45 protein-coding genes are annotated in these 57,671 nt (G+C 46.3%); 14 read left to right on the forward strand and 31 right to left on the reverse strand.

The genetic code is table 11. The annotated features are described in order from the left end of the window. Nucleotides 1–128: 128 nt before the first annotated feature. From ACDJ59_RS15090 to ACDJ59_RS15145, 12 genes are all read right to left on the reverse strand, one after another. Complete coding sequence (locus ACDJ59_RS15090; RefSeq protein ID WP_017689244.1) at nucleotides 129–434, reverse strand: hypothetical protein; 306 nt, start codon at nucleotides 432–434, stop codon at nucleotides 129–131. Between the two features lie 170 nt (nucleotides 435–604). Further along, a complete protein-coding gene (locus ACDJ59_RS15095) occupies nucleotides 605–3,652 on the reverse strand; it encodes a glycoside hydrolase family 2 TIM barrel-domain containing protein (protein WP_413403878.1) in 3,048 nt (1,015 codons plus the stop codon). Nucleotides 3,653–3,809: 157 nt separating this feature from the next. Then, nucleotides 3,810–4,640 (reverse strand): carbohydrate ABC transporter permease, encoded by an 831-nt coding sequence (locus ACDJ59_RS15100; protein WP_076330551.1) that lies wholly within the window; start codon nucleotides 4,638–4,640, stop codon nucleotides 3,810–3,812. Then, the gene (locus ACDJ59_RS15105) at nucleotides 4,633–5,523 is read right to left on the reverse strand and encodes a carbohydrate ABC transporter permease (RefSeq protein ID WP_036610887.1); all 891 of its coding nucleotides are present in this window, start codon (nucleotides 5,521–5,523) and stop codon (nucleotides 4,633–4,635) included. Before ACDJ59_RS15105 ends, ACDJ59_RS15100 begins: the two co-directional genes overlap by 8 nt. Before the next feature lie 141 nt (nucleotides 5,524–5,664). After that, nucleotides 5,665–6,948: an extracellular solute-binding protein gene (locus tag ACDJ59_RS15110; protein ID WP_413409821.1), complete on the reverse strand. Its 1,284-nt coding sequence runs from the start codon at nucleotides 6,946–6,948 to the stop codon at nucleotides 5,665–5,667. Between the two features lie 352 nt (nucleotides 6,949–7,300). Next, on the reverse strand, nucleotides 7,301–9,070 hold the full coding sequence (locus tag ACDJ59_RS15115) for a cache domain-containing sensor histidine kinase (RefSeq protein ID WP_413403881.1): 1,770 nt from the start codon (nucleotides 9,068–9,070) through the stop codon (nucleotides 7,301–7,303). A gap of 18 nt (nucleotides 9,071–9,088) precedes the next feature. Next, nucleotides 9,089–10,636 carry a response regulator transcription factor gene (locus tag ACDJ59_RS15120; protein ID WP_413403883.1) on the reverse strand — a complete coding sequence of 516 codons (1,548 nt, stop codon included), beginning with the start codon at nucleotides 10,634–10,636 and terminating at the stop codon, nucleotides 9,089–9,091. 271 nt (nucleotides 10,637–10,907) lie between these two features. Then, on the reverse strand, nucleotides 10,908–13,988 hold the full coding sequence (locus ACDJ59_RS15125; RefSeq protein ID WP_413403885.1) for a X2-like carbohydrate binding domain-containing protein: 3,081 nt from the start codon (nucleotides 13,986–13,988) through the stop codon (nucleotides 10,908–10,910). Nucleotides 13,989–14,390: 402 nt separating this feature from the next. After that, the gene (locus tag ACDJ59_RS15130; RefSeq protein ID WP_413403887.1) at nucleotides 14,391–15,272 is read right to left on the reverse strand and encodes an SMP-30/gluconolactonase/LRE family protein; all 882 of its coding nucleotides are present in this window, start codon (nucleotides 15,270–15,272) and stop codon (nucleotides 14,391–14,393) included. 12 nt (nucleotides 15,273–15,284) lie between these two features. After that, the gene (locus ACDJ59_RS15135; RefSeq protein WP_413403889.1) at nucleotides 15,285–15,950 is read right to left on the reverse strand and encodes an SGNH/GDSL hydrolase family protein; all 666 of its coding nucleotides are present in this window, start codon (nucleotides 15,948–15,950) and stop codon (nucleotides 15,285–15,287) included. An 84-nt stretch (nucleotides 15,951–16,034) separates the two neighbouring features. After that, on the reverse strand, nucleotides 16,035–16,823 hold the full coding sequence (locus tag ACDJ59_RS15140; protein ID WP_413403891.1) for an alpha/beta hydrolase: 789 nt from the start codon (nucleotides 16,821–16,823) through the stop codon (nucleotides 16,035–16,037). A gap of 143 nt (nucleotides 16,824–16,966) precedes the next feature. Beyond that, nucleotides 16,967–17,800 carry a helix-turn-helix domain-containing protein gene (locus ACDJ59_RS15145; protein ID WP_413403893.1) on the reverse strand — a complete coding sequence of 278 codons (834 nt, stop codon included), beginning with the start codon at nucleotides 17,798–17,800 and terminating at the stop codon, nucleotides 16,967–16,969. 128 nt (nucleotides 17,801–17,928) lie between these two features. Between ACDJ59_RS15145 and ACDJ59_RS15150 the strand changes: the two genes are divergently transcribed. The 3 genes from ACDJ59_RS15150 (at nucleotide 17,929) to ACDJ59_RS15160 (ending at nucleotide 22,072) form a co-directional block, all read left to right on the forward strand. After that, complete coding sequence (locus ACDJ59_RS15150) at nucleotides 17,929–19,956, forward strand: beta-galactosidase (protein WP_413409823.1); 2,028 nt, start codon at nucleotides 17,929–17,931, stop codon at nucleotides 19,954–19,956. Nucleotides 19,957–20,394: 438 nt separating this feature from the next. Further along, complete coding sequence (locus ACDJ59_RS15155) at nucleotides 20,395–21,351, forward strand: helix-turn-helix transcriptional regulator (protein WP_413403895.1); 957 nt, start codon at nucleotides 20,395–20,397, stop codon at nucleotides 21,349–21,351. Nucleotides 21,352–21,385: 34 nt separating this feature from the next. Next, entirely contained in the window at nucleotides 21,386–22,072 is a 687-nt protein-coding gene (locus ACDJ59_RS15160; protein WP_413403897.1) for a hypothetical protein, read from the forward strand. 101 nt (nucleotides 22,073–22,173) lie between these two features. Here ACDJ59_RS15160 and ACDJ59_RS15165 read toward each other — a convergent pair whose 3' ends face one another. Both ACDJ59_RS15165 and ACDJ59_RS15170 read right to left on the reverse strand, forming a co-directional pair. Further along, nucleotides 22,174–23,688, reverse strand: a complete 1,515-nt coding sequence (locus tag ACDJ59_RS15165) for a UxaA family hydrolase (protein ID WP_413403899.1) — start codon at nucleotides 23,686–23,688, stop codon at nucleotides 22,174–22,176. Then, a complete protein-coding gene (locus tag ACDJ59_RS15170) occupies nucleotides 23,685–25,202 on the reverse strand; it encodes a tagaturonate reductase (protein ID WP_413403901.1) in 1,518 nt (505 codons plus the stop codon). The genes ACDJ59_RS15165 and ACDJ59_RS15170 overlap by 4 nt, the downstream gene beginning before the upstream one ends. A 192-nt stretch (nucleotides 25,203–25,394) precedes the next feature. Here ACDJ59_RS15170 and ACDJ59_RS15175 point away from each other — a divergent pair, with 192 nt between their 5' ends. From ACDJ59_RS15175 to ACDJ59_RS15185, 3 genes are all read left to right on the forward strand, one after another. After that, nucleotides 25,395–26,270: a helix-turn-helix domain-containing protein gene (locus ACDJ59_RS15175; RefSeq protein ID WP_413403903.1), complete on the forward strand. Its 876-nt coding sequence runs from the start codon at nucleotides 25,395–25,397 to the stop codon at nucleotides 26,268–26,270. A 141-nt stretch (nucleotides 26,271–26,411) separates the two neighbouring features. Then, nucleotides 26,412–28,400 (forward strand): GTP-binding protein, encoded by a 1,989-nt coding sequence (locus ACDJ59_RS15180; protein ID WP_413403905.1) that lies wholly within the window; start codon nucleotides 26,412–26,414, stop codon nucleotides 28,398–28,400. A 14-nt stretch (nucleotides 28,401–28,414) separates the two neighbouring features. Beyond that, on the forward strand, nucleotides 28,415–29,092 hold the full coding sequence (locus ACDJ59_RS15185; protein ID WP_036670276.1) for a tetratricopeptide repeat protein: 678 nt from the start codon (nucleotides 28,415–28,417) through the stop codon (nucleotides 29,090–29,092). A 113-nt stretch (nucleotides 29,093–29,205) separates the two neighbouring features. Here ACDJ59_RS15185 and ACDJ59_RS15190 read toward each other — a convergent pair whose 3' ends face one another. The 14 genes from ACDJ59_RS15190 to rpiA form a co-directional block, all read right to left on the reverse strand. Further along, complete coding sequence (locus tag ACDJ59_RS15190; RefSeq protein WP_413403908.1) at nucleotides 29,206–30,267, reverse strand: phosphotransferase enzyme family protein; 1,062 nt, start codon at nucleotides 30,265–30,267, stop codon at nucleotides 29,206–29,208. A 92-nt stretch (nucleotides 30,268–30,359) separates the two neighbouring features. Next, nucleotides 30,360–30,986 (reverse strand): GDSL-type esterase/lipase family protein, encoded by a 627-nt coding sequence (locus ACDJ59_RS15195; protein ID WP_413403910.1) that lies wholly within the window; start codon nucleotides 30,984–30,986, stop codon nucleotides 30,360–30,362. 198 nt (nucleotides 30,987–31,184) lie between these two features. Then, nucleotides 31,185–34,352 carry an MMPL family transporter gene (locus tag ACDJ59_RS15200; protein ID WP_413403912.1) on the reverse strand — a complete coding sequence of 1,056 codons (3,168 nt, stop codon included), beginning with the start codon at nucleotides 34,350–34,352 and terminating at the stop codon, nucleotides 31,185–31,187. Next, on the reverse strand, nucleotides 34,349–34,807 hold the full coding sequence (locus ACDJ59_RS15205) for a MarR family winged helix-turn-helix transcriptional regulator (RefSeq protein WP_413403914.1): 459 nt from the start codon (nucleotides 34,805–34,807) through the stop codon (nucleotides 34,349–34,351). The genes ACDJ59_RS15200 and ACDJ59_RS15205 overlap by 4 nt, the downstream gene beginning before the upstream one ends. Nucleotides 34,808–35,027: 220 nt before the next feature. Continuing rightward, nucleotides 35,028–35,465, reverse strand: a complete 438-nt coding sequence (locus tag ACDJ59_RS15210; protein ID WP_413403916.1) for a GNAT family N-acetyltransferase — start codon at nucleotides 35,463–35,465, stop codon at nucleotides 35,028–35,030. Nucleotides 35,466–35,528: 63 nt separating this feature from the next. Continuing rightward, nucleotides 35,529–36,515: an N-acetylglucosamine kinase gene (locus ACDJ59_RS15215; RefSeq protein ID WP_413403918.1), complete on the reverse strand. Its 987-nt coding sequence runs from the start codon at nucleotides 36,513–36,515 to the stop codon at nucleotides 35,529–35,531. A 68-nt stretch (nucleotides 36,516–36,583) separates the two neighbouring features. Then, nucleotides 36,584–37,297 carry a class I SAM-dependent methyltransferase gene (locus tag ACDJ59_RS15220; RefSeq protein WP_413403920.1) on the reverse strand — a complete coding sequence of 238 codons (714 nt, stop codon included), beginning with the start codon at nucleotides 37,295–37,297 and terminating at the stop codon, nucleotides 36,584–36,586. A gap of 17 nt (nucleotides 37,298–37,314) precedes the next feature. Then, a complete protein-coding gene (locus ACDJ59_RS15225) occupies nucleotides 37,315–37,665 on the reverse strand; it encodes a hypothetical protein (protein ID WP_339784646.1) in 351 nt (116 codons plus the stop codon). A gap of 57 nt (nucleotides 37,666–37,722) precedes the next feature. Further along, a complete protein-coding gene (locus ACDJ59_RS15230; RefSeq protein ID WP_413403922.1) occupies nucleotides 37,723–38,685 on the reverse strand; it encodes an alpha/beta hydrolase in 963 nt (320 codons plus the stop codon). Between the two features lie 36 nt (nucleotides 38,686–38,721). Next, entirely contained in the window at nucleotides 38,722–40,431 is a 1,710-nt protein-coding gene (locus tag ACDJ59_RS15235; RefSeq protein ID WP_413409825.1) for an ATP-binding protein, read from the reverse strand. A gap of 15 nt (nucleotides 40,432–40,446) precedes the next feature. Continuing rightward, entirely contained in the window at nucleotides 40,447–41,541 is a 1,095-nt protein-coding gene (locus ACDJ59_RS15240) for a B12-binding domain-containing protein (RefSeq protein ID WP_413403924.1), read from the reverse strand. A 285-nt stretch (nucleotides 41,542–41,826) separates the two neighbouring features. Continuing rightward, complete coding sequence (locus ACDJ59_RS15245; RefSeq protein ID WP_017689273.1) at nucleotides 41,827–42,288, reverse strand: MarR family winged helix-turn-helix transcriptional regulator; 462 nt, start codon at nucleotides 42,286–42,288, stop codon at nucleotides 41,827–41,829. Between the two features lie 15 nt (nucleotides 42,289–42,303). Next, complete coding sequence (locus ACDJ59_RS15250; RefSeq protein ID WP_413403926.1) at nucleotides 42,304–42,966, reverse strand: GNAT family N-acetyltransferase; 663 nt, start codon at nucleotides 42,964–42,966, stop codon at nucleotides 42,304–42,306. Then, a complete protein-coding gene (rpiA, locus tag ACDJ59_RS15255; RefSeq protein ID WP_017689275.1) occupies nucleotides 42,929–43,600 on the reverse strand; it encodes a ribose-5-phosphate isomerase RpiA in 672 nt (223 codons plus the stop codon). Before rpiA ends, ACDJ59_RS15250 begins: the two co-directional genes overlap by 38 nt. Before the next feature lie 510 nt (nucleotides 43,601–44,110). On the opposite strand from rpiA, the gene ACDJ59_RS15260 reads away from it, so the two are divergent. Together ACDJ59_RS15260 and ACDJ59_RS15265 are read left to right on the forward strand one after the other, a co-directional pair. Further along, nucleotides 44,111–45,853, forward strand: a complete 1,743-nt coding sequence (locus ACDJ59_RS15260; protein ID WP_413409826.1) for a methyl-accepting chemotaxis protein — start codon at nucleotides 44,111–44,113, stop codon at nucleotides 45,851–45,853. 79 nt (nucleotides 45,854–45,932) lie between these two features. After that, nucleotides 45,933–49,607, forward strand: a complete 3,675-nt coding sequence (locus tag ACDJ59_RS15265; RefSeq protein WP_413409828.1) for an amino acid adenylation domain-containing protein — start codon at nucleotides 45,933–45,935, stop codon at nucleotides 49,605–49,607. Nucleotides 49,608–49,721: 114 nt separating this feature from the next. On the opposite strand, the gene ACDJ59_RS15270 is transcribed toward ACDJ59_RS15265, so the two are convergent. Together ACDJ59_RS15270 and ACDJ59_RS15275 are read right to left on the reverse strand one after the other, a co-directional pair. Beyond that, on the reverse strand, nucleotides 49,722–50,342 hold the full coding sequence (locus ACDJ59_RS15270) for a TraX family protein (RefSeq protein WP_237176010.1): 621 nt from the start codon (nucleotides 50,340–50,342) through the stop codon (nucleotides 49,722–49,724). Nucleotides 50,343–50,419: 77 nt separating this feature from the next. Continuing rightward, a complete protein-coding gene (locus ACDJ59_RS15275) occupies nucleotides 50,420–50,950 on the reverse strand; it encodes a GNAT family N-acetyltransferase (RefSeq protein ID WP_413403929.1) in 531 nt (176 codons plus the stop codon). A 214-nt stretch (nucleotides 50,951–51,164) separates the two neighbouring features. Here ACDJ59_RS15275 and ACDJ59_RS15280 point away from each other — a divergent pair, with 214 nt between their 5' ends. From ACDJ59_RS15280 to ACDJ59_RS15295, 4 genes are read left to right on the forward strand one after another with little or no spacing between them, the layout of a single operon-like run. Next, nucleotides 51,165–52,610 carry a spore germination protein gene (locus ACDJ59_RS15280; RefSeq protein ID WP_413403931.1) on the forward strand — a complete coding sequence of 482 codons (1,446 nt, stop codon included), beginning with the start codon at nucleotides 51,165–51,167 and terminating at the stop codon, nucleotides 52,608–52,610. Continuing rightward, nucleotides 52,607–53,755 carry a Ger(x)C family spore germination protein gene (locus ACDJ59_RS15285; protein ID WP_413403933.1) on the forward strand — a complete coding sequence of 383 codons (1,149 nt, stop codon included), beginning with the start codon at nucleotides 52,607–52,609 and terminating at the stop codon, nucleotides 53,753–53,755. Before ACDJ59_RS15280 ends, ACDJ59_RS15285 begins: the two co-directional genes overlap by 4 nt. 37 nt (nucleotides 53,756–53,792) lie before the next feature. Next, nucleotides 53,793–53,999 (forward strand): hypothetical protein, encoded by a 207-nt coding sequence (locus ACDJ59_RS15290; protein WP_413403935.1) that lies wholly within the window; start codon nucleotides 53,793–53,795, stop codon nucleotides 53,997–53,999. Nucleotides 54,000–54,014: 15 nt separating this feature from the next. Beyond that, nucleotides 54,015–55,133 (forward strand): GerAB/ArcD/ProY family transporter, encoded by a 1,119-nt coding sequence (locus tag ACDJ59_RS15295; RefSeq protein WP_413403937.1) that lies wholly within the window; start codon nucleotides 54,015–54,017, stop codon nucleotides 55,131–55,133. 4 nt (nucleotides 55,134–55,137) lie between these two features. Here ACDJ59_RS15295 and ACDJ59_RS15300 read toward each other — a convergent pair whose 3' ends face one another. Continuing rightward, nucleotides 55,138–55,611, reverse strand: coding sequence for an RbsD/FucU family protein (locus ACDJ59_RS15300; RefSeq protein ID WP_413403939.1), 474 nt, complete (start codon nucleotides 55,609–55,611; stop codon nucleotides 55,138–55,140). Nucleotides 55,612–55,866: 255 nt separating this feature from the next. Between ACDJ59_RS15300 and ACDJ59_RS15305 the strand changes: the two genes are divergently transcribed. Next, nucleotides 55,867–56,289: a MarR family winged helix-turn-helix transcriptional regulator gene (locus tag ACDJ59_RS15305; protein ID WP_076208963.1), complete on the forward strand. Its 423-nt coding sequence runs from the start codon at nucleotides 55,867–55,869 to the stop codon at nucleotides 56,287–56,289. Between the two features lie 30 nt (nucleotides 56,290–56,319). Continuing rightward, nucleotides 56,320–57,660: an MFS transporter gene (locus tag ACDJ59_RS15310; protein WP_413403941.1), complete on the forward strand. Its 1,341-nt coding sequence runs from the start codon at nucleotides 56,320–56,322 to the stop codon at nucleotides 57,658–57,660. The last annotated feature ends 11 nt before the right edge of the window (nucleotides 57,661–57,671 follow it).

Here is a 57,671-nt window from a genome sequence, read left to right on the forward strand (position 1 = left end):
TATGAGGTACATATCCACCATAAAAATCTCACCCGACTCTTATATATTTTCCTTAATTTTACCATATAAGCAATAGGGTGTCATTCCAAATTCCGCACCAGCGTTCCTTCAAGACTGCGATTTACGCTTTACTTCTCTTCTACAACAATCGTTGCATTATAGATCACAACACGTTTCCCATTGAGATCAAATAATACTTTATTGCCGTATTCCGTATCTTCCACGTCAATTTTGCCATCATAGGTCTGAATCAATTCACCATTGTTGCTGTACACTTTAACAACCCTCTCCAGGCCACCCGAGTTATTGGACCTCATCGTTTTGAGTGCACGTTCACCTGAAGCGGTATTGAAATACCATATGAAACATCCAACTATGATGCCCAAGAAGACTAACACCGTCACCCATATACCTGTCTTTGCTTTTTTACTCATCTTGAACCCCCCTCTTATGTTTCCTGTCTCGTACATTACGAGGTTGGAGAGAGAACGGTTTCATACAATGCCTCTCAAGCTGTTCGTTGACATAACAAAACAGAGGCCTCCGATGAGCGAAGACCTCTGTTCTTTATAGTATACATTCTTTATTCTGTACGATCCTTTACTTACAATGCACGAATGACAAATTCAAATGTCAGTTCGCCGTCTGAAGGGATCAGGTATTCCGGATGAACCGGAGCACCCCAGCTGTCATCACCGCCAACACCCATTTGTTTACCCGCTACAGTCACGACCGTATAGTGTACAGGAGGCAATTCGTACGCATGTTGTGCATTCTCTAGCTCAGATGCCGTATATGGTGATACATTCAGCTCAACCGGGGTTCCGGATGCTTCAATTTTGAAGCCACGTCCAGCGTTGTCAGTCAATTTCGCCCAACGCACCCCAGTGCGGTTACCTGATTCCTGTGGTACCAGATATGGAGCCATAGTATCAGCTACCTTGCTGCCGTGGATACCGAGACGTGCGCCAAATGCGCGATCTGCATAGTTTTCTTCGGGTCCCATCGCGAGCCATTCCACGTTTTCGAAGTCAGGTGATGTTCTGAAGGACAATGCATGAATTGGCAGGTTTGGCAATCCGGCTGTACCTTTGTACGTATTATGCACACGTACGCTTCCATCTGCATGAACGGTATATACCACTTTCACTAGTACATCCTCCGAAATGTTGAGCTTGTACGTAAATTCGATCCGGTATTGATCCGGTTTCTGTTCCGCTTTCCACTCTACAGAACGTGGCATCAGGCTCGCTGCATACCAGGCGCCCAGTTCGAAGCCCATCGCCATACCTTTGTCATTATCCGTCATTGCACGCCAGAAGAGCGGTGTAGGTGGTACAGCAATCGTCTCACGACCAGACAATTTCAGGGAAACCAGTGTCCCAAACTGTTTGGAGAATAGCGCATGTGTCTTGCCAGCACGAACACCGATGTTAACGTCACCTTCGATAACTTGTACATCACTTACAAGGTTCAAGTCGACTTCAACTGCATCATTCACCTGATCCTGTGTGAAAATAAACTGTCCAAATGCCACTTCTTCGCCTTTGTCAGCCCACATTGTAGCTTCTTTTAACACAAATGCAGTGTTCACAGCGTACTCGGCGCCAGCCAGAGCTTCTGCACCCAGCGGAAGTTTCACTACCGTCTCGCTTTGGGCATCCACGTTCACTTCCAATGTTCCACGCAACACTTCATGTCCCTCGCGCTCCAGGCTGTATACCAGTTCCAGCGCAGATGTATCTGCGAACAGATTACCGTTCACAATTTTAACACCTTCACGATCCGGGAACAGCTTGATGTTCTGGTAAAGGAATTTGACCTCCTGCATTTTCGCAGTTACTTTACGGTCAGCATGGACGATACCGTTGCCACAGAACGAATAGTCTGATGGACGATCACCAAAATCTCCACCATAAGCGAGGAACTCTTTGCCGTAACGATCTTTTTTATAAATGGATTGGTCGATGTAATCCCAGATGAATCCACCTTGATACATCGGATATTTGTCTTCCAACTCCGTATATTTGTGCATACCACCAATAGAGTTACCCATGGCATGCATGTACTCACAGCTTATATACGGCTTGGTCGGGTTTGCATTCAGGAATTCCTCAATATCCGCCGGTTTGGCATACATGCGGGTCTCCATATCACTTGTCTCATCGAAACGACGATCATGGAATACACCTTCATAATGTACCAGACGTGTTGGATCAGCCGATTTGAAGTATTGGGATACTTTGTAGATGACTTCACCACCATGTGATTCATTACCACAAGACCAGATCAGAATGGACGGATGGTTTTTGTCACGCTCCACCATGGATACAGCGCGGTCCATAACGATATCATGCCATTCCGGTTTGTCACCTGGAATAACCCATGAAGGCTCAACAGCACCAAGTTTCTGCCAAGATCCGTGTGTCTCCAGGTTCATCTCGTCAATAACATAAAGTCCGTATTCATCACACAACTCATACCAAAGACTTTGGTTTGGATAGTGTGACGTACGTACGGCATTCATGTTGTTCTGTTTGATGGTACGAACATCCCACAGCATATCTTCCTTCGTAACCGCACGTCCACGACGCGGGTTGAACTCATGACGATTCACACCTTTGAATACGATACGTTTACCGTTGATGTGCATTACTTTATCAATCATTTCAAATGTCCGGAAACCAACGGCTTGAGGAACTACCTCAACCAGTGTACCCGCAGCATCATATACACGAATATAGAGACGGTACAAGTATGGAATCTCTGCGCTCCACAGGTTCACTGTACCGATATCTTCACGAAGACTTACTTGTCCATCGTTAACCTTGGATTCAAACGTTTTAACGGTATTACCTTCACGATCACGAAGTTCAGCCTCTACTCGCGCTCCAGCAACCTCTTTTCCTTCCAGTTTCAAATCTAGTTGCAATGTACCGTTGGTATAAGACTTGTCCAGATCTGTGCGAACATGAACATCACGTACGTGTGCAGTTGGGACCGTATACAGATACACATCTCTGAAAATGCCGGAGAAACGCCAGAAATCCTGGTCTTCCAGCCAGCTGCCTGTGCTGCGTTGATACACCTCAACTGCGAGTTTGTTCTCTCCATCCTGAAGGAATGGCGTCAGGTCAAAGTCAGATGGCGTAAAGCTGTCTTCCCCGTATCCTACAAATTGTCCGTTAAGCCATACATAGAATGCAGACTCTACACCTTGGAAAGAAATATATACCGGATTCGACTCCCAACCTGTCGGCAGGTGGAATGTGCGAATGTAACTGCCAACCGGATTTTTATCCTGTGGTAATGCCGGTGGACGAATTTCGTTCAAGCCATCCCAAGGATATTGTGTATTTACATATTGAATCTGTCCGTATCCTTGAAGTTGGATATGCCCCGGAACTTCAATATCATCCCAGCCTTCACTGGAAAAATCGGATGTATAGAAAAACTCAGAACGGCTGTCTGGACGAATTGCATAGTTGAATTTCCACGTACCATTCAGATCATAACGCATGGACATCGCGCCTGAACCTACAGCCTCGTCCATTGTTTGGTAATAACGGTGATCGGAATAGGCATGAAGACGGTTCACCTCAAATACACTTACGTCCCCCAACCAGTTGATATCTGCCTTTGTTGCTTTCATCGGCTCTCTCTCCCTTTAAAACGTTATAGTTTGACTTATTCAAGGTTTACGCTGGATTTCCTTTTGCTTTACATAAACAAAAAAGACAGAGGTACGCCATAACAGCGCCCTCTCTTCTTTCCTGCATCCGTCATTTGCACGGATTATGCTGTTTTCATTACTTCACGGAACCTACCATACCTGCAACAAAATGTTTCTGCATGATGAAGAAAACGATTGCTGTAGGCAGTGTTGCAATCACGATTGCTGTCATGATTACTCCGTAATCCGGAGAATAACCAGCACCCAGATTTGAGATCAACAGTGGAATCGTTTGTTGGTCAGGTGTTTGCAATACAATGAGTGGCCACAGATAGTTGTTCCAGCTACTCATGAATGTAATGATTGCTGCCGCTGCATATGTTGTTTTCATGGTTGGCATATAGATCTTCAAGAAGATGCCGAGTTCACTCAAACCATCAATACGTCCAGCTTCCAGCAAATCTTTCGGGAACATTTTGGTGTTCTGACGGAAGAAAAAGATCAGGAACGCTGTTGCGATGGTTGGCAGGATAACTGCTGCCATCGTGTTGATTCCGATAACCGGTGCAACTCCCGAGATTGTTGCAAACATACGATACAGTGGAACCATGATCGCTGCAAACGGGATCATCATGGATAACAACAGAATATTAAACACGATATCACGGGACTTCGTGCGATATACCTCGAAGCCATAACCTGCCATGGAACCAATAAACAGTGCCAAGACAGTGGAGATTACAGAGATAATCGCCGAGTTTCCGAGAGCCTGTACCAGATTTGTCGAATCAATCAGTTTGTTGAAGTTATCAATAAAAGCTGACCCGGGCAGCAGTCTACCCTTGGTTACATCAACTGATGCATTTGTTGAACTGACCAGCATCCAGAAGAAAGGGAAAATGGATACAAAGGCGACGATGGATAGGAACACATACGTGAAAATCCGTTTTGCTTTAGCTTTAGCCATTTTTATTATCACCTGCCACTTTAAACTGGATGATGGACAATACAATAATCAAGATTACGATGGAATATGACACTGTTGCTGCATAACCGAAGTCCGGTGAATATTTGAACGAAAGGTTGTAGATGTATTGTGAAATCGACATGGTCGCATTACCTGGACCACCTTTGGTAATATTCATGATCTCATCAAAGATTTGCAATGTACCAATCGTTGATGTGATGGACGTGAAGAGGATAATCGGTTTAAGCAAAGGTACAGTGATTTTGAAGAATTGTGTAAAAGCATTCGCTCCGTCAATTCTTGCAGCTTCATAGATCGATTGATCGATGTTTTGCAGGGATGACAGATAGAAAATCATGTTATATCCGGTCCAACGCCAAGTAACGGCGATTATGATCGTAATTTTAGCCCAGAACGGGTCTGTGATCCATTGAATTGGATCGCCAATAATGTGCAAGCCCATCAGGAATTGATTCACCATTCCATCTGGTGCGAACAAATATTTGAATACAACAGAGTACGCTACCAATGAAGTTACACAAGGCAAGAAAATCGCTGTACGGAAGAAGCTCCGGAAACGTAGTGTGCTGTCATTCAGCAACACGGAAATAAACAAACCAAGAATAATCATTACAGGCACTTGAATAATCAAGTAGATAAATGTATTCGATAATGCTGTACGGAATGTTGTATCAACTAACAATCTTTTGTAGTTAGAAAGGCCCGAAAATTCAAGATTGGCTCCTACACCAGACTTGAACGATAAGAGCAGCGCTTGAATCATCGGGTAGAAGTAAAATGCAACAATCCCGACAACAGCCAGCAAAACAAAAGCCCATCCAGTCAAATTATTTTTCTTTTGGAGACTGTCTCCTGTATTCATGGCTTTCACAGTATGGCTCCTCTCTCTCCATGGAACATGGGTAGAACCCACGGAGCCTCTCGCCATATCCGGTTCGACTTGCGCCGGACATGGGAGACGGCTCCGATGTTTCCTAGGGTTCTATAAGTTACCTTGGGTATCTTAGTTTAATTGTGCTTCAGCTTGTTTTTGTGCATCAGCCAGAACGTCATCGATTGATTTACCGTTCAGGAATGCTTGCATTTCTACAACCAGAATATCTTCAATGGCATATGTGTTGATACCATAGTTTACGCTTGGAATTTCTTTCGTCCAATTCGCAAAGTCTGTGAAGATTTTTTGTCCGCCGAAGTACTCGTCTGCTTTTGCATAAGCTTCGCCATCAACTGCTGGTTTGTACGTACCAATTGCGCCGATGTTGTTCAACAGATCTTGATACAATTGTTTGTCAGAACCAAATGTTTTTGCTACAAAATCAGCTGCTTGATCTGCACCAGGAACGTTGTTCATAACATACCAAGAGCTACCACCCAAGTTCGATGCGTGAACAGAGTTTGGTTGACCAGCCATTTTCGGTATTGGAGCTACAGCCCATTTACCGGATTGGGAAGCTTCTTGACGTACAGATGGTGAGAACCAGTTACCTGTAGGAATTGTTGCTACGCTACCGTTATTGGCGTTGGCAACGAATTGACTCCAGTCAGAGTGCAATTTAACAATGTTGGCATCCATCATTGCTTTGTAAGTAATAAACGCTTCTTTCAGAGCAGCATTATTAGCAATGTCAGGTGTTTTACCATCTTCTGCGGAATACCATTTACCTGCAGTTTGGATCATCATACGAATCAAACCAAGGTCATTCGGGTCAAGAGAAAGAAGCTCTTTACCTGTTTTAGCTTTTACGTCTTTACCAATTTGGATGTAGTCATCCCAAGTGATGTCTTGCAGGTCAGCTGCTTTGTAGCCAGCTTGCTCCAGCAGGTCTGTTCTGTAGTACAAACCAGCAACGCCGGAGTCAAATGGTACTCCGTATTGTTTGCCATCAAACGCTGTTGGTCCGAGTTTGTAATCAGCAAAATCGGAAGCCGTAATACTGGAAGACAGATCTTTGAACGCATCAGGATAAGCATTCAGAAAGCTTTGTGAACGATAGTCTTCAATCAGAACTACGTTTGGAAGACCGCTGGCAGTTCCGGAGTTAAGACCTGTGTTCAGTTTCTGAATGATATCAGCTTGAGCGTATTCAATGATGTTAATTTTCACATCAGGATTTGCTTTTTGATATGCTTCTTTTGCTGTTTCCATTGCAGCTACGTTAAAAGCTTTGTCCCAAGCCCAGACCGTAATTTCATTTGTTTTTTCGTCACCACCACTAGCGGAATTACCTCCGCCACCGGATGAACATGCGGACAACAGCAGTACTGTAACGAGCATCAATACCCACATTTTTTTCAAAACATTCAACTCCCCTTCAACCTCTTTGTGTGTAATTTGTTTGCGTTTTCTGAAAGCGGTTGCTTTCGATATATTCATCTTATCATTCCCATATCTCCATTCGTTAGTAATAATTTTGTACGGATTTGTCATCTTATTGCCACAATGAAAACCTTTACAGAAACCGCTTGCATTAAATTTGGTTTTTTGTAATTTCTTTTGATTTTGTAATTTCTTGATCTTGAAATAGTACAAAAATGATTTCACCCGATTTACCTCTGACACGTGAAAATCCCCCGCCTCTGTATAAAACAGAAGCGAGGGATCTCGATTTTAAGTGTATTCAATCGAATCGGGTTTCGATTCAACTCGTGATTAAAGGCAGTGTAACGGTCACTCTCGTTCCTTCCCCAACCGTACTCATAATGGTGACCCCATAAGGTGAACCATATAATAACTCAATACGGTCATGGACATTGCGAATCCCGATACCGCTGAATAGTTGACGATTGTTCTTTGGATTGGGCAACGTTTCTCCCATGACAAGCCCTTCAATTCCATCCCCATTGTCCATAATCTCACAGATGAGTGATTCTCCCGCTCTGGAAACCATGACATGAATCGTACCCGTTTCTTTCTTGATGAATCCATGGAAAAATGCATTCTCGATAAACGGCTGGATCACCAGTTTGGGTACATGATAGTGTGTACAATCCGGAGCAACGTAGAAAGCTGCTTTGATCCGACCACCATATCTGACGTGATTAATGAAGACATAATTTTTCAAATTCTCGACTTCTTGTTCCACGGTAACAGTCTGACTCACATCACTGATCGTATTTTGCAACAATCCAATTAATGCGTTAATGGTCTCCGCAGCCCTGTCTTTGTTGCCTTGTTGCACCAGAACTTTGACAGATGCAAGTGTATTATACAAGAAGTGAGGATTAATCTGACTCTGTAATGCCGCAAGCTCTGCGTTCCGTTGTTCATGCTGTGTCTGTACTAACTGATCCACATAATCATGCAGTTCATCAAGCATGTAATTGTAAGCATGACCAAGCTGCCTGCTCTCGTAGCTTCCGCTCACCGGAATATAGTTGTCCAGATCACTTTTTGTAATGTTGGACATCTGCTTCACAAGTCTGCGCAGTGACTTGGTAATCTGGCTGGTGATGAGAAACACAAGGATGAGTGCCCCCACAACGATAGCTGCACAGATCAGGGCAACCGTCTTCATGTCGATAAGTTGACCCATCGCCAGATCCTTATCCACTACATTGACAATATAAAACCGATAGAACGGTAAATACTCGGATAACACAACGCTATCCTGATCCATCACACGAGCATTAATACTTCTCGGAGAGTTGTTGTTCATTTCTCGGGCATAAGATAGCAAATCCAGCTGAGTTGTTCCGATCCAGTCTTCACGATTCGATGATACAATCTCACCTTTTTCATTCATAATGACCACATCATTGCCACGACTTGTAAAGCTGCTATAAAATTGCCGGAATATGTCTTCTCTCATCGTGACATAAAGCGTACCGTATATCCGGCTGCGTGTTCGGTCCGTCAACGCTTTCGTCGCAGAGATCATCTGCTGACTCCCGAGCGTTGCCTCGTTTTGGTAAACATCAAAGATAAGACGACTCGGCGTCTCAGCGGCTTCCATCGTAATTGGCTCCTGCTTCAATTCATCCACGGACAACTGAAGGTGAGCACGATTCGTGGAATAGCTCCGTCCATTAATCCCGATAATTGTTATCCCGACTTCGTAGGATTCTGTGATGGATTGAATTCGATCCATCGTTTCCCTCATACTATAGAAGGATTTGGCCATCGTGAGGGAATCGGCATCTCCTTCGGACAGGAATCCTCGGATCGATCCACTCTGCGTCACATTATTCGATACGGCAGCAATGGCCTCATTAAAGGATTCAAAATTTGTCTTGATCTGATTAAGCACCTTGGAGTTTGTGATACTGAACGTCTCAGTAAACAGATTGGTTGACATGTGAATGGTCGTCCATAAGATGAGTACAGAAACGAGGACAATACTGACTACCATAACCAGAAACAACTTGGGAAACAATCCGAGACGAGATAATTGGTTCATCCATTTCTTCATGATCTTATCCTTCTGACTTTATGCCCAGAATTTGCGCCGGTATCGGCTTGGTGATAATCCGGTGAATTTTTTGAACACTTTGCAAAAGTAACTATGATCGGAATAGCCTACCATACTGCTTATCTCAGAGATCGTTACATCATCGGATCGGAGCAGTTCCTCGGCTTTTTCAATCCTAATTTTATTTAAGTATTCATTAAATCCTTCTTTTTTGTGAGATGAGAAATAACTGGATAAATACGATGGATTAAAATGAAAATGCTTGGCTACTTCAGCAAGGCCGAGCGGCTGATCAAAGTGCTCATGCATGTAATCCAGCAGCATCTTCATGTTGGGATCACTTCGTTTTCCACCCGCACCAACGGTGCACTCCTGAACTTCCGTCATGAATTGATCAAGCACAGTCATGACTTCGTCCAGACTCGAAGCCCCATCCACATTTTTAAAATACGTATATTTGCTCTCTTCCAGCCCGGCAGACTGGACATCCATATCCGCGAGGGTAATGGTCACGTTGAAGATCAAGTTACCGAGAAATGATTTGATCTCAAACACATCGGCAATATAATCCCGCCCAAGTGTTTTTGCATGTTCCTGTAAATACTCCCTTGCCGCTTCGACCCGGTTACGCTTCACATGCTGCAAAAACATATTCACATTAAACTGGTAACCTGCGGGATGCATTGGAGGCAGTTCACCATACACCAGGATTGATCGATCCTTATAATAGAAACGATACTCAATCAGCTTAATCAGGCGTTCCCGGTAAACAACACCCATCTGTTCAAATGAAGTAAAGCTTTCACTAAGCACCCAACCAGGACTGCCTTCTCCTGCTGCATTTTCACTGGCCAACTGTCTGATCCGTTCAAGCATCCATTCATCTCTCGCAGGATCGACATTAAGAAGCATCACAGGTAATGTACCCTCTGCGGGAACCATTGCACATTCTACTTCCGGCAGATCACTGCGGAGCTTGGATTCAATCTGTTCCTGATCCATCTTCAGTGGATTCCCTCCAGCACCCACGGGTTTATACACAAGCAAGCGAAAGGATTCATACGGAAAGGTATCTCGAATGATCGGCATTTCGCTATCTTCATCCAGTGTAAATCCGGACAGCATCTTCTCCATCAGTTGTCCAAGTCTCCAGCCATCGTGCGACGGCTCGAACTGTAGCTCCGGAATTTTACCCGCTGTGCGTTGAAGGACTTGCAATAATTCATTTGTATCCAGCTTGGGTTTCAGTATATAATCGGCTGCCCCGTGCTGAAGCGTTGAACGTACATACTCGAATTCACTGAAGCTGCTAAGTACAATAACTTCAATCTGCGGATTACTGGCTTTTAGTGTACGGACAAACGTTTCGCCATCCATGACAGGCATGACAATGTCGGTGATCACAATATCCGGTTTTAACAGGTTCACCTGCTGTAATCCTTCTTCACCGTTGGAAGCTTCACCCACAATGATAAATCCTTCCGATTCCCAGTTCATATGGTGCTTTATGCCCTGTCTTACCAGAAACTCATCGTCAACAATCAGCACCTTGCACAACCGGTTCATGATCGCGACCCCCTTGTCTAATCTTTCCTCTATATCTGTACAGGCTATACCAACTATTATATATCGGTTATAAACACTTTCCAGTGTTAGCGGTTACATTAATTCTAAATTAATTGTACATCTTTTTATATCCTAAAACGATCCTTTACGCAATGGTAACTATCTATAGTTTACACTATATTTCGACAAAATAAGAAGCCCCGACTCGCCATTTGATCATCTGGCGAATCAGGAGCCCTATTTCAATCCTTTATTTCGTTAAATCACTCACTTATGGTTCAATTCCCCATTGGAGACTTCCCGCGATATAACCAGTGACTTTGGACCAGTCCGTATAGGAAGTCTGACTACCTGCAAAAGAATAATCATCCGTTTGCGTATAGTTGGTCCAGTTGTTCTTGGAGATGCGCGTATGGATTTCTGTGCTTTGTCCTGCATTTAGAGTTCCAGCGGAAGCTGTGAATCCAATCTCAAGCACGTGGTCAGCACCTGTCCGTACCGGATTGAGTGCACTGAACGTGCCTGTTACATTCGCACTGCCAGCAGTCGCCCAGTCAGCGAAAAAGTTCTGAGGCTGTTCACCGTTTATCGTGTAATAATATCTGATTTTCACATCAGACAGATTCAAGGCTGTAGTACCTGTGTTTGTCAGTTTGAATTTGGGACTAATCGAGCTGCCCGTCGCTGAAGTGTTGCTGTTAAACATCTCAATGCGTATGGTTCCAACAGGTGCAGCTGTCGTGTCTTTAATGAGCAGATTCAAGGTCGCAGGAGCGCCTGCGCTGAATTGAAAGGTTAGCGTCGCTGCGCCATTTGGCAGTGAAGCCAGGTAGTTTTTACTTAATACGACCTCATTGCCTGTCAACGTGTAATCTGTACCTGAAACCAGCGTTGCATTCCCGTTACGAATGGATGCAAGTGTATTGCCGTTAAGTGTTAACGTGACTGGAATATTAACCTGATTGCCTGCTTTGCGATCAAATTCGGCTATAACCGGTGTAATCGCAGAGTTGGTCACTGGAGTACCCCCGCCGCCTCCTCCGCCATTGTTACCTCCAACACGGTCAGCATACAAAATTCCGCGGCCATTTGTTCCGAGATATACTCTTCCATACAAACGCGGATCACCCGTAATTGTAGTTACACGAGCATACTGATGCTGATCATCATTGATACGAACCCAATTGGCACCACCGTCATCGGAGCGGAAGAATCCACGTGTTCCATCGATCTGTGCAACCGTGTATAACGCAACAACGCTCTGCCCAGGGGCCGCTTTACCAAATCCGATACTGTCTGCTTCCTCTACATTGGCAAGCTTTGTGAATGTCGCTCCTGAATCTGTGGAATGCCATAATCCATAAGGACCTTCTTCCTCACTACCACCTGCAAACCAGAGTTCGCCTTCAACACCTGGAACGGCATCTAGATCAGAATTCCCTTCCATCGGAAGTCCGGTCGTAGATGATGCCGTGAAAGTAGCACCACCGTTCACACTCACATAGATTTTACCCGCTGCAAATCCATAAAATTTGTTTGAATTGACACGATCCGAAATCACTTTTGCCTGTGCAGGTATGCCCGTACTTGCCGTCCAGGAATTGCCGCCAGTCGAATAATGTACGCCTTTATCTGATGTGCTCCATACGAGTCGGTTACCATTCGCAGAGATGGCTACGGTCCCCCCTCCAGTTGTGCCGGCAGGTTCTGCATTGGCCTTATACCACGTAGTGCCTCCGTCACTGGACAAACCCATGGATTTTGCATTTGGATCAGCAGCATAATCTGCTTTACCTACGCGAACCATCGTATTTGGACTTAACTCTGCAAAATCAAGACTTTCTGTGGAAGAATAGTTCGGGCTCGTAAATATAGTAGCTGGCGCCTGGTCCAGATTGTTATGACGGAATCCGGAGACATCCCCCACTCCGCTTATCAAATGTGCACCACTTGGCGGGCTGATCAGATCCAGTACGGCAATCTCCTCAACCCCCTTCGCCATCACTGAAATATTGATTTTTTCATCATCATCCCAGTCTGTCAGGTTCTTCGTTCCATAGATCGTAGCACCCGTTCCATACATCATGCGATCCGAATCAAACGGATCAATCTCCAGATCACCGATCATCCAGCCCAGTTTTGGGGTTGTTTCAGGTGGGGCAGGATTGGTGCCAAATGTGAGCCATGGCGCTGCCGAAATATCCTGTGTATAACGTAACTTCCGGTTCGGATATCCTTCAAATTCCCATATGCGTGTCCACGTCGCTCCGCCATCTGTACTGCGGAACAAGGTGGCATCCGGCCACCAGGAATTTAATGTCGCAACCATCAATGTACCGGGATTCTGTGCATCAACAGCCAATCCGCCATATCCAAAATAATTATCCGTGCTGCTGCTTGGAACAGGGCTGATGTTGGTCCAGACACCTGTCGATGTATTCAGTTTCCAAACGTCACCTTTTTCCCCATCATAGGGTCCAACACCATCGCTGTACGTAATATAGAGGCTTCCGTCTGAATCAAACACACCATGATGCGGAATATAACCTGTAGGTTGACCAGCAACAGCTGACCAGGTCAGGCCGCCATTTGTGCTGCGATACACGCTTTGAGCTTTATCCGCAACACCCACATAGATTGTCTGGGTTGCCTGCCCTGCCGAACCTGTTGTTTTGTCAAACGTAACCCATGCCAGACCTACGATATCACTGGTATATTCATTCGAAGGATCTTGCACATAATTTCCCGGATTCGTGAAGCTTGTGACTTCGTTCCAGGTCACACCGTAATCGGTACTTTTCCATAACCCATGACCACTTCGTGCACCGAAATACAGAATACTGTTATCATTCGGGTCCACGGTCAGGCGTTCTCCCATTGAACGTCCCGGCATGTTGCCGCCCACTTTGAACGGAAGTGTTGTGGTCTGCCATGTATCTCCCCGATCCGTAGAGCGCAAGATGGAGCCATTATTTTGGTCCCACGAATTCGTATACGTCCCAACTGCCATATACACCCGATCGGGATCAACCGGGTCCGTAGCCAGTGCGTCCACACCATTCTTGTTCCAGTCATCCCAGCCGACAAAATCCGTTAAGGGTATCCACCTCTCGTCAGCCGCATTCCAGCGATAGGCTCCCCCGATATCTGTACGGGCGTAGATCAGATCCTTTTCCGACTCGTTGAAAATAATACCCGGTACAAACCCGCCTCCTGCACCCGTCACCACATTTTTCCACTCATAGGCTTCACTTGGTGCCGCCGCTGTTGTTCCAGCAAGTCCTCCCAGCGAAGCGGTTACTACAGCAACCGTCAGGCTCATCATTCGTAATTTCCCCATAAACGTTCTCATATCAACTTATCCTCCTCTTCTACTTCGTTACTGCATTTCGGTCTATCCCCGCTGTCTCATCGTGCTGATGATGGCGTGCCAGACGAATCAATGCATCTCTTGATACAAGAAGCCTCACCCCCTTCCAGTCATAGTGTTAAGCGCTTACATAATTGTTCTTGATTCGTGGTTATCTGGATAATACTTTCAATAAATAACATTCGCTGGCAATCTCCAAACCCCTCTGTCGAAATTCCGATTTTTGTAAAATATTTTCAGTGTTTAAAATCGTTTATACATCAAAAAAGATGCTGTTAGAACAGCACCTTTCGACATTTTATATAAGAGTAAAAAATGGAATCGTTTCTTTCCTGGCAAACCAGGCGGAGGTTCACTAAGGTTCACAACATAATTGGCACCTGATTATTGCTGGCTACCATAAGCGTGAGTCTCCTGCCCTTTAACGCCCGGTCTGATGACAAAAAGTGAGCCCGCATCCGGTGTCTCTTTCAGACGTTCTTCCTTAATCCCTATACGTGCTGTTGTAATGTATAACTCTTCGAGATCCGGTCCACCAAAACAGCAGGATGTTACCTGATCTGCCGGCACCTCGATCTGTTGCAACAGTTCTGATGTATGCGGGTTCCAACGAGTGACTCTTCCTCCGCCCCAGTGCGCAACCCACAGCATGCCCTCACCATCAACCGTCATCCCATCCGGAAAACCGAATTCCTCCGGTATGTGAATGACACTTGTCCGATTTTGTATCGTACCTGCCGTCAAATCAAAATCAAACCGGTCAATAGAACGTGTCGGGGTATCAATGTAATACATGGTCTGCCGATCCGGACTCCAGCCTAGACCGTTGGATGTAGACACACCTTGTACCATTGTGCGAACGGGTTGCCCTTGCTCCAAACAATACAATGATCCGGCTTTGCTCTCATTATTCATGCTCATCGTGCCTGCCCAGAAGCGGCCCTTCGCATCACATTTTCCATCATTAAAACGATTGGTATCCTTATCTTGTTCAGGGTCCTCAATGGCTTGCAGCTCACCCGTAAGCAAGTGATACGTATGGAATCCACTGCGTAAAGCAACCACAACTTCGTCACCACGATAGGGAACAACAGCCCCGACATGTTCACCGACATCATAAGCCTGATCCTGCCCTGTAGCTGGATCATACACATGCACCTTGAAGCTTTCAATATCTACCCACAACAATCGATTGTTCTCCGCATCCCAGCTTGGACCTTCCCCCAGTAATGCCGGGGTTTGTACTGCTACAGTTACGTCGCTCATGCCCTCACGTCCTTATTCAGATTTGACGCCGCCTGACCATTCGAATCCGATGGCATCCAAGAATGCTTTGGACAGTACCATATGGCCCGTTGCATCCGGATGTACCCGGTCATAAGTCAGCACAGACGTATAGAAATGATCCCAAAATGGAGCAAATGTAGCCTGTGTATCCACATACACTGCATCATACTCATTCGCTACCCTGCGTACCGCTTCTCCGTAGATATCCATCGTTGCCCGCATCGGGTCTTCCGGATTAGCCTCAAGATAATAAGGTGTCATCAGTACCAGACCTTTCAGGTTGGGACGAACCGAAGCCACCAGTTCACGCAATGTGGATTCGTATTCTTCAAGAAACACATGTGAGTCTGTTGACAATGGGTTGTCGAACTGACGCCATACATCATTAATGCCGATCATGATCGTCAGCCAGTCCGGTTTAAGGTCAAGCACATCACGATCCCAGCGCTGTTTCAGATCACGAATCGTATTTCCACCATTACCCACATTCTGGACACGCAACATCAATTCCGGATAGATGGACCGCAAGAGGGCATAGACTTGCGCTACGTAACCATGGCCCAGACCTGAACTGCCTTCACCTACAGGATGTTCCCGACCACAATCTGTAATCGAATCCCCGATAAACAAAAGCTTGTCGTTTTTTTGCAATTTCATCGTTATTTTCTCCTTCGCTTCAAAGTGCTAATATACGGATCACTCGATTAGTCAGGACCGTTCACTTGATACCAGCCAGAAAAATTACCAGCCTTGATTCTTGAGCCAAGTGAGACACAGATCCGACCATACCCGAATCGCATGGTTGTCCTCAGCCAATCCAAGACCATGTGAACCTTTTTCAAAAACGTGCAAATCATAGGGAATGCCATGCGCACCCAATGCAAGTGCGTAACGCAAGCTATTCTCTACAGGCACTGCCTGGTCATCGCTGGTGTGCCAGATGAACGCTTCAGGAGCATCCGCTCTCACCTGCTGCTCCGCACTGAAAGCCTTGATCTGCTCGGCAGACGCATCAGACCCAAGCAAATTCTCACGGGAACCGGCATGTCCGTAGGACTCCATCGTAATGACCGGATAACAGAGAATAACTCGGTCCGGGCGTGAACTCTGGCGTTCAATGATGTCCTCATGATCCGGTTGTCCCTCGTCATACAGCGTTCCCAGTGTTGCTGTGAGATGTCCGCCTGCGGAGAAACCAAGTACTGCAATCTTGGCAGGGTTGATGCCGTACTGCTCAGCATGCGCACGAACATAACGTATGGCACGCTGACCATCTGTTATCGGTGCAGGATGCTGGTGAGGCGCCACCCGATATTTCAGGACAAATGCACTTATACCTGCACGGTTCAACAATTCGGCTATTGGAGCACCTTCATGATCAGCCAAAAATCCATAGCCGCCACCTGGACATACAATGACAGCGCTCTCGGAACCGGGCTGAATAAATGGAATCAAATGTGGCATCTCGTCTTCATGACCCTGGGCTGCATAAGGTGCAGCATGATCCCATAAGGGTATAGTTGTTGTCATCTTCAATCATCCTCTCCAAGTAGAACGGATACATGGGTCCGTTTAAACGTTTTCGAATCTCAGGAATCGATACAATCATAACGGTAATGACCCTAACGCATCAATACCTTCCTGGCATCACTTTTTGATCATTTGGGTACATGTTAGTACAAATTACGGAACTGTTCAGGAGTCACCCCCTCAATCCTGCGAAAAGTTGCTACAAAATGGCTTGCATCTCGAAACCCTACCCTAACTGCAGTCTCCCTAATCGTCAGGGCGGTATCCCCGGTCATGATTTCCTTGGCTTTGCGAATGCGCAGCAAAATGAAATAACTGTAGGCTGTCATGCCAAAGGACTGCTTGAACAAGGTGTTCAGATGTCTGGATGAGATCCCCGTGACGTCAGCCATATGTTCGAGACCAATCTCGGGATTCGCATAATGCTGTTCCATGAATGCAATGAGCGGAGCGAGTCTCTCCACGGCATGAGAGATCGAAGACCGATTGCCGGTCATGCCATGTTTTTTGAGCAAAATCAGAAATCGGTATATATCCGCTGACGCCTCGAGTCCCGACAAATCCTGATCACTTCTGATTGAATCCAGCACTTCCTGGCCGTAATCATTGAACGGACTGCTCTGTTCCCACTGATGCAACGCTGCTTCACCCAGACTAAGTGACTCCAAGATTGCCGGACACTGGGAACCACCAAATGTAATGTAAAATGTCTCCCACTCTCCTTGGGCGCGCACATATTCATGCGGTTCATTCGGCGGAAGCAAAATACCTGATGCTTCCCCCAGTACGACCGTGGACCCGGCAAACTTGAATTCACCGGCTCCCTTCACGGTCTGAAGCCAATGGTAACAGGGATACCCGACAGGTCTGGACACCTTCTCCTGATTGCCGTTATAACCTAGGCTCTCAATATAAAGGGGCAGCGGGTGATCACGTGATGTCATGAAATATCGTTGATGTCGGGGGGAGATAAACATGGGATGCCTCCTTGGGTATAAGCTGAAATACACTTCCGTATTCTTATATGAGTCATTACTTTTATTATATTTTAAAAGTCATATGTATCATATAGTATAGGATTATTCTTATACAAGAGGTGAACACATTGATTAGCAGCAAACTACCCAAAATGTTCTACGGGGGCGATTATAACCCGGAACAGTGGGATCACGAAACCCACCTTGAAGACTTGCGCATGTTCCAATTGGCAGGCATTGATATCGCCACAATCAACGTATTTTCATGGGCACTTATTCAGCCTGATGAAGTTACTTACCAATTTGCAGAACTCGACCAACTGATCAATCGTCTATATGAAAAGGGTGTCTATATATGCCTAGCAACGAGCACGGCTGCCCATCCGGCTTGGATGGCGAAGAAATATCCAGACGTACTTCGTGTAGATGCCGATGGACGCAAACGCAAATTCGGTGGGCGCCATAACTCCTGTCCAAACAGCCCCACCTATCGCAAATACTCCGAGAAGATTGCGGATAAACTGGCCGAACGATACAAGGATCACCCCGCAGTTCTCGTATGGCACATCTCCAATGAATATGGCGGTGACTGTTACTGTGACAACTGTGAGAAAGCATTCCGCGTATATCTGAAAGAACGCTATCAGACTCTGGAACAGGTCAACAAAGCATGGAACACGAATTTCTGGGGGCATACTTTCTACGATTGGGATGAGATTGTATTACCGAGCAACCTGAGCGAACACTGGGGTAACAACAATTCCACGTTCCAGGGAATCTCACTGGACTACTCCCGATTCAACTCCGACAGCATGCTGGATTGTTATCGGTTGGAATATGATGCGATTAAAAAACACATTCCCGATTCCGTCGTGACTACCAATCTGATGGGATTCTTCAAGCAATTGGACTATTTCAAATGGGCAAAATATTTGGATATCGTCTCCTGGGACAGTTATCCTGGTCTCGCCACTCCTATCAGCTTCACGGCAATGGCTCATGACCTTATGCGCGGTCTGAAGGATGGTCAACCGTTCATGCTGATGGAGCAAACACCAAGTCAGCAGAACTGGCAGCCATATAACTCACTGAAACGTCCAGGTGTCATGCGTCTTTGGAGTTATCAATCTGTTGCGCACGGGGCCGATACCATTATGTTCTTCCAGCTTCGCCGCTCCATCGGTGCCTGTGAGAAGTATCATGGTGCAGTTATTGAGCATGCTGGACACGAGAATACACGTGTATTCCGCGAAGTCGCTGAGCTGGGCAAGGAATTGCAGATCCTTGGAGATACCACGCTGGATGCATCTGTTGAATCCAAAGTAGCGATTGTGTTCGACTGGGATAACTGGTGGGCCATCGAAAAATCAAGCGGACCTACGGTTGCCCTGAACTATGTGGATCAGATCCATAAATACTACGCAGCCTTCTTCCGTCGCAACATACAGGTAGATATCGTCAGTGTGGATACGGATATGAGCAAATACGACATTGTCCTTGCCCCTGTTCTTTACATGGTTAAACCAGGGTTTGCCACCAAACTGGAGAAGTATGTTGAAGCAGGTGGAACATTCCTGACGACCTTCTTCAGCGGCATTGTCAACGAGAACGACCTCGTGACTACAGGTGGATATCCGGGAGAACTCCGTAAACTGCTCGGAATCTGGGTGGAAGAGATTGATGCCCTGCTGCCTGAGCAAAAGAACCGCATTGTCCTCAAAGAAACCTACGGTGATCTTCAAGGAGAGTATGGCTGCGGCATGCTGTGTGACCTGCTGCACAGTGAAGGAGCCGAAGTCATCGCGGAGTATGGAGACGACTTTTATAAAGGCATGCCTGTTGTGACACGTAATACCTTTGGTCAAGGTGAAGCCTGGTACGTTGCATCCGACCCGGATGAGCGCTTCCTGGATGGTTTGCTGGGACAGCTTGCAGCAGCCAAGAACGTAAAGTCCTTGCTTGAGACACCAGAAGGTGTTGAAGTAAGCGCACGAACCAAAGACGGTAAACCCTACCTGTTTGTCATGAACCATAACGCAACTACGCAATCCTATGATCTGGGAACAGCTAAAGCACATGATCTGCTCACCAATCGTGAGCTTTCGGGAAGTGTTGAGATTGAAGCCCGTGGGGTGCAATTGCTCGAAATGAAATAAGCGATTTCGCTTAATTGGAATCATTCGGAGTACTATAATGTGATAAAAATACCCGTGATACAAAGTGTCACATATTCATCCCTTTTATACTTGTTATTGTCTTCAGCGAGGATATTGGTATAGATTTCAGACCTTTATCGTCTTCTGTAAGCCAAAAGCTGCTACTTCCCGTATCCGTCTACACCGGATGCGGGTTTTTGGCATGATCTGTGGTCTTTTTGATAGAAGGAAATATCAGTATGCAAAGCGAATTGGACGAGAAACACATTTTAACCAAGCCTGCCGGAACATGCTTGTGAATCCTGATGCTGATCCATTATAAAATAATGAACAGTTGAAAAATTGGTGACACTCATGATGTCACTTATTCGTTGTTACAATAGAAATATAACTACGACATCACTTTCCGGCGGCGCAGATCGAAACGGAGTGGCTGACATGAACAGAACAAATCGGCTTGCTGCCATCGTAATGGCATTACAGCATGGTCACGAAACGGCACACTCATTAGGCGAGAAATTTGAGGTTTCCCGTCGCACCATTCTCCGGGATATTCAGTCCCTCTCCGAGATGAATGTGCCCATTATTGCCATTTCCGGTCCGGGAGGCGGTTTCAGTCTTATGGAGGGTTACGTATTACCCCCATTACAGCTGGACCCGGTAGAAGCAGCGACGCTCTTATTCGCTCTTGAAGGTCTAAGTCGCTACGCCGACACACCCTTTCATGAGAAACGCTGGACCCTGATGAACAAAGTTAAGGCTATCATTCCGGATGATATTATGTCGCGAATTGATCCCATGCTCAAACAACTGCATCATCATATTCCAGACCGCAATTACATTCTTCCTCATCTGGACGCACTGCTGGCATGTATACCCGAACACGGGTGGCTTAGTGTGCTGTATCGCTCCGCATCACGTCAGCGTTGGTTGCATATCTGTCCCACACGGGTATATGCTTCCTCTGGCTTCTGGTACTGTGAAGCATATTCCCTCGAACATGGTGAACAACGTCTGTTCCGGGTTGACCGAATTATCGAAGTCAAAGCGATCGAACCACAGGATGCACAGATGCTTAATGAACAGGCAGAGCAACAGCAGAGTAAGCCGATCCCTCCTGAACAGCCGCCAACCCTGGTTAAGGCACAACTGAGTTATCGGGGAATGATTGAAGCTGAACAGGACGAGCATATTGGTGAAAAGATGACTGAAATTGCCCCGGATCTCTGGGAATTATCATTCCTTTGTCCACCAGGGGAATGGGACTGGGCCGTACGATTCTTTTACCGATTAGGACGTGAAGCCGAAGTGATTGAACCTCTCCAACTTCGCAGTGAGATTCGTCAGCATGCCGAGGAAGTAAGCCGGAGATACCTTGCTTCAACCAAGTCTTAGCTTGACTACACACAAAAAGGAGCCTACTGATATCATGACATATGAAGCCGTTACAACGTACGAAGAAGCAGTACAGCGTATCCAGTCTATAGGGCTGCTGCCTCTGGCTCCCCTATTTACCGAATACCCTTCACTGTCATCGCTAACCCCCAAAGAACATTGGCACAAGGATGATGAACTTGACCCCTGGTTATGGCGTTCACGCCTGGCTGAAGAGGGCATTGCTGCATATGGAAAATTTGTCAAAAAGAAAGCGCTTCTTGTCTCATCTGAATACTTCCCTTGGGTACACCGACTGCTTGCCGACTCCAGAACCATCAAGGAACAGTATGAAGCGGGTCTGCTCTCCCGTGAAGCGTTCAAACTTCATGCGTTAGTTGCAGAACAAGAAGGCATAGATGGACGTGCCTTGCGATCACAAGCCGGTTTCGGGGCAAAAGAGGACAAAAAAACATTTGACCGTGGACTTCTGGACCTTCAGGGCTGTGCAGCCATTGTGATCAGTGGCACCAAAGAAAAAGAAGGGCTCGCAGAAGGCAAAGTCGCCTGGAACAGCTCCGCATACGAGACTGCTGGTCACTGGATGGAACGTCACGGCATTAAGCCGTTTGAAGGTAGCGTTGCAGAGGCGCGTGAACTGCTGGTTACTCAACTGCAACAACATGCTTCACCCGCCGCATTATCAAGCATCGCCAAAGCGCTTGGCATCCGTGGAATCTAAATAAAGCCAATCCCGGTTGTAGTGCAAATTTCAACCGGAATTGGCTTTGGTTCACCATATAATGCAACCCAGACGATTAAAAGCCCCCATCGACAATGGATTTAGAGAATTACGCCATCCTTGAATATGGCAATCTCCCGGAATCCATGCTGCTCACTGAGTGTATGTGACCGCCCAGAAGCAATGTCAATCAGCTGGCTGAACAGCTGCACTTTCACCTCATCCATCGTCTGCCCCTCCAACAGCTGGCCTGCGTTGAAGTCAATCCAGTGTTTTTTGCGATTCGCCAGATCGGATTGGGTCGCAATCTTGACGGTAGGTACCGGACCTCCGAAGGGAGTCCCCCGCCCTGTTGTGAAGAGCACAATATGTGCCCCCGCCGCAGACAGTGCCGTTACAGACACCAGGTCATTACCCGGTGCCTCTACAATGTTCAGACCGGTCTGAGTTACACGTTTGGCATAACGCAGAACGTCGACTACGGAAGAACGTCCTCCCTTTTGCGTACATCCAAGTGACTTTTCCTCCAGCGTTGTGATGCCACCAGCCTTATTACCAGGTGAAGGATTCTCATAGATGTTCTGGCCATGGTTCACAAAATATTGCTTGAACCCGTTCACAAGGTCCACCAAATCGTGAAATACCTGCTCATTGGCAGCCCGGTTCATTAAGATCGTCTCCGCACCAAACATCTCAGGAACTTCCGTCAGAATAGCCGTCCCCCCCGCAGCAACCAGCATATCAGCAACTGCACCGACCAGCGGATTGGCTGTAATGCCAGATAAACCATCGGAACCGCCACACTTCAACCCAATTTTGAGTTTACTGAGCGGAAGCGGCTGCCGTTGTTCATGTTCAACGATCTCCACAAGTTCTTCCATCAGTCGAAGCCCTTCCTCAAGCTCGTCATCCGTTTCCTGTGCTTTGAGAAACCGTACTTTGCCTCGGTATTCCGGAGCAATACACTCACGGAATTCATCGACCTGATTGTTCTCACAACCCAGACCGATGACGAGCACACCTCCTGCATTCGGATGCTCCACCAAGGAGGCCAGCAACTGTTGTGTATACTTCAGATCATCACCAAGCTGTGAACACCCGAATGGATGCGGAAAGTGAAATACACCATCTACTCGGCTTCCAAACTGGGACTGACCCATACGTGCCAAAGCTTCACACACTTTATTGATACATCCAACCGTATTCACAATCCAGATCTCATTACGAATACCTGCGTCACCATTGGGGCGCAAATATCCATCAAATGAGCGCAGATGTTCCGGAGGCATGTCCGTCTGAACCTGGGCTCCCGGCTGATACTCATATTCAAGCAATCCGTGCAGACCCGTCTTCAGGTTGTGACTATGAATCCAGCTTCCCTGCTCGATCTGCTCTTGGGCAATGCCGATGGAGAAACCATACTTCATCACATCATCACCCGGTGCCAGGGTATGCACAGCAATCTTATGCCCTTTGGGCACGTCATCCAGCAAGGTAAAAGAAACACCGTCTGGCAGGGTAATGCATTCTCCTTTGGCATAATCCCGAAGCGCTATAATGACATCATCCTGTGGTTGAATAGCAATCCAGTCATTGATTGTACTTGTTGTGTTCATTTCCCTTCACCTTCCAACAATCCGATTTCACGAACAAGTGCTGCACGCAGCCCTTCTCTTGCATCCAGATTTTCGCCCCAGATCAAGGTATCCGACAACACAGCCGCTACCCGGTCATCCAGTTGGTTCTGATTCCTGTTAAGCGTGTCATAACCTTCCCAGTGTGTAGCCAAAGCAGCCAGGACATCCGGGTCATCCCGCAGCAGAATATCTTCCCCATTCAGTCGTTGTGCCTTGTAACCTTCTGGCGTATTTACCGGACGATAGAGACACAATAATCCAGCAAATCCTTGAATTAAACGTTCTGGCCAACTTCCCTGATTTTGCTCGTAAGACAAAAGTGTAGGCAGCACACGCACCTTGAATTTTCCGATCGTATTCAAAGCAATATCTTGCAATTTGTGATCAATATATGGGTTAAGGAACCGTTCGAACACTTCTTCTGCATACTGGTCCAGCTGATGATCGGGCATATCCAGAGCAGGCACGATCTCCTGATGCACAGCTTCCCTGATCCATGAGCCAAAATGTGGATCTTCCATCGTTTCTCTCACATGCTGCTTGCCTTGGAGAATGCCGAGGGATGACATTAAGGTATGCGCCCCATTCAAAATACGAACTTTTCGTACCTGAAAAGGCTTCAGATCTTTCACCCAATGTACATTGAGACCTGCCTGCTTGAGAGGAAGTTTTTTGTCCAATGATTCATCACCCTGAATGGCCCAGAAATGATATGGCTCTGCCGTATTAATCAACTGGTCCTCATACCCCCAGCGATTCGTCAGGGAATCGGCTTCCTCTTGGGTCGGCGCACCTGTTACGATTCGATCTACCAGATTGTTCAAGAAGTGATTATGGTTCTCGATCCATGAGCGGAAGCCTTCCGAATACCCATAATCCTCACTATGACGGAGGACACAACTGCGCAGCACATCACCATTGCCTTCAAGCAGCTCGCATGGCAGATGAATCAAACCTCTGGATGGATCACCATCAAATTTCAAATATCGCTGATGCAGGAAAACCGTTAATTTCCCCGGAAATGATTGGACGGGTTCACCCTCGATATAGTCCGCATACGTATATTTCAATCCTGATTCGGTTGTATTGGAAATAACGAACTCAAGTGAAGGCAGTTCCGCCAAGTTCAGAAAGGCATCCCATTCCTCATACGGATTGATGCACTGTGAGAAAATGGAGATCAACTCTGTCCGCTCAACCGGCTTCCCTTGAGAAAGCCCTCGCGTAATCATCGTATATAATCCGTCCTGATCACGAATCTGCTCCAGCTTGGCTTTGCCTCCCGGTCGTGGTTGGGTAACAGCTACACTTCCATGGAATTTGCCTTGTCTGGCACTCTCATGAAGCATCCAGTCTGCAAATCCCCGCAAGAAATTACCTTCTCCAATCTGCAAAACCTTCACGGGACGCTCCATAATCTCCTTGCACTTGCGCTGACCATCGCTCCCCAGTAAATTCAGCTTCAACCTTGGCCGTTTCGTGCTTGCCGACATGGACACTCACCTCATCGATTATTTGTACTGTCGGAATGCAGCTCGAAGGCTCTGCACCCTTTTATTGTAAACGCTTTAAATTCATTGTATCATCAATAAAAGGAAATTAAATTGCTTATATTGCGGTAAATATACTCTCTCATGACCAGGTATAACATCTCATTGAAGACGATCGTCTGGAAAGGAGTCTTTATGGAACGTTCACCTGTTCGTACGACTATTCAGGCAGAATCCGGTATTCCGTTCCGCCTGGTGTACAGCGACACCAAATCACCTCAGAACGAATTGCCAGATCACCTTCACGACTGGCATGAAATTATCTATGTATATCGGGGACAGGGAAGCATCTTTATTGATACGGGACTTGAGAATATGCAAGAAGGAGATCTGTTCATCATTCCGGGCAGCACGGTTCACCGAGCCTTGCCCGATGCAGGCAATCCTGTCACATCTTCCGCATTATTCTTCAGCCCGGGATTGCTGGCATCCACCGCCGGAGGCGCTGCTTCTTCCTTGCTAAGCCTGTTTGAACGTTGTCGTAAACAACGCGTGTATAAGAGACATCTGAACACAGAGGAGCAATCACAGGTGGCCGCCCTCATTGATGATATTCAGACCGAATTCCAGCTCGGTCATCATCTAAGCGCACATGCGGCCCTGTTAAGGCTGCAACTGTTACTCATTTTTCTGGAACGTCTGGAAGCTGCGGGACGTGCGAATCCGGGTAAATCCGCTCCGGGTCCCTCATGGCTCTCTTCTACGATCTCTCATATTGACGATAACCTTCGGAATGGCCTTTCCCTCCCTGAACTGGCGCAGTACGCCTCTGTATCCCCTGCACATTTCAGTCGTGCCTTCAAACGATACACGGGAATGACTCTAACGGATTACGCATTAGCGCGGAGGGTCATTATGGCGAAAGAGCATCTGGTGCAAAGTGATGAGACGATGGCAGCCGTTGCCGATGCTTGCGGGTTCGACAGCCTGCCCCATTTTTACCGTCAATTCAAAAAATTAACCGGTACAACGCCCGCAGCATACCGCAGAACCATGAACAGTTCTCGTTAAAATAGAACCAGACTGGACGTAGGTTCCTGGGTCTAATCATATATATCCACATATTCTTCCATATGGAAGATGTGGTATGATAATCTGGATTATTACTTGTCGGAAACATTGCATTCCGTTGTCAGAGGAGCTTATCATTCCATGTTAAACGAATTGAATCGCAGGAATATTGGCATCTTCGCCCATGTGGATGCGGGGAAAACAACCACCACCGAGCATATGTTATTTGAGAGTGGTGTCGTCCGCAGTCCGGGACGTGTAGATGACGGAACAACAGCCACAGACTCCCTGGACATTGAGAAAGAACGTGGCATATCCGTTCAGGCAGCCATGACCTCTCTGATCTGGAAGAACACCATCATTGACCTCATTGATACGCCTGGTCACATTGATTTTAGCTCCGAAGTAGAGCGAACACTCCGGGTAATGGATGGCGCTATTCTCATTCTGTCGGCAGTAGAAGGCATTCAGTCCCAGAGTGAAGCCATCTGGCATGCCCTTCGTTCACTTCGCATCCCAACCATCATTTATATTAATAAAATGGATCGGATTGGCGCATCTGCCCCAGCTGTAATGGAGCAGATTCGTTCCACCCTGTCCCCTTTCGCATGCGAAATCCAAGCGTATCAGCTCCATGAAGATTCATTTCATGGCATCGACTCCCTCTGGAACCCGAATCAAGATTCTCTGTCAGATGGGACACCTTCCATTCCAGGTCTGGTCGAGATACTTGCCGAGCTGGACGAAGAGGTCATGGAAGCCTACATCCAGGAAACTCCGTTATCGCAAAGGGATCTGAATGAATCATTCCTGCGGTATGTGCATAAGGGTGAGATGTTCCCTGTGTGTTATGGTGCTTCCGGCAAAGGAATTGGCGTCACGGCATTGCTGGACGCAGTCCTTGCATTCCTGCCCCCACCTGCACAACCAGTGGATTCTCCCGTATCGGGTGTTGTATTCAAGATTGAACGTGACCGTACGATGGGACGCACGGCTTACGTCCGTATGTATGGTGGCAGCTTATACAATCGGGATACCATCCATAATTCGACGCGGGAGCTTGAAGAGAAAGTGACGCAGATTCGCCGCATGGATGGACGGAAATGGGCGGATACCGGTGCCGTTCACGCGGGGCAGATTGCTGCGCTGTATGGACTGAGTGACACACATGTAGGTGACATTATCGGCAATCCTGAGGGTGTACCTCCTCTGCCACAGATGGCTGTACCTTTGCTGACCGTACAAGTACATGGCAAGGACCCGGCACAGTACCCCGATCTTGTTGCAGCATTGCAAGAGTTGACGGATGAAGATCCCTTACTCGACCTGCAATGGTTGCCGGAGGAACGAGAACTGCATCTCAAGGTCATGGGAACCATTCAGCTTGAGATTTTATCCAGCCTGTTGCTGAGTCGTTTCGGATTGGATGTCGTGTTTGATCCGCCATCCGTCATCTATAAGGAAACACCCCGTACAGCCGGGGAAGGTTATATCGCCTATACGATGCCTAAGCCCTGCTGGGCCATCCTCCGCTTCAAGATTGAACCTTTGCCTCGCGGAAGCGGTCTGATCTATGCCTCAAACGTAAGGACAGAAGATCTGCTGATACGTTATCAGAATGAAGTTGAACGACGAATTCCGGAAGCCTTGTCTCAAGGTATGCTCGGTTGGGAAGTAACCGATCTGCGCATCACGCTGGTGGAAGGGGAACATCATGTCTGGCATACACATCCGCTGGATTTTGTTGTAGCCACGCCTATGGGAATCATGGATGGATTGTCGAGAACAGGTACCACGTTGCTGGAACCCCTTCTTCAGTTCCGGCTGACGGTCCCGGAGGAATACGGCGGTAAGGCCCTTAGCGATCTGGTACATATGCGGGCAACCTTCGAAGCCCCCGTCATTGGTAGCGGACGTTGTATTATTGAAGGAGTTATGCCTCTTGCCACCTCAATGGATTATCCGGTGAAACTGCGTTCCGAGACAAGCGGCCGCGGAGTGCTTACGACTTCGTTTGCCGGATACCAAGATTGTCCTGCGGATGCGAATCATACTCGCAAACGCAGAGGAGTTAACCCGCTGGATCAGTCGAAATATATTTTAAGTGTACGAAACGCGATTACATCATAAATGGAGTTGACCTTGTGCTTATTAAATTTCTTATCTTTGGCCTTCTGTGGCGGATTATAGGTAATCCGTTCATTGCCATTCTGATTTTACTCGTTATACTGTACTTCCTGGATCGTCGCTATGTTGGCGTATTTCCAAGCTTCACGAAACCTCTCAAGCGTATGCGTAACATCTCCCGGCTTCGGCAACAGCTTGCGATGAGCCCCAATGAAGTTTCTTCCAAGCTGGAGCTGGCTCGCCTGCTGATTGAGCGCAAACGTTACAGTGAGGCACATGCGTTATTGCTTGAACTGGAACGCCCATACGAGCAATCAGCTGAGTACTGGGAGGCATTAGGGACGACTGAGCTTCATCTGGGTAACATCGAAAAAGGCGAACGTCATATTTTGCAAGCCCTCGAGATCAACCCCAGAGTCAAGTACGGACGCCCGTACCTAACCCTTGCTGGAGCTTTCAAAGATACGCATGAAGACAAAGCGCTGGATTATGTACATCAGTTTCAGGAGATTCATTCCTCTTCCAGTGAAGCTTATTATCTGCTCGGCTCGGTTCACCGTTCCCTCGGACGCAATGCAGACGCGAAGCAGGCTTACGAGCAATCGTTGAACGTTTATCGTTCGTTGCCCAAATACAAAAAACGTCAGGAGCGCCGCTGGGCTGTCCGCAGTTGGTTCCGCAAACGTGGATTGTAATGTCATCCGCTATACGCCGTAATCTTCATATATCACTTTTCTAACCAATAAAAGTGCACTGATCTCTGCCCTCGTATGAGCAGAACCAGTGCACTTTATTCTTAACAACGATTTTAATACACCAATATCTCACGCAGTCGTTCTTCATGAAGACGCATCCAGTCAATCCGCTGTTTGAGCTTCACAATCTGCTCCACAGCCACTTCCGGCTCATCTGTACCCTCGAACATCCGACTGATGAAATGCATGACCACATCCAGACTACGCAGCAAAATCAATCGAGGTATGGACAGCAACTCTTCCGGTTTCAGGCTGACCTGTTCCCAAAATCCCCTGATCAGTCCCTCCTGTGCCTGCCACATCCAATCTTCACTCTTGTCCATGGTAAGGAGGTCAGACATCGGAACAGCCAGCTCCATTACCCGCAAATCCCATGTCGCAAATTCAAAATCCAAAATGGCACAGATTTCACCATCCTGCTGATCTACCAATACATTCGAGGCATTCACGTCCCCATGAACCAATTGATGCGGCAGAAGTTCCATTCCCCGCAGGGCTTCAAACAGATCTGGCAGCGCATCTCTCAGTTGCTTCAACTCATTCGCACATGCGGCCAATTGCTCCGGCGGCGATGTGCATAGCTGTAATAATCGTTCTGGTGAACAGAGCGGATACGCATCCTGAATTCGATAGTATGGTGGATACACAGGTTCAAGTGGTATATCCAGCGTAGCCATAACAGAAGACAGGGCCCCCGCCGCTTTACCGAGCCCTATCAATTGATCTGGTGTATGCCAGATGGGATTGACGCCTTCCCTATAATGAAACAGAGTCACGATTTTGGTATGACCAGTGAGGGTATCTTTTACAGAAAGGAATGTACCTTCCTCACCAGATAACCGCCTTACAGGTGAAGGTGTATCAAGCTTAAAGTTCGAACGTTGAAGGGCTGCCAGCACCTTGTGTTCAAAGGTAATTTTCATCGGATCATTATGTGTTTCATATTGTCTCATGACGTAATTAGTCCCGTCTACCTGGAGCATGTAAGTAGAATTATTCATCCCACCCTTTCCACGCTCGCCTTTCCAATCCGATGTGAAACCATATAAGGCCAACACTTCGGATATACGTTGCTGCTCTGAAGGATGGAGGGAACCGGAATCGATGTTTTGCACCAAAAATTAACCCCTTTATCTCACAAAATGGAACTGTCTTCTATTTATCTTAAAGGAAGTCCATCGCTTGGTCTAGTTCTGTTCCAAAGTGATCAAGAGAACGGATAATATCCCGTCCGATTAAGCTGCTCCGCAATGACACGATACCCTCTTGCATTAGGATGCACTCTATCCCAGAACAACAGTTCACGTTCACGACCTTCGAACCTGTCATATACCTGAGCACACGCATAGTTGCCTGATCCCGCTCCATTCAAAAACGAATTATATTGGCGCACCCAGTACGCAGCTTCCGTCGCTTGTGGATACGGGTTGTACAATCCGATGGATCGGACCATATACTCATGGTTGCCCTTTAACTGCCGAATGTGCCGCATGATCTGGGATACATTACTGCGGGTTTCTCCGAGCACCTGTGTCATTTTGCTGGCATTTGGAATGCCATTACTTGCTTTGAACGTACGAATCAGATCATTCCCGCCAATGGATATCGTAATGATATCCGCTTCACGGAGCGATTGCCGCACTCGGGGATGCGAAGAGATCATCTGTAACATTTCCCCCGACGTCAGTCCATTCACGCCCATATTTTCCATGGATACAAACGTACGAACATTCATTTCTGCCATTCGTCGATATAAAGGAACAAAGCCGGTGCCCAGCAACGCTCCTGTACCTACCGTTAATGAATCTCCTACAGCCACATATCGATATACCATCCCGTCGCCCCTCTCTGCTGTAATTTCTCTGAACAATAATGAACTGCTCTATATCTTATGATGAGTGGCAAGACAAGGCGCGGGATGGTGTCCTTAGGCATGCACCTTTCTTTTACACAAGTTGTAGCTTTCCTGTAGAGGCAAAAAATAAAAAAGCCCTGCCACATAACGCGGCAGAGCCAGATTCATTGCAATGCATTACATGCCTATGGTCCGATCCGAATCAACGGAATCTGATTGTTCCTTGTTCGGGAACGGCCACCAGTTGGCCCGGCCAAACATCTTCACCATCACTGGGACGAAGAATGGCAGGAACAGCAGAGAGTACAAGATCAATCCGCTAAGGACTACTGTGGCAATCTGCATCATCGAGAGAACACCGGATGGATACATGGCAGCAAATGTACCGCTCAGAATGACCGCGGCAGATAGAATAACGGTGCCCATGTTCTTCATCGCGTACAACATCGCATCCTGTACTTTCATGCCTTTGTTCTCATTGAAGCGGTCCATCAGGAAGATGCTATAATCCACACCAAGTGCAATCAGCATGACAAATCCGAAGAACGGAGTAACCCAGCTAATGCCTGCGAATCCGAGGATATTAACAAAGATCACTTCGGTTAACGCCATCGATGTGAAATAAGCCAGTAATAAGGAAACGATCAGATACAATGGCATAATGACCGAGCGAAGCAGCACAACCAGAATAATAAATGTGCCTGCCAGCATCAGCATTACAGTACGTGTATAGTCGTTATTCGAGATCTCCTGCAAATCTGCAAACGTACTCGTAACGCCACCTATGGCGATGTCTGCTTTTTCAAGCGTACTGCCTTGTACCGCGCGATGTACTGCCGCCTCAATGTCAGGAACACGATCAATGGCTTCTGTTCCGTATGGATTTTCGGCGAAAATAACATCAATCGTCATCGTTTTCCGATCTTCAGACAGATACGTATCAAATACTTGTGTGAAGTCTTTGCTGTTCAATGCTTCATCAGGAACGTACCAGCCTGCCAGATCGGAATCTGGTGAATTTTGCAATTGCGTCAGGTAGTCCTGCGCTGAATCCAGTCCCCCGGATACCTGTTTAATACCATCGACACTCTGGTTCAGTCCATCTGTCAGTTGTGTCAGCTGACCACTCAGATCCGAGAAGCCTTGCTGAATTTTCTCCTGACCGCCCTGAAGCTGGCCAAGTCCATCCTGAATGGAAGGAATTTCACTAATCACTTTACCTTGACCATCCGCAGCCTGTTTGAGACCGGATTGCAACAGACCGATTCCCGTTACAATCTGGCCCAGGCCATCGGCAAGCGCCTTTTGTCCGGCTGCTGCGGAGGCAAACCCTTCATTGGCCTGATTAATTCCAGCAGCGGCTTCCCCAAGTTTGGTCTTAATCTGACCCAAACCTTGAGCAAGCTGCGCTGTGCCAGAACCTGTTTCTCCAATCGTACCTTTGATACGCTGGTAATCAGCATCTTGCTGTAATTCAGGATACCGCTCTTCAAGTGCTGTGAAGGATTCGGACAGACTGGTTAGAGCTGTTGAAACCCCGTTCAGCTGTTGTTCCAGTTCGCGGGTTCCATCCCCCAGTGCAGCGACCCCTGCTCCCGCCTGACGATAGGCTTCAAGCAACTGATTGTTTGCCTGCGCAAGTTGATCTGCACTCGTTTTGGCTTGCTGAAGTCCGGCTTTCAGATCCCCTGCACCTGCCGAACCATCTCGAATACCTTTTTCAATCTGCCCTAGTCCCTCACTGAGTTGCGTAATACCCGATTGCAACTGGGAGGTTCCTTTGGTAAGTTCACCTGCTCCATCAGCAGCTTCTTTTAACTGTGGTTCATTTTTACTTAGCTGACTACTGGCTTCACTCAGGCCATCACGGATTTTGTCCAGACCCGTCTTGCCTTCACCCAGTCCATCCGATAATGTTCCCACTTGCTGTGTAACTTCAAAATCTTTAATCTCATCACCCGTAGGTCGTGTCATACTGCGGACACCAGAGACTCCGGCTACTTTCTCTACTTCCCGGCTAATTTTCTCGGCAACGGCCATATACTTCGCATTATCCATCGCTTCATCATTCTGGATGACGATCTGACCCGGCAGTGATTCACCCGGACCAAAGCTGTCAGAGATAATGTTAAATGCTTTTACGGAATCATATTTCTCACCAATCTCATCGAGACTATTGAACGACAGTTTGCCATCGTAGGTTGCCAGAAGAGGCACACAGACAGCTGCAACGATGAGCAGCGCAGCCCATGGACGTTTAAGTGAAAAGCGACCAGCTGCACCATAGATCTTGCTCTCGGCATGTTCAAGTGAACCCTTCGACGGCCAGAATAACTTCTTGCCTAACACCGCCATGAAGAATGGCACGATGGTCACCAAGGCAAGCATCATCACTGCAATACCTACAGCTACGGCAACCGCAGAACGGTACAACATAAACTGGGCAAAGCCAATCGCAATGAATCCAACCAGCACAGCTAGTGCTGAGAAGAGTACCGTTTTACCGGCAGTACGATAGGTAGCAATGATGGCATCCCACGTATTCTCATGATGAGCCAGTTCTTCCTTGAACCGACTGATCAACAGGATGCAGTAATCCGTACCAATCCCAAACATGACGGCGACCATAAAGATCTGTGTAAATGTGGATATCGGGAAGTCCAGCCCATCCACCAGGAATGCAACAATCTGTTGCGATACAATGTAACTGATCCCCACCGTCAGCAGCGGGACAAACGGAGCTACAAACGAACGGAAGACCAGGAACAGAATGAGTAAAATAAAGACAACTGTAATATATTCCGATTTCTTAAGCCCCTCTTGGGAACTTTCAATGGTGTCCTCATCAATCAGACCTTTACCGGTTATGTAGTGCTCCACATTGACGGACTTCAATGCTTCATTCAGGTCTTCCCGCATTTCCTTGACCGTACGATCTCCCTGATCAATAGATAGCGACGTTAGAATCGTTTTGCCATCAGCTGAGATCATCTTCTCGGACAGTTCAGGCTGAGAGAAAGGTTCCAGAATGGACAGAATGCCCAACTTCTCCTTGTCGGCCTCCAAGTTTTTAACGGCCTTCTCTGCCTCTTGTTTCCCCGTGGTGCCCAGCCCATCGGGATTATAGAATACGAGGGCGATCTGGCTCCCCTGTTGTTCTCCTTTTTGTGCTGCAGCTTCATTCAAAATTTCTGCTGCCTGGGTGGAAGAGTACCCTTCCGGAACCGAAAACTGTCCCTTTTCCCGGATCAGTTCACTCATGTTAGGGGCGGTAAACATCAACACGGCAGCTAAAACAACCCATAGCCCCATTAACCACCATCTTGCTTTTAGTATCGTTCTCATTCGTTCTCCCGTCCTCCTTCATGCGATAGCAAAGCTGCAAGCTTCTCAAAAGATTCAATGAAAATTCGGACTTCTTCCGGTTTAAAATGAACCAGATACGGCTCCAGAATCTGCTGTATTTCCCGTTCTGTTTCCCTGTATACCTGTCGTCCGGTATCCGTCAGTGTCAGATATACAACGCGGCGGTCACGTTCATCCCCGGCCCGATGTACCAGGTCGCGATCCACCAGCTTGTTGACCAAAGCGGTAATGCTGCTCTTACCTATACACAGAAGCTCTGCAAGATCAGAGGGCGTGCAGGAAGGTTTCTCTTCAATCAGACGAAGTGCGCAGAACTGATCGGTCGTTATCGTCAGCCCCACTTGTTCGCGTATCCGCGTATCAAACCTCTTATTGACCATAAAGGAAGCATCCAAATAGCGGTTCACCAAACTTTTTGCATCCGGTGTACTCATTCTTCATTCTCCTTTCCCAAATCTATATAGTTCACTTAACGAACTATTCTTCTGTGAAACTATTCTATAATGAAACAAACTTACAAAGCAATACTTTTTTCCTGCTTTTTTGATGAAAACGACAAAAAAAACAGGACGTCCGACTCAGCTCATTGCCAAATCCAACATCCTGTAATGATTATAATCCATATATTTCTTAAAGTAATAAAATGCCTCTGTGCTACTCTTCGTCTGTATTTTCCTCTTTTTCAAGCACGCAACGGAATCGCTCCACACCTGGGTATAATTCACCCAGACTATATACCACGAACCCCGTATTCCGATAAAACTCGACGGCTTCCAGCTCGGTCTCAGCAATCAGTCTATCAGGATTGTATGTTGCCAACAGCTGTGAGATCATACCACGTCCATAATTTTTAAAGCGGTTTTCAGGCAAAACCGAGATATGATGAATGGTAACCTCACTTGTTCCTGTCTTCTCATATCCAATCAGACCGATCAATTGTCCCTCATCTTCGTAACCGCCCATTTGCAATTCGTCTTTCTCTACATATTGTTGCAACGCACGGTTCAAGTGATCCGGATCAGGAAAAACCGAGTAGGACAACAGCTCCTGTACTTCCGGCTCCTGTATGCGTGATTTCAGATTAATTAACACCTTGATTCCTCCTATACCTTGCTTGTTTCCGTTATCGTATTGTAGTCGTTCGCCTCTAAAAGTTCAAGTCGTGTGCCGATTCAGCTCCGATTGAAGCACAGTTGAGATGTTATCCGATACGTTGATCTGCGCCAAATGATAGGCATCCAGCATTGCCCCCCCAACTCCCGGCAAGTTACTGGGTATGTATTGAATTCTTTTCCCTTCGCGCATATTGGCAGCATCCAGTCCTTTCTGAACAGCCTCCACCATATATGGTGAACTCAGACAGCTTCCGGTAAGCGTCATGGACACTGTGGGCTGATCGAAACAGGATGCCAGCATCAGGATGCCCACAACAGCCGTATCGGCTGCCGAGCCGCACACCCTAACTGCGAGGGGTATATTCCGGTCAGCAGCTTCAGTCACCATAGACGCCATCTGACCAAATTTCCGGTTGGTCGCCTGTTTATTTTCGGCAAAACCGGCTATCCCCAGTGCAGCGAGTTCTCGAATTGAGGCAACATTCCAATATTTCAACACCTGCTCAATCCAAGCTTGGTCCTGCGGCCCATAACGTCCCGCGAGGATGGAATGCACGGTGTCGTAAGCCAGAAAACGTGCTGCTGTCGGCGCATAATGACCGAACTGATCGTTGCGGAGCCAAGCTCCCTGTTCGGTTCTGCCAAGGATCAGAGATCCTGTTCCTCCAATAGCGACAATACCTGGCTCACCATCGAAGGCCGCTGTATGTGCGATGTGCGTATCGTTTACCGCACTGATCCTGCCTGTAATCCCCGTACGAGCGAGTAATGCCTCCGCCCAAATCGTATCTTCAGGCTGATTCAGACCTGCCATTCCTGCCTGAATGGAGGCGATCTGATCTGATTGGAGTCCAGCCTGAGTTATCGCTTCGGCGATAGCTTCCAGCACATTTTGCTCGGCATTGATATCGTGATAACGGTTGCAACCACTCTTTTGCACATAGGATAAAATCTTCCCGTTCTGATCTGCGACAGCCACACGCGTGTGGCTCCCTCCTCCATCCATCCCTATTACATATGTATTCATCCTTAACGATCTCCCTTCAGACCACACATTAAGAGTGCCGGGTCCATTGTCAGGTCCCGGCAGAGAATTTATTGCTTTTGCACAGCGAAACGAAGCAGTTCACAACGAAATTGTGTCGGTTCATCATACTTTTCCTCTTCAATCGTCTGTGTGACATGTTCCTGAAGCAGAATATTCCAGCCTTTGTAAGCCTTCTCCAGTATAGCAATCGCCTCGGCTGTGGGCAGGTTCAGTTCAATTAATGGTTCAATCTCCTTGCCTGTATTGATTTCTTTTTCCTCCACATTGGTACTCATCGTAATACAATGAATGCCCCCTGTGCGAGTTCCGGCCTGTAACCGGTCTATCGCTTCCATAAAGGCTTGCTTATTTGAGACATGTTCCAGACAAGAACAAGCAGCGATATAATCAAAATAGTTTGGCTCCACAGCATAATGCTCAACATCTGCTTTCACTGCCTGTACGATATGATCAACCTGATATTCTTTCGCATACTTGCGAAGTCCGTCTACGGCCTCATCCAGTAAATCCACACCGATGACTTCACTCTTCGTTTTTGCAAGGCGCTGTGCAATCGGTATCGTATGCCTTCCCACTCCGCATCCCAGATCGAGGACACGCAACTCCTCCTTGTGAGCAAGTAGACGTTCCAGCATATCCATCACCATAGGCATGGGCCTCGACATCCAGGTACCGGAGGCGAATAATTCATTATTCTGATAGAAATTGGAATGATAACCTGCCTCTGCTTTTCGCGCAGCCTCAAATTGTTCGTTTCCCATTAAAACACCCCCATCGTTTAGAAGTTAAACGTCAATGTCCCAGTACCGGCGAATAGAATGATTGAAAAAATGATCATGATGACGAATCCAGCCGTTACAAGCAATTTACCCGTATCCCTCTTGTATGAACTGTCGTTAAATAACATAACTCCACCAATGGAAATAGCCACCGGAGCGAGAAAAAGTGTAATCAGTACAAGCAAAATGATGGAATAACGATCCAATACCGATTCTTCATATTCGATCATATAAGGTTGTTCAGGCAATGCCGTTTTGGTGGCAACCAGATTACCGCAAGATTTGCACTTAAACTCATCTTCTGCCATTCCTTCATGGCAGTAAGAACATTTCCTTTGTGTGCGCGCCATCTTCCGCCTCCTTACACATCTGTCCTATCAATGAATACCCATAATACAATACGAGAATCAATTGATTACGGATTCTGGTTGCGACAGATTTTTTTTCATAAAGGATTCCAGTGCCGCCTCATATCCGGTGCGATCGACTTGAAACGCTGTGCCATGACCCGCACGGGGGACGGTCAGCAATTCCTTTTTGGTTGGGCAAGCTTCATACAACCTGTACACCATTTCCGTTGGTACAAACATATCAGCTTCACCGTGGATGAATAACACGGGAACGTTAACTTTGGCAAGCTGCTTGAGAGCCGAAGCCTCTCTAAAGGAATACCCTGCTTTCCATCGGGAGATTAGACTTGTGACAGGTATAAACGGAAATGCAGGAAGCTTGTATAATTGCTTTAACTGGAACGTCAGTTCTTCTTCCACGGATGTATACGCACAATCAGAGACAATCGCTTTAACCTGAGTCGGCAGGGCTTCACCACCTGTCATCAGTACGGTTGCTCCTCCCATGGATATGCCGTGCAATAGGATTTCCCCTTGTGTACCCACTTTTTCAAGCACCCAGTTGGTCCACTGGGCATAATCCTTCCGATCTAACCAACCAAAACCGATGATATCACCTTCGCTCCGGCCATGACCCCGATCATCTGGCATGAGTACGTTATAACCGTGCTTTTCCGCATAAAACCGGGCAAAACCAGCCATTTCTCTGCCTCTCCCCGAATAACCATGTGCCAGAATAACCGTCTGATCCGACCCTTTATTGGAACCGAGCCATGTACCATACAGTTTTAATCCATCATGTGATTGAAGAGATATCTCTTCTGTAGGCTGAGCATCCAGCCACTTCAGGTCAGAAGCACTGCTAATGATTTCATTGTCCGGTTCAGGCATCAGATTCGGATTATCCACCAAAAATGTTTTTGGCGTACGGCGAATGGCCGTTTTGAAAAAATAAAGCCCACCTGTCCACAGAAGAGCAAGAACGATCAGTACCAGTGCTGCAAGTACGTAGAATAACATGAACGAGTCCTACCCTCTTTCCTCATTAAGATATGTTCAATCTTTACTTATTTGTTGCAGTGATGCACATGCTGCTTGATAGGCGGGTAACAAAGCATCCAGCAAAGGTTCTGCTTTTCGTGATTGACCTTCCTTCGCGAACTGCTCTATCCGGGCAAACAAAGTTGATAAATAACGAATCCCCAGACTCAAACTCCCTGATTTCAGATCATGGGCTACCTCGGTTGCAGCCACATGGTCGCCCGACACAATATGTCTGCGCAGCACCTCAATTTTGCCAGGTGTATCGGTACGATACATGTCCAACAACATACCAAGGAGTGTACGATCGCCATCGGTGTTTAATTCCGCAATTTCATGTACGATGCTCATATTTAGTACCTCGGTCGGTTCGGAGGATTGCTGCCACTTCTCGATCATCTTACTCAGAATTTCCAGCGTGAAAGGTTTGCCAATAAAGTCATTCATCCCGGCTTCCATACACTTGTCTTTCTCTCCCTGCATGACATTACCTGTCATTGCAATGATTGGTGTGGTATGGCGCATTTCATCCATTTCTATCGAGCGGATTTTGCGTGTGGCCTCCAAACCGTCTATCACTGGCATCATATAATCCATGAGAATCAAACTGTATTTTTTGCTGAGAAAAGCAGCTATTGCCTCTTCCCCATTCACTACAGCGTCCACTTGGGTTATTCCCAGTTTCTTGAGCTGTAACATAACAAGCTGTCGGTTGATGACATTATCATCGGCCAGCAATACAGATACAGAAGGAGCTTCATCATCCATATCCTGCCCCTGTTGCTCTTGAGCGGAAGCAACAGACTGGTTAGCGGACTGATTACCGTCTTTCTTATCAAGTGTAAGTTCGAACCAGAATGTTGATCCTTCACCCTCTTGACTGTCTACTCCAATCTGACCTTCCATCAGTGTAACGAGCGACTTGCAGATCGATAATCCAAGGCCCGTTCCTCCATACTCACTTGAGCGACCTTGTTCAGTCTGCACGTAGGGTTGAAATAACTGTTTCTGATCTTCTTCCGAGATACCAATCCCCGTGTCTTCGACTTCATATCGGATCATTTGTGTAATCTCATCATCTTTCATAAGGGTGACTCGTATCCGCACTGTACCTTCTGATGTGAATTTGTTCGCATTCTGAATTAGATTGATCAGTATCTGTGTAATCCTCGTTGAATCCCCTTCAAGAAGAGTAGAGATTCTGGGGTCACAGTCTATCGATAACTGATTTCCGTTCTTTCTGACTTGGGGTTCGAGCAAACGAACGATATAGTTTATCGTCTCTTGCAGATTCACTTCTCCCAGTTCAAGTCGCATCTGACCCGCCTCAAGTTTGGACAGATCCAGAAGATCCTGAATCAGCTTGAGCAGCAGTTTGGCAGCATCCTGTATAACGGAAACGGAATTCTCCTGTTCTTCAGACAAGGGAGACAACTTCAGCATCTCAGCCATTCCCAATATGCCATTTAATGGCGTACGAAAATCATGACTGATGCCTGCAATAAATGCAATTTTTGAATCACCTGCATCTACTGCTTGCTGACGTGCAGCTTCAAGACTGTTATTGTTCTTTGCAAGCAGACGCTGGAGTGTCACCAGTTCATTATTCATATCCGAGAATTCCGTAAGTGTCCGTTCCTCTTGCTCTTTACTCCGGATCATCTGATCTGATAACTGCTCAATCGTTCTGCGTAGCCTCTGTATCTCTCCGCTCTCATTAGACATCACAACATCCCTCTCCTAATCCCTAACCATATCAAGATAATTACATGTAGCTGGCTGAGACAGTAATTGTTCTGCAACCGCTACCGCTTCATCGGCTCCTGGAGCATAACCGTCAGCTCCTATCGTTTTCCACAACTCCTGATCAATATTAAAGGGATATCCCCCAACCATAATCTTCACATGTGCCGTTGCCGGATGATGACGGATCAGATGAATCAACTCTTTGGCCAGATGAAGGTGATACGTCATCGTAACTGAAATCGCAACAACATCGCCCTGATGCAGCTCAATAGCCTCTATTACACTTCCATTGGGAACATTGGCTCCCAGATAATGCGTATCCCAACCTTCCATCTCGAACACATCTGTGAGCATACGCAGTCCGATCTCATGTTGCTCACTGCCTACACAGGTAGCCACTAGTTTTTTATCCTGACCCGTATGAATCAACCAACGAGAATAGAGACGTGATATGAATGACTGGGTCGCTGCCGTACAAAAGTGTTCCTGCCCCACACTAATACGATGGCATTGCCACAATCGTCCAATTTCATATTGGGTAGGCTGAAAGATATATCGATAAATATCACGAATCGTCACCCCGGCTTCTAACTGGGCTTCAATGATCTCAAAGGCTTCTTTCCGTTTATTCTCAAGCAAACACTGTAAGTACGATTGCGCGGCATCTCCATATGGCATGGATTCGTTGACGTTGATGTAACCCGCCTGTGACTCCATATGTGTTGTTCTATATATTCCCATCTCCAGATACTCAAGCAGAAGCGCCTTTGACGGATGGTCAAATTCTTCTTCCAAGGTCTCTTTGATCAGATTGAGATTAATCACCAGGTCTTCTGGTGATACCTTATAACCCTCAAGTAAAACTTTCAGCCAGGCAATATAATGAGTAAACAGACCTGGACTCTGTACGAGCGCACTTTCTGCCAAATAGTTCAAGCTATACTCCGAATCCTGTTTGGTTCGCATTTTTCCATTCTCGCCAAATCGCTCAAGTAAATCGGGCTGTCTGAGATACTGTTTCTCCGTTATTTTATCAGCTAAGTTCGCAGATTCCTGGAGCAAACGTTCTCCTGCTTCTTGATGACTCATAGATGCCACCCTCCTCATACCCGCATCACACTCAATCTTCATTCGTGACTAATCCAGAATGAGATCGATGTTAGTTAACTTGCAATCGGGATAGGTTCTTCTACTTGATCCAATCCATCCATTCCGCTCTTAATCGTTATGTTCCATTATACATGAAATTTCGATGATCATGTTTTACACACGATGAATGTATAGAACAATCTTCCTATATTATGGAGGGCCTTGCAAGTCAGTCAGCCAGTATATACCTGTACTTTTCGAGATCTACAAAAAAACTGACCTGCGTTATGAACGCAAGTCAGTTTTCCCTTCTGCCGCTAGTCCCAGCTTCTTCAACATCTTAATCGCATCCACTTTCTCGGAAGGGTCAAGTCCTTCCAAAGCATCAATGATGACCTGATGGTGTTGAGGAAATATCTGTGTGAACAATTCTCTTCCTTCTTCGGTTAACTCAGCGTAAATGACACGCCGATCTTCCTTGGAAGGTCGACGAAACAGCAGATTTTTATTTTGCAACTTATCTACAACATACGTAATATTACCACTGGACATTAACACCTTTTCACCAATCTTTTGCAATGCCTGCGGTCCCTTATGATATAACAAATCAAGCACACCAAATTCTGTCGTATTCAGTCCGTGACTCTGGATGTCCCGATTGGAACGTGAGGTCACAGAATTATAGGCCCGAACAAGAACCACGAATAATTGTAAAGACAGTTCCCGGTTGTCCTCCGTGTTCAGCATTTCAATAATCCTCCATCAGTTGTTTACATTTCGGCTCGTATGAGGGGCAAGCTTCTGCTCCCACTCCTCACGGAGCATCCCCATACGAATTGAATCATAGTACTGCCCGCGAACGATACGACACTTCCGCATTCGCCCCTCTATCTGTAATCCGGCTTTCACAGCCGCACGCATCATACGTTCATTCCCAGACCAAGTAGTCAATCCAACCCGAACCAAAGGCATCTGTTCGAACAAATGACTTGACCACATGACAAGTGAGCGTGTGCCAACCCCGCGTCCCCACTGGACAGATCTGTATATTACAATCCCCATTTCCAGCCACATGGATAACTCATCTTCTATGTAATAGCTGATTGTACCCACAATTTGTCTGTCGGATTCAATAATACGGATTGATACGGGTTTGGAATCGCCTGGATCTACGTCCATACGTTTGAGCATACCTTGTTCAAAACTTTCATAACTTTCGTGTTTAAGTGGGTAATAGGGTGCATCCCATTGCTTCCATTCAGGTACGTCATCACTGTAGATCAATTCATAGAGTTCTTTCAGATCCTTTTTCTCCACACACCTGAGTACAAGTTCACCATCAACGATTGGCAGTTCTTTCATACGATGAAAAGCACCCTCTTCCTTATTAAGAACGATGAAGCTCTTCGATACTTCCGTCCGCATTGGCAAGAATGACTGTACTAGCCATATCCACAAATAGTCCGTTATCAACAACACCTGGTAACATGTTCAATTGAACATTAAGGTCCGCAGCATGATCAATCGCCTCCAAGTGGCAATCTGCTATCAGGTTTCCGTTGTCTGTCAGATAACGTTGCTGTCCATCCATCCGCCACTGTGGTTGACACCCCAATTGTTCGAGCGCCTGAAAGGTCCACTCAGAAGCAAATGGAACCACCTCAACTGGAAGCGGGAATTTCCCCAACTTTTGCACGGCTTTGCTGCCATCCGCTACAATAATCAATTTGTCACTATTGGCCGCCACGATTTTCTCACGCAAAAGAGCCCCGCCCCCCCCTTTAATCAGGTTAAATTCGGGATCTACTTCATCAGCGCCATCAATGGTCAGATCCAGACGTCCAATCTGGTCAAATGGGACGATGGGAATCCCCCATTCACGGGCAAGCTTGTCCGAAGCCTCTGAAGTGGCAACCGCTTGAATGTTCAATCCATCACGTACCCGCTCACCGATCCGGCAGATGGCATAATAAGCTGTTGAACCTGTACCCAATCCAACCTTCATTCCATCTTCAACATATTCTGCCGCACGCTCTGCTGCTATCTGTTTAAGATTCATCTATAAACCCCCGCTGCTCATAATTTGAGAAATGCATATGTAGTTATTATAGATAAAACCGCTTCCGATGTATATCCGTGCCTTCTGTTGCATCTCTGCCATCATATTTTTGTTTTGTTGAAGGATGTATTTTTACCCACCATGTTATAGAATACAGAATGAAGCTAAAAAATGGGAAATTTTAAAATAAACAGTTCTAAATACCTATAAACCATCTGATATGTCCATAAATACGTAAAATATTAAAAAAAATTTAACGATACTATTCAATTTAACGACATTTTATACGACATATTAATTATAGATGTGTTTTAATAATTAGACACCTATGGTTCATACGGTACATAAGTCTCTACGAAAGCGACTGATAAACCAAGACCATGGTCGCATAAATTTCCTTTGGAGGGGATCACGGAATGATCTAGTTCACTGTACCAATGCAACCCTAAAGTTTCTTAATTTAAAGAAGATCAGGAGTGGAATTTAGTGAAATCATTAAGTTGGAAAAGCATGTCGTTTTTCTCCAAAAATTTGTTACTCTCATTTACTAATATCGTTATCATCGGGGTAGCACTTATCGCAAGCAGTTACTATTTTCAAAAAACAGTTCTTGTTGATCAACTGCATGGACAGGTGGAACAAATCACCAAAAAGTGGGCTGAAGATATCAATCCTGCCGAGGTACAAGCTGCTATTGCGGAAGGTAGCTATGATGGAGCAACACAAACGAAATTACGAGCGTATTTCGATGAGATGCAAGAATATTATCCTAACATTGCACAAGCCTACATCTTCGGTGTTGAGCTCGGTGGCGATAACAAGAGATTAACTTCCCTTGTAGCGATGCCGACCAATTTAAGAGAGGCTTTTCAAAGTGAGAACGTAAATATTGGTGACATGTATGAGCAGCCGGTCGTTGTAGCCAATGCACTGAAAGAAATGCTTAATACGGATCGCCCAACATTCACAACATTTTATTCCGATGATTTCGGAACATGGACAACCATCGCATATCCAATCAAAGACAGCAACGGAAAGATTTTCTCATATTTTGCCGTTGATGCAGATGCATCAGCTGTACCTGCGGGACTAAACTCCTTGCTCAAAAACGGAATTATTATCCTTGTGGCCTTCTTGCTGTTATTCCTAATTATTCAATACCTTGTAGTTAAAAACACACTTTCCCCTATCCGTCACTTGATCAAAGGAATTGATGACGTAAGTCGGGGTAATTTGAATGTCAACATTCCGACAGGCAAAGACGATCTGGGACTCGTTAACGAGAAGTTCAACACCATGGTTCGCAAAATCAACGATACTATCGTTAAAGTGCAAATCACGTCACAAGAAGTAAATCAATCTGCCAAAGAGCTATATGAAGTTTCCGAGCGCAACAGTGAGAATGCAGATTCTATCAATAATAATGTGACTCAAATCACTTCCAACATTCGTTCGCAGGAACAGGCAACCCGGGATAGTGCACGTGCCATGTCCGAGATGGCTACCGTAATCCAGACCATTGCCAGCAGCTCGGCAAGTGTAGCGGATGAAGCCTATGAGATGGAACGTCGTTCGCAACAAGGTAACAGCGTTGTCCGTCAGGTATCTGAACAGATGAATCTGATTACGGAATCGGTTAAAAATACCGCTTCTGCCATTGAGGTTCTGGAGAGTCGTTCACAGGAAATTGGCGATATTCTCAATATCATCTCGGGAATCTCCAGCCAGACCAACTTGCTTGCTCTTAATGCTTCCATTGAAGCAGCTCGTGTTGGTGAAGAAGGAAGAGGATTTGCAGTTGTTGCAGGTGAAGTACGCAAACTTGCCGAGCAGTCTGAACAAGCAACCAGCCAGGTTGGCGTATTAATCCAAGAGATTCAGGCTGGAATTAAACAAGCTGTACGTGCTATGGAACAAGGTACGTCAGAAGTAGATACAGGACTCAGCGTAGCCGATCAAACAGGACAACTGTTCGAAGATATTTTAGAAGCAGCGAAAAAAGTATCTAATCAGATTCAGGAAGTATCAAGCGCGACAGAAGAAATCTCTGCGGGTACGGAGGAAATGACCGCTACAGCGGACGACTTGTCTTCAAGCGTAAGTAAGACAGCAAACAGCAGTGAACAAATTTCCTCATCTGTTGATGAGCAAAAAGCATCTTTGATTACATTGGTAGATTCCTCCACACGCCTTAACAGCATGTCTGAGGAACTCCAAGAATTGATCTCTCATTTCAATGTAAGCAAACAATAATTCAAATCCACAAACATTCGGTTTGAACCAAGGAGGAATAACTGAAGTGATTGAAAACCAACCATCTTCTTCCCATTCCATGGAATCTAGCTTGCCAGTTCTGCAGATTCCACTGGATTTTGGGCGACGTCAACAATCATTCTCTTATCAGTCTGCTCAAATCACATTACATGCTTCTCTGAGCCGTGAACTTAAACAGAAGTATGGAGAACAGATGGTGTACCCGGTACTCCTCTCAGCTTATGCAGCCTTGTTATTCCGATTGTCAGCTGAACAGGAACTTGCCATAGGTATACTTTCCCCCGATCAGGCAGCTTCCTATCTTTCATTACAGATTCAGGGGAAATTGGCCTTCAGCCAACTTTGTCATCAGGTTTCAGAGCAGCTCAAGATTGAATACACGTTGCAAAACGGTGGATACCCTGAATCGTTTTTTATGCTGAATAGTGTACAGTTGCCTCAAGCTCCTCAAATATTAAACTGGAACGTTCGAGATGATCAGAACATGCTCATCCTCGATCTGTTCTATGATAGTTCACTGTTAAAAGAGTCTACCGTGCTGAGATATGCAGAATATTATCAGACTCTTCTACTCGCCCTTGTACGTGACGGTGAGAAAGCAATCGGTACGGTAGATATCCTGTCTGCCTCAGATCGATTGCTTTACCGTGAAATGAATGATACTTCTGTTCTTGAACCAGAGAATCAGACGGTTCATGGCTGGTTCGAAGCAACGGCAGCGGCATATCCCGATTCACCGGCGATAACATCGCCATCCAAAAGTTATACGTACAGGGAATTGAATGAACGAGCTAATCAGGTTGCACGTGTTCTGTTATCCAATGGCTTGCAGAAAGGTGAATTCGTCAGTATCTTTATGGATCGAAGTCTGGAGACGATCATCTCCCTGCTTGGTATTCTGAAGGCAGGTGGTGCATATGTTCCGATCGATCCTGAGCATCCACAAGAACGTAACAGTTATATCGTGGAAGATACGGCATCATCATTCGTTCTGACAACGGAGGCTTCTTATGCCCAAGCTTCCAGCTTGTTCTCCAGTATAGCTACGGTCCGCCAGATTCTCGCTGTGGATGGTCGCCTAGCTGGATTTGCAGCAAGTAACCCCAATCTGGATATTCAGCCCGATGATCTTGCATATATCATCTACACGTCAGGGTCGACCGGTAAACCCAAAGGTGCACTGATTGCCCACCGGGGTGTAACCAATCTTGGCAGTGTGGTTCAGCGTGATTGTGACATTCAACCAGGTGATGTATTAACCCAGTTTGCTACATACAGCTTTGATGCATCCGTGTGGGATACCATTGGCGCCTTGTTCTATGGAGCAGAATTATATCTGTTGTCTGCGGAAGAACGTGTATCCGTTGAAGAATTCGCAAGTGCAATTGAACGGACAGGAACAACCATCATTACGATACTGCCTACGATTTTCTTCAATCAGCTTGCTTCCTACTTATCCGATGAAGGTTTCCACAAGCTGGCCAAAGTCAGAATCATTACTGTAGCCGGAGAAGCGCTCTATGGTGAACAAGTTCGTGCCTTCCAGCGCAAATTCGGAAACCAGATTGATATTGTTAATGTATACGGACCTACCGAATGTACAGTAGCCACAACTACTCACCGCATCAGTGAGCAGGTTCCCGAACATGTGGTGAACATCCCTATCGGTAAACCGATTCATAACTACAAAGTATATATTGTGAATGAAGAACAACAGCTCTGTCCGGCAGGTGTACCTGGTGAGGTATATATTGCTACCCCAGCACTGGCCAAAGGTTATCTGAATCAGCCAGAACGTACTGAGCAAGCATTCATTGAGAACCCGTTTGCGATAGGGGAGAAAATCTACAAGTCTGGCGATATTGCCAAATTGCTGGATACTGGGTTGCTCGAATATGTCGGTCGCAGTGACTCACAGCTAAAAATTCGTGGTCACCGGATTGAGATCGGGGAGATCGAAGATCACTTTGCACGGCTTGATCAGATCCAGAACGTTGCCGTCATTCCGAAGAAAGAATCCGATGGACAAAATATGCTGGTTGGTTACTTTACATCGAAAGATGGCAGTACCCTCTCTGTTTCGGACATCAAGGCAGAACTGACGGAGAAACTTCCTTCTTATTTTGTACCAAAGTGGATCTGTCAGCTGGATGAAATGCCGATTGCACCAACTGGGAAAATCAATCGCAAAGCGATGGTATCCCTGCCTCATATGGAACGACATGAAGATCGCCCTGATCGGGTCATGCCTGAGACGGAGACGGAATCCATTATCCTGGACGCATGGAAAGAAATCCTTCAGCACGATGACTTCGGTGTCGAAGACAGCTTCTTCAATATCGGTGGTGATTCACTCCGGGTCATTCATGTACTGGTCATTCTGAAGCCACATTATCCACAGCTGAAAATCGCCGACTTCTTTGCCGAGAAAACAGTCCGTGCTCTCGCTCGTCGTGTGGAAGCATTGTCTCTCAGTGCTGCAGAAGTTACGGATTCAGTGGTGACCGAAGGTATGATTACACAATTATCCGAACACCCTGTGGAGCTAACATCCCAGTTGGGGTATCCGCTCATTCGTGAACCTGAGCATGTGTTACTGACCGGAGCAACAGGTTATCTGGGCTCTCATGTGCTGCAACAGTTAATTCTGAATTCCAGGACAAGAATCTACACCCTTGTTCGTCGACCATCCAATGGAATAACTGCAATGGAACGTTTGACTAACGTGCTGGAAGGTTATTTCGGCAAACAACTGACTGACCAACTCTCCACTCGCGTGGAGATTATTGAAGGGGATCTCGAACAACCTAATCTCGGCCTGTCCGCTGAACAAAGGGCTTATGTTCAGGATCGAATTGACCGTGTCATCCACTGCGCTGCAGACGTACGTCATTTCGGCGATGCCGATCAGTTCGCCAAAACAAACGTGGAAGGAACGGTCGCATTGCTAGACTTGATTCGCAGCAAACCAGGCGCTTCCTTCCACCATGTATCCACGATGGGTATTCCGGAAGATCTGGCACTCAGCGGACAATGGGAATCTTCCCTGCAATATGATCGGTTCCCGGCTGACTTGCATGTGGACAACCTGTATTCGGACAGCAAGCTTGAAGCCGAGAAAGTGCTCATGATTGCCGCCGAGCAAGGTGTACCTGTCAGCATCTATCGTGCTGGTAATCTCACTTGCCACTCCGAAACTGGACGCTTCCAGTCCAATATTGATAGCAACGCCTTTTATCGTATGATCAAAGCAATGTTATTGCTCGGCAAGGCTCCTGCGGCTGACTGGATGGTTGATTTTACACCGATCAACTATGCAAGTGAAGCTATCGTTCATCTTGCCTTACGTCAGGATACCGCCGGTCGTGTATTCCACATCTGTAATCCGGAGCCCATCCGTTATGATGAGCTGATCCGTTCTGTGAATCGGGCTGGTTACGAAGTCGAAACGCTGCCTTTCGCCGATTACACACGTTGGTTGTTCGATGCCAGCATCAGCAAAGAGCCGGAAGCTCTTCAGTTGGCTATTGCACAGCTTGAAGGCGACGGTGCGAAGGATTCAGCATATGTCTATGCTTGCCCTGTCACAACGGCTTATGTGGAACCCGCTGGCATCTCATGTGCAAAAACAGATGATCGCTTCATCTCCGCCATGTTAGACTACGCCGTTCAGATTGGATATTTCCCGTCTGCAATCCGGCGCCATAACGGCACTTCTACAGCGATGGAGTAAGTTCACTTTATCATTAGCATTTAATTAATAAATAAGGTCACAAGAAAAGGAGCCATCTATCGTCATTCACTGACGATAAGATGGCTTCTTTTCTTCGCATTTTCGGATCATTTTTTAGACCCATCGGATAATTGCAATGATGGCAAGATGAGCTGGATAGAAATAACGCCAGACCCAACGTGGCCCCTTCATACGGAATCCCGCTTGGTAATACTGAGCAATAGCAATGCCGGCGGTTGCCAGCACACTATACATTTGCACAGAGCTGTTATGCAGCAGAAGATATAGTGCATTTAACAAGACATGTGCCACGACAAGTACAGGACCCTGGAAATAACGGAATAACAGAACCAATAACAACCCGTACATCCCGTAATCCATTTGGCTAATTTCCATGAACCATCCTGCTCCAATTACAATCGGAATCCCTAGTAGTTTGGATGGCAATTTATCGATAACGAATAATACCAACAGGGCTGACCACAATGTCCACACCACGTTCAGAGAATAATGATTAAAAGCAGCCATGAACGGCACCTGTGATATGATCGCAATCCAGAACAACCGCCATATGTATTTTTGTACGTCTCGTGTATGTTTATAACCGATATACACTGCAAAAGCATAGATTGGGAAAGCGATACGACCTATGATCCTCAACTCTATAATATGTGGAAAAAAGACAGCCCCTATATGATCAATTAACATCGTGATCATGGCAATCCACTGCATCATGTTGCGACTCCCCTCCCTTGTTGCCGACGACACAAGTGTGCCATTCATTCATATAGTGCGTCTTTTTGAGCAACCTCTTATACGTTAAGTTCATAATACATGAATTTGGTATCCTGTGCATATCCTTCGGGTTCATATAAAGCTTGCGCTCGTTTGTTACTTAACTCAGTTGAGAGTGATATACGAAGAACTCCTCGCTCAGATGCCAATTGCTTGGCTGCTTGCAAGAGCTTCCTAGCAATGCCTTGCTGACGATAATCCGGATGCACATATAGATCATTAAGCACCCAGACAGGCCCCATCGATACCGAACTAAAACTGGGATATAGCTGAACGAATCCAGTACAAATTAAGCCTTTCGAGAGTGACATAACGTTACTTTCATCTGTCCCATGATCACTTTCCGCATCTGTTTCTGCTACCAAAATCACCGATTCATGGCCTTCCATTCGTTCTCTAATATACTGACGTGCTGCCTCAATATCAGCATTTTGGTTGTAGAACATCCTGTACTCATTGAACAAACGTCCCACTTCGTTACTATCAAGAAGACCCGCTTGTCTGATTCGGTGCTGCATTTCACTCAACTCCTCTGGGATGGAGAGCATCGTCTCCTCCTTTGTATTTCTTCAATTGTAAAACAGTCCTTTCCTTTTCCCCATTCATCATCTGCATCAAAATTTGTAGTATCCAGGAACTTTTCCCTAAAGATACTGAACATTCATCGTTCGGAGTATATTTCAGTCGAAGCGTTGCACACTATAGTATCGCTCATAGCTGGCAGGGAATCGAACCATTCATTGATTTAGGAGGAAGGGATCTATGAAAGAAAGCATTCTGATACAGGTGCAATCACGTCTAGTCGGCGTGGCAGATATGATCTATCAGCCCCTTCAGATCGGGCCGCTCCATTGCACGTTGCTCTATATTCAATCCATAGTTGATACACAGATCATGCGTGAAGCTATTGTTAAGCCCTTGCTTGAGGAGGCTGCACGGAACGAGGTCGGTCCAGATTTCATAACGCAAGTTGTGAGTGGAACCTTTTTTTCTCTCGAAAACCAGCACAGGGATTCAGCGGAAACGTTGGTAGATGATATTGTAACCGGTAATGCAGCACTCTATATCGAAGGCATGTCCGGCATGATCATTTTTTCAATTCAAAATTATCAGAAGCGCTCCGTACCTGAATCAACAAATGAAGTCGTCGTTGTTGGCCCCCAGGAAGCGTTTATCGAAGATATTAATGTAAATATGTCTCTACTGCGACACAAAATCAAACATCCCGATTTTAAAATGATCAAATTCACCATCGGCAAATATACCAAAACTGAAGTTTTTGTCATTTATATTCAAGGATTATGCAAACCTGAGATTTTGGAAAATGTATTAACCAGTCTGGGTGATATTGATATGGACAGCAGTCTGGGTGTCAGTTATCTATCAGAATTTCTGGAAGATCATCCGCTCTCTCCTTTTCCACAGTATCAATATACCGAAAGACCCGATACCGTTGCAGCTGCTCTCGTAGAAGGACGGATCGGGGTCATGCAGGATGGAACGCCCTTCTCACTGCTTATTCCAGTCACATTTTTCTCTTTGATGCAGTCGTCCGAGGATTATTATCAACGGTTCCATTCAGCTTCATTTATCCGAATTATCCGTTTGCTGTTTGCCGTCATTGCTTTCCTGCTGCCCTCCGTATATGTAGCAGTCACTACATTTCATCCCGAGATCATCCCAACCAATCTGCTCATTACAATTGCCTCGGCAAGAGAGAACATTCCTTTTCCGGCATTAATTGAAGCCTTCATCATGGAGATTACCTTTGAAGGATTACGTGAAGCCGGAATACGTATTCCCAAGCCGCTTGGACAGACGGTTTCTATTATTGGCGGTATTGTCATTGGACAAGCCGCTGTACAGGCAGGTATTGTCTCTGCCCCTTTGGTTATTGTGGTGTCCATTACAGGCATTGCAGCCTTTATTATTCCGCATTTCGAGTTAGGATTGGCCTTCCGACTGCTCCGATTTCCTGTTCTGCTGATGGGTGGAACACTGGGCCTATTCGGTGTCGTCATTTCTATCTACCTGTTGTACTGGTATATGGTCAGCATGCGTTCATTTGGTGTTCCGTACATGCAGCCTTTTGCCCCACTCGTCCTGCGTGATTTCAAGGATACGTTTATTCGGGTTCCTTGGTTCATGATGAAAAAACGAACCAAAGCCTATGCGACCGATAATGAAAGGAGGCAGGATACACCATGATATTTCGACGGCCTCCCCTTCCAATTATTGTCGTCATTATTTGCTGTCTGTTATGTACCGGATGCTGGTCCAAAGTCGAAATTAACGAGCGCACCTTCATTACAACCTTGTACGTGGACAAAGCGGATACCCCTGGAGAGATCGAAGTTACACTTAGCATGCCGCTCCCCAATCGTCTCTCTCCCGAAGGTGGGGGTACAGGCAAAGATCCTTATGCAGCAGTTTCGGCAACGGCACCGACAATTGCAGATGCGATAGAGCGAATTCAGACAGACCTGACACGTAAAATATCCTGGGGACATACGCGAGTGATTGTCTTTGGCCAAGCCTACGCACGTGAGGGGATTGAAGACACGATGGAATGGATTGCACGGCAACCTCTTTTCCACCTGAGCAGCTACGTGATGGTTGCGAATGGCAAAGCCAAGGACGTTTCTGATCTAACTCCGGTATTTGAAGAAACTCCAAGTGACGTGCTGCGAGAATTCTCTACCGAGGAAAACCTATTAAAAACCCAGGTGTTAAGCATATTTACATCCGATAAAATGAACCAGGGATTTGCCTCATCGATGTTGGCCAGCAAAAAAACGAAAATGGTCAGTGAAGAGGGAGAATCCAAAAAGTGGGTCAGTCAAATCGGTGGAACAATCTTCAGACAGATGCGAATGGTTGGGACTCTCTCGGCCGATGAAGCGCGCGCTGTTGCCTGGGCAGGACAAAACCTGGATTCGATGACCATTTCCGTTAGAACCAAAAAACAAAAAGCAAGCATGAAGTTATACCGCATGCATTCGGATATACATGTAAAGCTCCAGAATGGTGAACCACATTTTGTTATCAACCTGACCGGAAGAGCTGAGTTGAATTCGGTCATTCCTGTTCTGAAAGCTGAAGATATCGTTGGTATTAAGGACATTGAACAAGCAGCCAACGAAAAAGTGAGTGCTCATCTTACTCAGGCCATTCAAACCGCGAAACACCAAGGCTCCGATATACTCATGCTTGGATACCGGCTCGAATGGAGATACCCCCAGGTCTGGAAGAAGCTGCGGCCTACATGGATCAACTATGTAAAGAATGATCTTCAGTTTACTGTCAACACAAATATCAACATTCAATTTGTCGGCTCGGAGTCAAGCTTCTAACTTGCACGGGAATGGCTTTTTTAAGGAGGTTACATACGTGTTAGCCGTTTTAGTATTTGCGGGACTGTATCTACTGGATTGGTCATCTGTAAAATCAAGCAAAAAAGCAATCAGACGTGCCTATTTCATACTGCTCGGCCTATTTCTCGTATGGAATACACTTGCAGTAAGCTGGTCAGCATGGCCTAATCCCAATGATGTAATCCAATTGGTCTTTGGCTGGGCTGATCACCTGATTCAATAAGGGAGGAGATTAACCATGAACCATCTGACTGCGGGGCAGGCTTACCGCTTCATGTTTGTTTACCTGTATTCCGAACCTGTTGCCTTTCTTCTGCAACGTTTGTTCAAAATGAGTGGTTATCAGGGATGGTTATCCACCATCGGCGGCTTTCTGATCAGTCTGATTTTTCTGTTCTTTACATACCGTTTAGGCTCCATTAATCCCGACAAACCCTGGATCTCCTATGGAGAGGATATCGTGGGCAAGGTTGTGCATCGCTTTTATATCGGGTTAATTGTAATGTTATGTATCTACTTGTTATCCATTGATGTGGAGAATTTTATTATCTTCCTGCAATCAATGTATCTGCCACAGACTCCGATTTGGTTAACATCAACTCTGACTTTGCTGTGCATCTGCCTGACTGCGCGTTCAGGATTGGTTACGATTGTATTTATGTCGGAAGGTATTTTTCTGGTACAGCTTTTCACTTCCACCTTACTTATTCCGGCGGTTGGGGGCGGAGGTAATCCCGGCATACTGCTTGCAATGGCAACCCATCATGATCTGGGTGAGATCATGATGGGTTCTTTTTCCACCATGCCATGGTTCTCCGAATGGATGTTTTTCCTCTTCCTCGCACCGGTCGTTGCTTTCAGGCGTCCTATGCTGAAAAGCATGTTATTTGCCGGCATCACCGTTGTTATATTCATCGTTGTGTTCTGGATGTTCACCCTGATGAACTTTGGTCCCTATGTTGCCGCCGGCCTTCGCTATCCTTTACTTGAAATGGTACGCTTTGCGCGATACGGAGATTTCCTGGATAATCTGGACCCTGTTCTGATCGCAATTTGGTCAACAACGATGTTCACTCGCAGCTCATTTCTGTTGTATGTCGCTTCCGTCTGTCTCTCCAAACTCAGCGGGATCAGACAGCAAAAATCTGTTGTGTATCTAATTGGGGGAACGGCTGCCGCCATTGTACTTCAATATGCCAGAGATGCCGCCTCCTACGAGTTGGCTATCCGCTCTTACGCTGTACCTTTGTACACGGTGCTTATTGAATCCATGCCCATTCTGTACGTTCTGGTATACTGGCTCCGCAATGGTAAAAATAAAAAGGCGACCAAAGCATCCACTGCTCCGTCGCCGTAATTATTCAGTTCGATTCAGCATTCTGCTGTTCCTGACCAGGATCAGCATCGGGGAAAATGACGCCTTTCTTCAAAATCAGATTGGCGTATTGCGCTCGCTCACCAGTTGCAACAATCACATAGGCATTCGAAGCACGTTTATAAAAATTAAATCGCTCTTCATGATCAAAAGCATCCGTAATGCCTTCGTATTCTTCAATCAACCGGCGGTAGTCTTCCCATATGATCGGGATCACCTGATCCCCTTTCACAACCTGCATGACAGCAGCGGGACGCTCAGCATAGGTATCCAGTGGATATAATTGCAGGATGGCATCCAGCAGTTCAACGACTCCCAGTGCATCACAACGTACCAGTCGCTTGGCATGACTGGCTGCGGGGAAATTGCCATCCGCCAGAACCAACTCGTCTCCATGACCCATTTCGGACATGATTTTGAGTAACTCTGGAGGTATTATTGCGGGTATATTCTTTAGCATACACAGCTCTCCTTGGTCATCTCCAACATCAGTTAGAGCAAATTGGTTTTCTACATTTTTCAAGCACTCAAGATATCGATTCCATAAAAGCGGTTTCATCACTATTCTAACAGTATTTTCAGATCATTGCACAGCGTACCCGTACGTTCAATATGAGAATATTTCATTTTGACAAAAATACTTGTTTAACATATAGTTGTTGTAACAACTAATTGATTGGGACATTTTATTAGGGAAGCGAGGTCTAGCAATCACATGGACTATACACTGGAACAATCTGTTGGATTCATGCTGGGTTTCACACATCGTAAGGCTGTAGCTTTACTTGCAACGCGATTCAAACCTTATGATATTACGACAGAGCAATTTTCTGTTCTCTTTAATGTTGACCGCGGTGAAGGTGTGAATCAGAAGGAGCTCGCTGCACGTGTCTTCAAAGACCAACCCACCACTGCGCGGATTATTGATCTGCTTGAGAAAAAAGGCTGGGTAGAACGCCGGACCAGTGAACAGGATCGCAGAGCCTATCTGTTATATCTCACCACAGAAGGCAAAGCGTTAATTGATATCCTCGTTCCGATTGAAAGAGAAATGAATAAAGAACTTGCTGAAGGTATACCCGAAGACCAGATGGAAGCATTTAAACATACTCTTTCCCTCATTAACCGCAACTTATAATGAATCACAACTCAGGGGGAATACACCATCATGAAAGAACAATCTACACAAGTTAGACTATGGACCACCGATTTTATTCTGCTGATGCTGTGCAACTTCTTGTTGTTCTTGCAACTGCACATGATCGTCTCTCCGCTTCCGTCCTACGTACAGGAGCGATTTCACGCCAATGCATTTGAAGTAAGTTTATTCACCTGTCTGTTTGCACTAAGTGCCATTGCAGCCCGTCTCTATTCCGCGAAAGCACTGGAGAAGGGCCTTCGTAACGCCATGATCTATATAGGCCTGTCCGTAGCCCTGCTGGCAACGCTCGGTTATTATTTTGCTGCCGGTATAGCTGTGCTCTTGTTGCTGAGAATGTTGTTTGGTATCGGGTTTGGTATGAGCAGTACCGCTTTTCCAACGATGGCCTCGGACATTGTGCCTGTCAAACGAATGGGTGAAGGTATGGGTTACTTTGGTCTATCGACTAGCCTGGCTATGTCTATGGGGCCAATTATTGGGGTCACTCTGCTACAGGGTGCTGGATTTGTAACCCTCATGTTATGTACTGCGGGTGTCCTCGCTGTGATCTATCCACTGAGTTATTCGCTGACACGCAAAAAAGAAGTCAGAACCGATAACAGTACAACCATCATGCCACAAGCCACAACAAGTGCTTCAGGGTCCAACCCAAAACAGAAGACACCTTTCAACCGCAAGCTGATTCTGCCCAGTGTGCTGAACTGCCTGTTATCCATCACCTATGGTGGACTTGTCGGATTCATCGTGTTGTATGGCAAGGAAGCCAATCTGGCCAATCCTGCGCTGTTCTTTTTATTCAATGCACTTGCCGTGTTATTGGTTAGACCATTTGCAGGACGGATCTATGACAATAAAGGTCCAAAAGCACTGCTCATTCCAGGGGCAATATTCGTTGCTGTCGGCCTCATTCTGCTCTCGTATGCAACCTCCATGTCCGTCCTGTTCATCGCTGCCTTTATCTACGGAATCGGTTATGGTTCCATGCAGTCGTCTCTGCAGACCTGGATGATTCAAGTTGTATCTCCTACTCAACGGGGCATGGCTAACGGTATGTTTTTGAACTCGTTGGATCTGGGTATTGCGACCGGTGCCCTTCTTCTTGGCGCCATTGCGGCCATAACCAGTTATACCGATATGTATCGCTATTCCGTGATGTTTATGATTCTGTTCTTGCTTATATATCTGATTCAGGGAAAACGAAGCGGCAGCTTCTCCATTGAACCTCATGCTCTGCTCGCTCATACTCATATTACTGCAACGGAACCACCTCAAGATCAATCCAAGAATTCAGAATCTGGAGCCGGCAACACCGAAACTAGCCAGTCGAATAAGAGCAAACACGAATGATTGGTTAAAAG

The organism is Paenibacillus amylolyticus (assembly GCF_047302515.1).
Lineage (GTDB): Bacteria > Bacillota > Bacilli > Paenibacillales > Paenibacillaceae > Paenibacillus > Paenibacillus amylolyticus_G.

Bases quoted from the DNA above. Each gene is read 5' to 3' on its own strand.
- ACDJ59_RS15090 (WP_017689244.1), bottom strand. From the start codon at position 434: ATGAGTAAAAAAGCAAAGACAGGTATATGGGTGACGGTGTTAGTCTTC.
- ACDJ59_RS15095 (WP_413403878.1), bottom strand. From the start codon at position 3,652: ATGAAAGCAACAAAGGCAGATATCAACTGGTTGGGGGACGTAAGTGTA.
- ACDJ59_RS15100 (WP_076330551.1), bottom strand. From the start codon at position 4,640: ATGGCTAAAGCTAAAGCAAAACGGATTTTCACGTATGTGTTCCTATCC.
- ACDJ59_RS15105 (WP_036610887.1), bottom strand. From the start codon at position 5,523: ATGAATACAGGAGACAGTCTCCAAAAGAAAAATAATTTGACTGGATGG.
- ACDJ59_RS15110 (WP_413409821.1), bottom strand. From the start codon at position 6,948: ATGTGGGTATTGATGCTCGTTACAGTACTGCTGTTGTCCGCATGTTCA.
- ACDJ59_RS15115 (WP_413403881.1), bottom strand. From the start codon at position 9,070: ATGAAGAAATGGATGAACCAATTATCTCGTCTCGGATTGTTTCCCAAG.
- ACDJ59_RS15120 (WP_413403883.1), bottom strand. From the start codon at position 10,636: ATGAACCGGTTGTGCAAGGTGCTGATTGTTGACGATGAGTTTCTGGTA.
- ACDJ59_RS15125 (WP_413403885.1), bottom strand. From the start codon at position 13,988: ATGAGAACGTTTATGGGGAAATTACGAATGATGAGCCTGACGGTTGCT.
- ACDJ59_RS15130 (WP_413403887.1), bottom strand. From the start codon at position 15,272: ATGAGCGACGTAACTGTAGCAGTACAAACCCCGGCATTACTGGGGGAA.
- ACDJ59_RS15135 (WP_413403889.1), bottom strand. From the start codon at position 15,950: ATGAAATTGCAAAAAAACGACAAGCTTTTGTTTATCGGGGATTCGATT.
- ACDJ59_RS15140 (WP_413403891.1), bottom strand. From the start codon at position 16,823: ATGACAACAACTATACCCTTATGGGATCATGCTGCACCTTATGCAGCC.
- ACDJ59_RS15145 (WP_413403893.1), bottom strand. From the start codon at position 17,800: ATGTTTATCTCCCCCCGACATCAACGATATTTCATGACATCACGTGAT.
- ACDJ59_RS15155 (WP_413403895.1), top strand. From the start codon at position 20,395: ATGAACAGAACAAATCGGCTTGCTGCCATCGTAATGGCATTACAGCAT.
- ACDJ59_RS15160 (WP_413403897.1), top strand. From the start codon at position 21,386: ATGACATATGAAGCCGTTACAACGTACGAAGAAGCAGTACAGCGTATC.
- ACDJ59_RS15165 (WP_413403899.1), bottom strand. From the start codon at position 23,688: ATGAACACAACAAGTACAATCAATGACTGGATTGCTATTCAACCACAG.
- ACDJ59_RS15170 (WP_413403901.1), bottom strand. From the start codon at position 25,202: ATGTCGGCAAGCACGAAACGGCCAAGGTTGAAGCTGAATTTACTGGGG.
- ACDJ59_RS15175 (WP_413403903.1), top strand. From the start codon at position 25,395: ATGGAACGTTCACCTGTTCGTACGACTATTCAGGCAGAATCCGGTATT.
- ACDJ59_RS15180 (WP_413403905.1), top strand. From the start codon at position 26,412: ATGTTAAACGAATTGAATCGCAGGAATATTGGCATCTTCGCCCATGTG.
- ACDJ59_RS15195 (WP_413403910.1), bottom strand. From the start codon at position 30,986: ATGGTATATCGATATGTGGCTGTAGGAGATTCATTAACGGTAGGTACA.
- ACDJ59_RS15200 (WP_413403912.1), bottom strand. From the start codon at position 34,352: ATGAGAACGATACTAAAAGCAAGATGGTGGTTAATGGGGCTATGGGTT.
- ACDJ59_RS15205 (WP_413403914.1), bottom strand. From the start codon at position 34,807: ATGAGTACACCGGATGCAAAAAGTTTGGTGAACCGCTATTTGGATGCT.
- ACDJ59_RS15215 (WP_413403918.1), bottom strand. From the start codon at position 36,515: ATGAATACATATGTAATAGGGATGGATGGAGGAGGGAGCCACACGCGT.
- ACDJ59_RS15220 (WP_413403920.1), bottom strand. From the start codon at position 37,297: ATGGGAAACGAACAATTTGAGGCTGCGCGAAAAGCAGAGGCAGGTTAT.
- ACDJ59_RS15225 (WP_339784646.1), bottom strand. From the start codon at position 37,665: ATGGCGCGCACACAAAGGAAATGTTCTTACTGCCATGAAGGAATGGCA.
- ACDJ59_RS15230 (WP_413403922.1), bottom strand. From the start codon at position 38,685: ATGTTATTCTACGTACTTGCAGCACTGGTACTGATCGTTCTTGCTCTT.
- ACDJ59_RS15235 (WP_413409825.1), bottom strand. From the start codon at position 40,431: ATGTCTAATGAGAGCGGAGAGATACAGAGGCTACGCAGAACGATTGAG.
- ACDJ59_RS15240 (WP_413403924.1), bottom strand. From the start codon at position 41,541: ATGAGTCATCAAGAAGCAGGAGAACGTTTGCTCCAGGAATCTGCGAAC.
- ACDJ59_RS15245 (WP_017689273.1), bottom strand. From the start codon at position 42,288: ATGCTGAACACGGAGGACAACCGGGAACTGTCTTTACAATTATTCGTG.
- ACDJ59_RS15250 (WP_413403926.1), bottom strand. From the start codon at position 42,966: ATGCGGACGGAAGTATCGAAGAGCTTCATCGTTCTTAATAAGGAAGAG.
- rpiA (WP_017689275.1), bottom strand. From the start codon at position 43,600: ATGAATCTTAAACAGATAGCAGCAGAGCGTGCGGCAGAATATGTTGAA.
- ACDJ59_RS15260 (WP_413409826.1), top strand. From the start codon at position 44,111: ATGTCGTTTTTCTCCAAAAATTTGTTACTCTCATTTACTAATATCGTT.
- ACDJ59_RS15265 (WP_413409828.1), top strand. From the start codon at position 45,933: ATGGAATCTAGCTTGCCAGTTCTGCAGATTCCACTGGATTTTGGGCGA.
- ACDJ59_RS15270 (WP_237176010.1), bottom strand. From the start codon at position 50,342: ATGATGCAGTGGATTGCCATGATCACGATGTTAATTGATCATATAGGG.
- ACDJ59_RS15275 (WP_413403929.1), bottom strand. From the start codon at position 50,950: ATGCTCTCCATCCCAGAGGAGTTGAGTGAAATGCAGCACCGAATCAGA.
- ACDJ59_RS15280 (WP_413403931.1), top strand. From the start codon at position 51,165: ATGAAAGAAAGCATTCTGATACAGGTGCAATCACGTCTAGTCGGCGTG.
- ACDJ59_RS15285 (WP_413403933.1), top strand. From the start codon at position 52,607: ATGATATTTCGACGGCCTCCCCTTCCAATTATTGTCGTCATTATTTGC.
- ACDJ59_RS15295 (WP_413403937.1), top strand. From the start codon at position 54,015: ATGAACCATCTGACTGCGGGGCAGGCTTACCGCTTCATGTTTGTTTAC.
- ACDJ59_RS15300 (WP_413403939.1), bottom strand. From the start codon at position 55,611: ATGCTAAAGAATATACCCGCAATAATACCTCCAGAGTTACTCAAAATC.
- ACDJ59_RS15305 (WP_076208963.1), top strand. From the start codon at position 55,867: ATGGACTATACACTGGAACAATCTGTTGGATTCATGCTGGGTTTCACA.
- ACDJ59_RS15310 (WP_413403941.1), top strand. From the start codon at position 56,320: ATGAAAGAACAATCTACACAAGTTAGACTATGGACCACCGATTTTATT.